The organism is Lysinibacillus sp. 10T31 (assembly GCF_056394365.1).
Map to the genome: position 1 here is coordinate 1 of NZ_JBFTHS010000028.1, position 57671 is coordinate 57671.

General features: G+C 37.9%; 56 protein-coding genes and 1 riboswitch. Of the genes, 8 read left to right on the plus strand and 48 right to left on the minus strand.

From position 1 onward, the window contains the following. Positions 1–234 precede the first annotated feature (234 nt). The 9 genes from rplT to AC1DCY_RS16610 all read right to left on the minus strand — a co-directional run bounded on the left by rplT (position 235) and on the right by AC1DCY_RS16610 (position 8627). Positions 235–594 carry a 50S ribosomal protein L20 gene (gene rplT / locus AC1DCY_RS16570; RefSeq protein ID WP_049667524.1) on the minus strand — a complete coding sequence of 120 codons (360 nt, stop codon included), beginning with the start codon at positions 592–594 and terminating at the stop codon, positions 235–237. A 61-nt stretch (positions 595–655) separates the two neighbouring features. After that, the gene (gene rpmI, locus AC1DCY_RS16575; RefSeq protein WP_004226312.1) at positions 656–856 is read right to left on the minus strand and encodes a 50S ribosomal protein L35; all 201 of its coding nucleotides are present in this window, start codon (positions 854–856) and stop codon (positions 656–658) included. Between the two features lie 31 nt (positions 857–887). Next, positions 888–1391, minus strand: a complete 504-nt coding sequence (gene infC / locus AC1DCY_RS16580; protein WP_024363824.1) for a translation initiation factor IF-3 — start codon at positions 1389–1391, stop codon at positions 888–890. A gap of 369 nt (positions 1392–1760) precedes the next feature. Further along, a complete protein-coding gene (locus tag AC1DCY_RS16585) occupies positions 1761–1925 on the minus strand; it encodes a hypothetical protein (RefSeq protein ID WP_477351877.1) in 165 nt (54 codons plus the stop codon). Positions 1926–1946: 21 nt separating this feature from the next. Next, positions 1947–3878, minus strand: a complete 1932-nt coding sequence (thrS, locus tag AC1DCY_RS16590; protein WP_477351879.1) for a threonine--tRNA ligase — start codon at positions 3876–3878, stop codon at positions 1947–1949. Positions 3879–4467: 589 nt separating this feature from the next. Next, a complete protein-coding gene (gene dnaI / locus AC1DCY_RS16595) occupies positions 4468–5397 on the minus strand; it encodes a primosomal protein DnaI (protein WP_477351987.1) in 930 nt (309 codons plus the stop codon). Positions 5398–5421: 24 nt separating this feature from the next. Then, entirely contained in the window at positions 5422–6783 is a 1362-nt protein-coding gene (locus AC1DCY_RS16600) for a replication initiation and membrane attachment family protein (protein WP_477351881.1), read from the minus strand. Positions 6784–6808: 25 nt separating this feature from the next. Next, positions 6809–7279 (minus strand): transcriptional regulator NrdR, encoded by a 471-nt coding sequence (gene nrdR / locus AC1DCY_RS16605; protein ID WP_049667519.1) that lies wholly within the window; start codon positions 7277–7279, stop codon positions 6809–6811. Between the two features lie 325 nt (positions 7280–7604). After that, positions 7605–8627: a glyceraldehyde-3-phosphate dehydrogenase gene (locus AC1DCY_RS16610; protein ID WP_477351883.1), complete on the minus strand. Its 1023-nt coding sequence runs from the start codon at positions 8625–8627 to the stop codon at positions 7605–7607. 325 nt (positions 8628–8952) lie between these two features. On the opposite strand from AC1DCY_RS16610, the gene AC1DCY_RS16615 reads away from it, so the two are divergent. Further along, entirely contained in the window at positions 8953–9369 is a 417-nt protein-coding gene (locus AC1DCY_RS16615; protein WP_477351884.1) for a hypothetical protein, read from the plus strand. Here the strand turns inward: AC1DCY_RS16615 and coaE are convergent. From coaE to citZ, 17 genes are all read right to left on the minus strand, one after another. Beyond that, positions 9366–9962, minus strand: coding sequence for a dephospho-CoA kinase (coaE, locus tag AC1DCY_RS16620; protein WP_477351886.1), 597 nt, complete (start codon positions 9960–9962; stop codon positions 9366–9368). The genes AC1DCY_RS16615 and coaE overlap by 4 nt on opposite strands. A 13-nt stretch (positions 9963–9975) precedes the next feature. Beyond that, a complete protein-coding gene (gene mutM, locus AC1DCY_RS16625; RefSeq protein WP_477351888.1) occupies positions 9976–10848 on the minus strand; it encodes a bifunctional DNA-formamidopyrimidine glycosylase/DNA-(apurinic or apyrimidinic site) lyase in 873 nt (290 codons plus the stop codon). A 12-nt stretch (positions 10849–10860) separates the two neighbouring features. Further along, on the minus strand, positions 10861–13488 hold the full coding sequence (gene polA / locus AC1DCY_RS16630) for a DNA polymerase I (protein ID WP_477351890.1): 2628 nt from the start codon (positions 13486–13488) through the stop codon (positions 10861–10863). Positions 13489–13694: 206 nt separating this feature from the next. Then, entirely contained in the window at positions 13695–14126 is a 432-nt protein-coding gene (locus AC1DCY_RS16635) for a DNA polymerase I (protein ID WP_477351891.1), read from the minus strand. Positions 14127–14455: 329 nt separating this feature from the next. Then, positions 14456–15457: a protease modulator HflC gene (gene hflC, locus AC1DCY_RS16640; protein ID WP_477351893.1), complete on the minus strand. Its 1002-nt coding sequence runs from the start codon at positions 15455–15457 to the stop codon at positions 14456–14458. Continuing rightward, complete coding sequence (gene hflK, locus AC1DCY_RS16645) at positions 15457–16446, minus strand: FtsH protease activity modulator HflK (RefSeq protein WP_477351895.1); 990 nt, start codon at positions 16444–16446, stop codon at positions 15457–15459. The genes hflC and hflK overlap by 1 nt, the downstream gene beginning before the upstream one ends. 185 nt (positions 16447–16631) lie before the next feature. Next, positions 16632–17345 carry an LrgB family protein gene (locus AC1DCY_RS16650; RefSeq protein ID WP_477351897.1) on the minus strand — a complete coding sequence of 238 codons (714 nt, stop codon included), beginning with the start codon at positions 17343–17345 and terminating at the stop codon, positions 16632–16634. Next, positions 17342–17710, minus strand: coding sequence for a CidA/LrgA family holin-like protein (locus AC1DCY_RS16655; protein WP_477351899.1), 369 nt, complete (start codon positions 17708–17710; stop codon positions 17342–17344). Before AC1DCY_RS16655 ends, AC1DCY_RS16650 begins: the two co-directional genes overlap by 4 nt. A 389-nt stretch (positions 17711–18099) precedes the next feature. Then, a complete protein-coding gene (gene pnpS / locus AC1DCY_RS16660) occupies positions 18100–19635 on the minus strand; it encodes a two-component system histidine kinase PnpS (protein WP_477351901.1) in 1536 nt (511 codons plus the stop codon). After that, positions 19632–20348 carry a response regulator transcription factor gene (locus tag AC1DCY_RS16665; RefSeq protein ID WP_477351903.1) on the minus strand — a complete coding sequence of 239 codons (717 nt, stop codon included), beginning with the start codon at positions 20346–20348 and terminating at the stop codon, positions 19632–19634. Before AC1DCY_RS16665 ends, pnpS begins: the two co-directional genes overlap by 4 nt. A 52-nt stretch (positions 20349–20400) precedes the next feature. Beyond that, the gene (locus tag AC1DCY_RS16670) at positions 20401–20841 is read right to left on the minus strand and encodes a MaoC/PaaZ C-terminal domain-containing protein (RefSeq protein ID WP_477351904.1); all 441 of its coding nucleotides are present in this window, start codon (positions 20839–20841) and stop codon (positions 20401–20403) included. 144 nt (positions 20842–20985) lie between these two features. Continuing rightward, on the minus strand, positions 20986–21273 hold the full coding sequence (locus AC1DCY_RS16675; protein ID WP_477351906.1) for a hypothetical protein: 288 nt from the start codon (positions 21271–21273) through the stop codon (positions 20986–20988). A gap of 179 nt (positions 21274–21452) precedes the next feature. Beyond that, positions 21453–21839 (minus strand): DUF5071 domain-containing protein, encoded by a 387-nt coding sequence (locus AC1DCY_RS16680; protein WP_477351907.1) that lies wholly within the window; start codon positions 21837–21839, stop codon positions 21453–21455. A 175-nt stretch (positions 21840–22014) separates the two neighbouring features. Continuing rightward, a complete protein-coding gene (locus tag AC1DCY_RS16685; protein ID WP_477351909.1) occupies positions 22015–22584 on the minus strand; it encodes a hypothetical protein in 570 nt (189 codons plus the stop codon). Between the two features lie 97 nt (positions 22585–22681). Further along, entirely contained in the window at positions 22682–23620 is a 939-nt protein-coding gene (gene mdh, locus AC1DCY_RS16690; protein WP_370041448.1) for a malate dehydrogenase, read from the minus strand. Between the two features lie 282 nt (positions 23621–23902). Further along, positions 23903–25165, minus strand: coding sequence for an NADP-dependent isocitrate dehydrogenase (icd, locus tag AC1DCY_RS16695; protein WP_477351912.1), 1263 nt, complete (start codon positions 25163–25165; stop codon positions 23903–23905). An 80-nt stretch (positions 25166–25245) separates the two neighbouring features. After that, positions 25246–26361, minus strand: coding sequence for a citrate synthase (gene citZ, locus AC1DCY_RS16700; RefSeq protein ID WP_370075677.1), 1116 nt, complete (start codon positions 26359–26361; stop codon positions 25246–25248). A 251-nt stretch (positions 26362–26612) separates the two neighbouring features. On the opposite strand from citZ, the gene AC1DCY_RS16705 reads away from it, so the two are divergent. Next, positions 26613–27578, plus strand: coding sequence for an AI-2E family transporter (locus AC1DCY_RS16705; RefSeq protein ID WP_477351914.1), 966 nt, complete (start codon positions 26613–26615; stop codon positions 27576–27578). On the opposite strand, the gene AC1DCY_RS16710 is transcribed toward AC1DCY_RS16705, so the two are convergent. The 8 genes from AC1DCY_RS16710 to AC1DCY_RS16745 all read right to left on the minus strand — a co-directional run bounded on the left by AC1DCY_RS16710 (position 27562) and on the right by AC1DCY_RS16745 (position 38121). Further along, on the minus strand, positions 27562–27951 hold the full coding sequence (locus AC1DCY_RS16710; RefSeq protein WP_477351916.1) for an FxsA family protein: 390 nt from the start codon (positions 27949–27951) through the stop codon (positions 27562–27564). The two genes, AC1DCY_RS16705 and AC1DCY_RS16710, sit on opposite strands and share 17 nt — an antisense overlap. Positions 27952–28220: 269 nt before the next feature. Further along, the gene (gene pyk, locus AC1DCY_RS16715) at positions 28221–29981 is read right to left on the minus strand and encodes a pyruvate kinase (RefSeq protein WP_477351918.1); all 1761 of its coding nucleotides are present in this window, start codon (positions 29979–29981) and stop codon (positions 28221–28223) included. Between the two features lie 27 nt (positions 29982–30008). Beyond that, the gene (gene pfkA / locus AC1DCY_RS16720) at positions 30009–30968 is read right to left on the minus strand and encodes a 6-phosphofructokinase (RefSeq protein WP_477351919.1); all 960 of its coding nucleotides are present in this window, start codon (positions 30966–30968) and stop codon (positions 30009–30011) included. A gap of 277 nt (positions 30969–31245) precedes the next feature. Then, complete coding sequence (locus AC1DCY_RS16725; protein ID WP_477351921.1) at positions 31246–32202, minus strand: acetyl-CoA carboxylase carboxyltransferase subunit alpha; 957 nt, start codon at positions 32200–32202, stop codon at positions 31246–31248. Next, on the minus strand, positions 32195–33043 hold the full coding sequence (gene accD, locus AC1DCY_RS16730) for an acetyl-CoA carboxylase, carboxyltransferase subunit beta (protein WP_477351923.1): 849 nt from the start codon (positions 33041–33043) through the stop codon (positions 32195–32197). Before accD ends, AC1DCY_RS16725 begins: the two co-directional genes overlap by 8 nt. Positions 33044–33064: 21 nt before the next feature. After that, complete coding sequence (locus AC1DCY_RS16735) at positions 33065–33706, minus strand: FadR/GntR family transcriptional regulator (protein WP_477351925.1); 642 nt, start codon at positions 33704–33706, stop codon at positions 33065–33067. Between the two features lie 342 nt (positions 33707–34048). After that, on the minus strand, positions 34049–37132 hold the full coding sequence (gene dnaE / locus AC1DCY_RS16740; RefSeq protein WP_477351926.1) for a DNA polymerase III subunit alpha: 3084 nt from the start codon (positions 37130–37132) through the stop codon (positions 34049–34051). 44 nt (positions 37133–37176) lie between these two features. Continuing rightward, the gene (locus AC1DCY_RS16745; RefSeq protein ID WP_477351928.1) at positions 37177–38121 is read right to left on the minus strand and encodes a DHH family phosphoesterase; all 945 of its coding nucleotides are present in this window, start codon (positions 38119–38121) and stop codon (positions 37177–37179) included. A 90-nt stretch (positions 38122–38211) separates the two neighbouring features. Here AC1DCY_RS16745 and AC1DCY_RS16750 point away from each other — a divergent pair, with 90 nt between their 5' ends. Next, entirely contained in the window at positions 38212–38517 is a 306-nt protein-coding gene (locus tag AC1DCY_RS16750; protein ID WP_477351930.1) for a YtpI family protein, read from the plus strand. Positions 38518–38684: 167 nt separating this feature from the next. On the opposite strand, the gene AC1DCY_RS16755 is transcribed toward AC1DCY_RS16750, so the two are convergent. Together AC1DCY_RS16755 and AC1DCY_RS16760 are read right to left on the minus strand one after the other, a co-directional pair. After that, the gene (locus tag AC1DCY_RS16755) at positions 38685–39992 is read right to left on the minus strand and encodes a DRTGG domain-containing protein (protein WP_477351932.1); all 1308 of its coding nucleotides are present in this window, start codon (positions 39990–39992) and stop codon (positions 38685–38687) included. 152 nt (positions 39993–40144) lie between these two features. Further along, positions 40145–40828 carry a metal-dependent hydrolase gene (locus AC1DCY_RS16760; protein ID WP_477351934.1) on the minus strand — a complete coding sequence of 228 codons (684 nt, stop codon included), beginning with the start codon at positions 40826–40828 and terminating at the stop codon, positions 40145–40147. Between the two features lie 215 nt (positions 40829–41043). Between AC1DCY_RS16760 and AC1DCY_RS16765 the strand changes: the two genes are divergently transcribed. Continuing rightward, a complete protein-coding gene (locus AC1DCY_RS16765; protein WP_477351936.1) occupies positions 41044–42132 on the plus strand; it encodes a M24 family metallopeptidase in 1089 nt (362 codons plus the stop codon). Here AC1DCY_RS16765 and AC1DCY_RS16770 read toward each other — a convergent pair. Continuing rightward, positions 42127–42309, minus strand: coding sequence for a hypothetical protein (locus AC1DCY_RS16770; RefSeq protein WP_477351938.1), 183 nt, complete (start codon positions 42307–42309; stop codon positions 42127–42129). The genes AC1DCY_RS16765 and AC1DCY_RS16770 overlap by 6 nt on opposite strands. Before the next feature lie 612 nt (positions 42310–42921). Next, positions 42922–44037 (minus strand): alanine dehydrogenase, encoded by a 1116-nt coding sequence (gene ald, locus AC1DCY_RS16775; protein WP_477351940.1) that lies wholly within the window; start codon positions 44035–44037, stop codon positions 42922–42924. A gap of 403 nt (positions 44038–44440) precedes the next feature. Here ald and AC1DCY_RS16780 point away from each other — a divergent pair, with 403 nt between their 5' ends. Further along, the gene (locus tag AC1DCY_RS16780) at positions 44441–44890 is read left to right on the plus strand and encodes a universal stress protein (RefSeq protein ID WP_100544912.1); all 450 of its coding nucleotides are present in this window, start codon (positions 44441–44443) and stop codon (positions 44888–44890) included. On the opposite strand, the gene AC1DCY_RS16785 is transcribed toward AC1DCY_RS16780, so the two are convergent. The 6 genes from AC1DCY_RS16785 to mbcS all read right to left on the minus strand — a co-directional run bounded on the left by AC1DCY_RS16785 (position 44887) and on the right by mbcS (position 51012). Continuing rightward, the gene (locus AC1DCY_RS16785) at positions 44887–45186 is read right to left on the minus strand and encodes a hypothetical protein (protein WP_477351943.1); all 300 of its coding nucleotides are present in this window, start codon (positions 45184–45186) and stop codon (positions 44887–44889) included. The genes AC1DCY_RS16780 and AC1DCY_RS16785 overlap by 4 nt on opposite strands. A 462-nt stretch (positions 45187–45648) precedes the next feature. Further along, positions 45649–46578, minus strand: a complete 930-nt coding sequence (locus AC1DCY_RS16790) for a class I SAM-dependent methyltransferase (protein ID WP_477351945.1) — start codon at positions 46576–46578, stop codon at positions 45649–45651. Positions 46579–46667: 89 nt separating this feature from the next. After that, positions 46668–47171 (minus strand): thiol peroxidase, encoded by a 504-nt coding sequence (gene tpx / locus AC1DCY_RS16795; RefSeq protein WP_477351947.1) that lies wholly within the window; start codon positions 47169–47171, stop codon positions 46668–46670. Positions 47172–47447: 276 nt separating this feature from the next. After that, the gene (locus tag AC1DCY_RS16800) at positions 47448–48065 is read right to left on the minus strand and encodes an RDD family protein (RefSeq protein WP_477351949.1); all 618 of its coding nucleotides are present in this window, start codon (positions 48063–48065) and stop codon (positions 47448–47450) included. 12 nt (positions 48066–48077) lie between these two features. Then, positions 48078–49091, minus strand: a complete 1014-nt coding sequence (gene sppA, locus AC1DCY_RS16805) for a signal peptide peptidase SppA (protein WP_477351951.1) — start codon at positions 49089–49091, stop codon at positions 48078–48080. A gap of 331 nt (positions 49092–49422) precedes the next feature. After that, positions 49423–51012 carry an acyl-CoA synthetase MbcS gene (gene mbcS, locus AC1DCY_RS16810; protein WP_477351953.1) on the minus strand — a complete coding sequence of 530 codons (1590 nt, stop codon included), beginning with the start codon at positions 51010–51012 and terminating at the stop codon, positions 49423–49425. Between the two features lie 229 nt (positions 51013–51241). Continuing rightward, a riboswitch (TPP riboswitch) is annotated at positions 51242–51340 on the plus strand. 89 nt (positions 51341–51429) lie between these two features. Here mbcS and thiM point away from each other — a divergent pair. Genes thiM through thiE form a run of 3 tightly spaced genes read left to right on the plus strand, consistent with a single transcriptional unit; the run spans position 51430 to position 53631 of the window. Then, positions 51430–52185 (plus strand): hydroxyethylthiazole kinase, encoded by a 756-nt coding sequence (thiM, locus tag AC1DCY_RS16815; protein WP_477351954.1) that lies wholly within the window; start codon positions 51430–51432, stop codon positions 52183–52185. Next, positions 52185–53009 (plus strand): bifunctional hydroxymethylpyrimidine kinase/phosphomethylpyrimidine kinase, encoded by an 825-nt coding sequence (thiD, locus tag AC1DCY_RS16820; protein WP_477351989.1) that lies wholly within the window; start codon positions 52185–52187, stop codon positions 53007–53009. Before thiM ends, thiD begins: the two co-directional genes overlap by 1 nt. Further along, positions 52999–53631, plus strand: a complete 633-nt coding sequence (gene thiE / locus AC1DCY_RS16825; protein WP_477351956.1) for a thiamine phosphate synthase — start codon at positions 52999–53001, stop codon at positions 53629–53631. Before thiD ends, thiE begins: the two co-directional genes overlap by 11 nt. 578 nt (positions 53632–54209) lie before the next feature. On the opposite strand, the gene AC1DCY_RS16830 is transcribed toward thiE, so the two are convergent. The 4 genes from AC1DCY_RS16830 to AC1DCY_RS16845 all read right to left on the minus strand — a co-directional run bounded on the left by AC1DCY_RS16830 (position 54210) and on the right by AC1DCY_RS16845 (position 57556). Then, entirely contained in the window at positions 54210–54422 is a 213-nt protein-coding gene (locus tag AC1DCY_RS16830) for an alpha/beta-type small acid-soluble spore protein (protein ID WP_049667479.1), read from the minus strand. A 154-nt stretch (positions 54423–54576) separates the two neighbouring features. Continuing rightward, positions 54577–55785 (minus strand): tRNA uracil 4-sulfurtransferase ThiI, encoded by a 1209-nt coding sequence (gene thiI, locus AC1DCY_RS16835; protein ID WP_477351959.1) that lies wholly within the window; start codon positions 55783–55785, stop codon positions 54577–54579. A 2-nt stretch (positions 55786–55787) separates the two neighbouring features. Next, the gene (locus AC1DCY_RS16840) at positions 55788–56942 is read right to left on the minus strand and encodes a cysteine desulfurase family protein (RefSeq protein ID WP_477351961.1); all 1155 of its coding nucleotides are present in this window, start codon (positions 56940–56942) and stop codon (positions 55788–55790) included. A gap of 227 nt (positions 56943–57169) precedes the next feature. Beyond that, positions 57170–57556, minus strand: a complete 387-nt coding sequence (locus AC1DCY_RS16845; RefSeq protein ID WP_477351962.1) for a hypothetical protein — start codon at positions 57554–57556, stop codon at positions 57170–57172. Between the last annotated feature and the right edge of the window lie 115 nt (positions 57557–57671).

The following is a 57671-nucleotide window of genomic DNA, read 5'->3' on the forward strand; positions in this document are numbered from 1 at the left end:
TCCTGGGATATTCATGTTAAAATTCATTTGCACAGTTCACCTTTCTATTACTTGTTTCTCGACAATTCAAGTATATATAAATCGGTGAATCTGTGCTTTTTTTATGCGTGGAATTGTGTGAATACCCCAACAAATATTATAGAACCTTTTTTTATTTTCTATTTACTACTACTCTAACACAAAAAAGACTGACGGATAAATCCATCAGTCTTGTAAAAGCATTATTTTGCTTTATTATTTAGCAACAGCTTTTTTAGCAGATTCAGCTAATTGAGTGAATGCTGCTGCATCAGTTACAGCTAAGTCAGCTAACATTTTACGGTTAACTTCGATACCAGCAACTTTTAAACCGTGCATTAAACGGCTGTATGAAAGACCGTTCATGCGAGCAGCTGCGTTGATACGAGTGATCCATAATTTACGGAAATCACGTTTTTTCTGACGACGGTCACGGTATGCATATTGACCTGACTTCATTACCGCTTGGTTTGCAACTTTGTATAATGTATGTTTTGAACCATAGTAACCTTTAGCTAATTTTAAAACCTTTTTACGACGTTTGCGCGTCACTGTTCCGCCTTTTACGCGTGGCATATGAATTACCTCCTGCTTTTCATTTAAAAATGAATGTTAGTATTTTGTTTGTGTAGTCAAATTATTTCATGTAAACAAGTAATGATTTGATGCGTTTGAAGTCACCAGATGAAACGATGTTTGCTTTACGTAGGTGACGTTTTTGTTTTGTAGATTTGTTTGCGAATAAGTGGCTTCCATAAGCACGGTCATATTTTAATTTACCTGAACCCGTTTTTTTGAAACGTTTCGCAGCTCCACGGTGAGTTTTCATTTTTGGCATGTCGAATTCCTCCTAAACTGTTCGTCTAATATTATTTCTCGTTCTTTGGTTGAAGAACTAAGAACATGCTTCGGCCTTCCATCTTCGGTTTTTGTTCAACCGTCGATACTTCAGCACAAGCTTCAGCAAAACGATCTAACACACGTTGACCAATGTCTTTGTGTGTAATCGCACGACCTTTGAAACGTAGGCTACATTTTACTTTATCGCCTTTTTCAAGGAACTTAATCGCATTACGTAGCTTCGTTTGGAAATCATGCTCATCGATTGTTGGGCTCAGACGAACCTCTTTCATTACGATGACCTTTTGATTTTTACGAATTTCACGGTCTTTCTTTTGCTGTTCAAACTTAAATTTACCATAGTCCATGATACGAGCGACTGGCGGCTTGGCTTGAGGGGCCACAAGGACAAGATCCAAGTTTACACGAGTGGCGATTTCTAGCGCTTCATTACGTGTCTTTACACCAAGCTGGTCACCATTGTGATCGATTAATCGAAGTTCACGTGCGCGAATGCCTTCGTTTACATACATGTCTTTGCTAATAGTAATCCACCTCCAAGTAGTTGTCGCGAATACATGGTTTGGGCAAAGCCTTGCCCGGTTGAACGGTACATCCTCTTGTCATGTCCATAAAAAAAGGACGGACACTTTGAAGATGTCCGCCCGCTATATGTGCATGCGCAAGTCTGCGCAAAACAATTCAACGTGTAATACCTGTTCACAGCCCAAGAGCGTTGTATCAGGTGAGAAGCGGGCAGCCTCTACTTCAACCACAAACTTTGTATTCATTAACCTTAACTATATTAACATGTACTTTTATAAGCTGTCAAATATTTTTTAGCTTATTATTAATAAAGTAACCTAAAAATTTATAATCTAAACTATTTTAATGGTTCATCTTCATAACGTAAGGTTGATTTCCGTTCCGGCTGGGCGCTTTGTTGCTGAAATGGCATTTGTTTTAACAAGTGTCACCCCAACATTTGGTGATAAAATCAATAATATTGTTTTAATAAAATTAAGATTACCCTTCAAAAATTGCCGGCGAATTCTAATTAATCGCATTCACCGGCAAAATCATTAAAATTATTTTGTAATTTCTGCTTTGATGTTGGCTAAGAAGTCTTGGAAGCTAATTGTTTCTGAGTCTTTTGAGCCGTAGCGACGTACATTTACGCCACCAGCCTCTACTTCTTTGTCTCCGATAACAAGCATATACGGGATTTTTTTCATTTGTGCTTCACGGATTTTGTAGCCTAGTTTTTCTTCACGGTCATCCATTTCAACACGTAAGCCCGCTGCAGTTAATTGCTCTTCAATTTGTTTTGCATAATCAAAGTGTGCTTCGTTTGAAACTGGAATAACTTCAACTTGTACTGGTGCTAACCATGTTGGGAATGCACCTTTATATTCTTCGATTAAGAAGGCAACGAAACGTTCCATTGTTGATACAACACCACGGTGAATAACAACTGGACGATGTGGTTTACCATCTTCCCCAACGTAAGTTAAGTCAAAGCGTTCTGGTAATAAGAAGTCAAGTTGAACTGTTGATAAAGTTTCTTCTTTACCAATGGCAGTTTTCACTTGTACGTCAAGTTTAGGACCGTAGAATGCAGCTTCACCTTCAGCTTCGAAGTAATCTAAGCCAAGCTCATCCATTGCCTCTTTTAACATACTTTGTGCTTTTTCCCACATTGCATCGTCGTCGAAGTATTTCTCAGTATCTGCTGGATCACGATAAGATAAACGGAATGAGTAATCTTTTAAATCGAAGTCTTTGTATACTTCTAAAATTAACTGTACTACTTTTTGGAATTCTACTTTAATTTGGTCTGGACGAACGAAGATATGTGCATCGTTTAAAGTCATCCCACGTACACGTTGTAAGCCTGAAACAGCGCCTGACATTTCGTAACGGTGCATTGTACCAAGCTCCGCAATACGTAATGGTAGGTTACGATAAGAATGCATGCTGTTTTTATACACCATCATATGGTGAGGACAGTTCATCGGACGCATAATTAATGTTTCATTGTCCATTTCCATTGGTGGGAAAATAGAATCTTGGTAATGATCCCAGTGACCAGAAGTTTGGTACAGCTCTTTAGAACCAAGTACTGGTGTATAAACATGTTTATAACCAAGAGATAATTCTTTATCCACGATATAGCGCTCAATAACACGACGGATTGTTGCACCGTTTGGTAGCCATAGCGGTAAGCCTTGACCAACTTTTTGAGAAGTTGTAAATAACTCTAATTCTTTACCGATTTTACGGTGATCACGTTCTTTTGCTTCTTCAAGCATTTGTAGGTGATGTTTTAATTCTTCTTTTTTAAAGAATGCTGTACCATAAATACGTTGTAGCATTTTGTTATCTGAGTTACCTCTCCAGTAAGCACCTGCTAATGAAAGAAGTTTGAACTCACGAAGTTTGCCAGTCGATGGTGCGTGGATACCACGGCAAAGGTCGAAAAATTCACCTTGATAGTAAATAGAAACTTGTTCATCTTCTGGAATTGCTTCAAGTAATTCTAATTTGTACTCATCGCCAATTTCTTCATAGATCGCTTGTGCATCTGCACGGCTAACATTTTTGCGCTCGATTTCTAGGTTTTCGGCGATAATTTTTTTCATTTCTTTTTCGATTACTGGTAGGTCTTCAGCAGTGATTGGAGTTGGAGCATCGATATCGTAGTAGAAACCACCTTCAATAACTGGACCAATACCAAGTTTAACTTCTGGGAATAAACGTTTAATCGCTTGTGCTGTTAAGTGGGCAGTAGAATGACGTAAGATTTCCAGTGCTTCCTCATCATCTTGTGTAATAATTGAGATTGTAGCGTCCTCTTCAATTGGTGTTTTTAAATCGACTAAGTCACCATTTACTTTACCAGCATATGCTTTTTTACGAAGTCCTGGACTAATTGATAATGCTACGTCATCAGTAGATGTACCTTTGGCAAATTCCTTTACAGCGCCATCTGGGAAAGTTAATTTAATCATATCTGACATTTTTTTGCACTCCTTCTAGTTGTTTTGTTATGATGCATGATTGAAGTCCAAGAATCCTCGGAATTTATCCTTATTCTGTAGGTGTTTGAAACACCACTGAAAAGAAACTATATCCGCATTCATCTCACCACTATTTCCCATTTATCGGAAATAAAAAAAGCTCCATCCCTATGAAAGGGACGAAGCGTATGCTCGTGGTTCCACCCTTCTTCCTTCCGACTTTTTATAGTCAGACGAAGCTCAAGGCTAGCTAACGGGCTAGGGACCGGCGAAAGATTATCCCTTTCGCTGCTCAGCAGGTAGTAAATAGTGTGCTCGAACTAGGAAGCTTACAGCCAATGACTTCCCTCTCTTAATAGCCGTTACACAAAATTCATGTCCTCATCAATGCATTTTTTGATCAATTATGCCTCGGCATAATTGCGTCTGGAATCGGCTTTGTGCTTGCACAAAGTACTCCTTTCCGATTCCGTGACATCCACCGGAGGCATTAACTTCTTTAAGCGGGTGTTTGCACAGCCTGCTGAAAGATGTTAATTATTATATGTGACAGTATACGCTCGATTGTTGCAAAATGCAACAGTCAATGTTACATACGGCGATTTTTTCCACGCATTTCAATTGGCTCTGTCAAGGCTTTGACACGTTCCATTATACGTCCAGCCTTCACGACTTCAATGTCACCCTTTTGCGACTGTGCTAAGTGATGCTCCAACTCATCATAATTAAAATTAGATGTAATGAATGTTGGCAGTTGCTCCGCCATGCGGTAATGGAAAATAGTCCCCAGAATTTCGTCGCGCGTCCAAGCAGTCAGTGTCTCGGCTCCTAAATCATCGAGCATTAGCACTGGTGCCTTTTTTACATAATCTATTTTTTCATTCAACGTATTATCGCCAATTGCATTTTTCATTTCTCGTAAAAATTCAGGCACGAAAACGACTACAGAACGAATTTTGATAGAGGCTAATTCATTCGCAAGTGCTCCCAGTACAAAGGACTTCCCTACACCAAATTTACCGTATAAATAATAACCCTTTGCAGGAAGCTTTCCTGTTTCCAATGTTGCCTTCACAAATTGTGCCGCTTTTTGAGCAATCATGACACGAGATTCATCGTCAATGAGTAAATCTTGAATGGTTGCTTGTAGCACATCCTTCGGCATATGCATACTCGCAATCATATTAGCTACATCACGACGTTCCTCCTCACGCATCTTTTGTTCACATCGTACATAATCAATTTCAACGGTACCCCGGACTACTCGTAAAGATGGTAAAAAACCTTTTAAGTAGTTTGTACAACTTTCCGTATTGTCGCAGCCACAGCATACTGTAGATTGACTAATAAACTCATGGAGCTTCGGTAAATTACGTTCAACTGATTCATAGCTTAACTCATCTGCATGCTCTGCTAAAAATTCTTGCACACGAGGGTTTTCTAAAATTTCTCGACGCATCGCTTCGTAACGTTCTTGAAATGATGGTACATTAATTGCTCTTTTTAATGGTCCATTAATTGGTTCGATTGTCGTTCACCCTCCTTACTTATCACTTTTCCCTAGCATCTCCAATATCTTTTGACGCTCTTGCTCAAAATCTATCGTGCTTGAAGTGTTTTCTTCTTGTTGCTCGTTACGTTTGTAAAACCATTCAGGTACCTTCTCTTCACGTTGATTTCCTGAACGCCCTCTAGCACTTTGATTACTCTTCCTCGGTGTTTGCGGCTTATTTTTCCACGTAGTGTACTTATCATGCTCTTGGCGAGCTAGTTCCATCGCTTCTTTCGCTGTTTGAATATTTTTACGTACCCAATGATCTGCAATCGTTTCCACATATTTTTTAGGTAGCTTCATATCAGTTGTTAGCATGACATATTCCAAAAGAGCATTCACAACGCCTACTGGCATTCCATGCTGGACAATTAAACTCTCAGCAAGTTGCACGGAGGTCTGTAGAGGTTCTTTGCCATTATTGATATCTCGCAGTACTTGCACTGGGGGAGTCGTTTCTAAATATTGCTGCAACTCCTGATCCTTTGTTTTTTGGCCTGATTCCTCTAAAGATGATGGCTCACTCACTCTAGCAAGCTTTGGTGGTTCTTTTGATACCGTTAGCTTATAAAAATCTGCAGCGGCCTTACGTAAACGTTCCAATGAAATACCTAGGTCATCATCTAATGCAAGAATCACTACTTTTTGCATATCAAGTGCAGTTAAGCGATATAAAAATGCTAATTTTGCTATTGATTCACGTACCTCAAATGTTAGTAGGCTTGCCGGCACTAGTTGCTCCGATAAGCCCGATTGCAGTAGATCGAAGTCAAACTGATCAAAATAAAACGGATATACCTTTTGCTGTTTATTCTTCAGACTTGTATCAGCTTGTAATTCATCTGGAATCTTTGTACTTACAGGCTTAAAAACATCTATGAAGGCACGCGATACATCTTTAAATTCTGCATCTCTTGCAGATGGAATAAAACGCTGACGTAACTTCCGATAAGCTTGCTCACCAATTTTACTAAATAAAAACATCGAGAGCAGTGGATCTTTCATAAAGCTATCTGCATCAAGTGGACGTATCAGCTCATATAAAAAGCTTCGCTGGTCAGCACCTTCTTTTTTCCATGTACGTAACAGACCAATTGCTTCAAGCGCAATACGCGCCTCAAATACTTTGCCAATAGGAAGTCCCAACACATTCATTAAATAATAATGTGTCATTTGCTGCTTAGACATTTCCTCAGCTTCAGCCCATAGTGTTAAATAAAGGCTGATTGGTTCCGCTCCAATTAAAGGCTGATAAAAAAGCGTTACTAATTGACGTTCCTGCGTAGAAAGTGCATGAGGTAGACGGATATCAAAAGGATCAGCGGGCTGCAATTCCTTATATAAATTGATCAACGCCATTTCACCCTCTCTGTTTTCCCTATAATTTCTGTTCTGTCTGACGTTGGATAATTTCTTTAATTTCTTCAATAAAGACATTGATATCCTTAAATTGACGATAAACCGATGCAAAACGCACATAAGCAACTTCATCGATTTTCGCTAAGCGATCCATTACCATTTCTCCTACATCCTCAGATCGGACTTCAGAATTCCCAATGCGGCGAAGATCCTTTTCAATAGACATTACTAGTCCTTCAAGTACTTCAAGAGAAACAGGACGTTTTTCACAAGCACGAATAAGTCCACGAAGTACCTTTTCACGGCTAAATTCTTCTCGTGAACCTTCTTTCTTCACTACAACTAAAGGTGTCTCTTCAATTTTTTCAAACGTTGTGAAGCGGAAGCCACATGACTCACATTCACGACGTCTACGAATTTCTTTATTATCATCAACTGGCCTCGAATCCACAACACGCGTTCCGTTAAATTGGCAAGATGGACATCTCATATAATTACTCTCCTGATTTCACAACAATTTAATATCTCTATTATAACAAATTTCCTATGTGTAAGAAAAGTGCATTAACGCTAGTGTGCTCATGATAAACCTTGAAAGGCTAAAGTACAAGCATAGATTCTAGATTTAAACCAGCTATCTAAATAAAAAAGCACATTGAAATCACTTGGATTTCAATGTGCTCAATCAAACTTCTTTCAGCGGGTGTCCAAACATCCGCTGAAAGAAGTTAGCCTCCGGCGGATATCACAGAATCGATTTTGCGCAAACACAAAACCGATTCTGGACGCAATCATGCCGAGGCATAATTGATATTTTATGCATTAACTGTTTCTAAAGCTTTTGCCACTTTTTTCACAAGATCAACAACACGTGCAGAATAGCCCCACTCATTGTCATACCAAGCAAGTACTTTTACTTTACGGTTACCCATTACCATTGTAGAAAGTCCATCTACTGTAGAAGAGTAAGTTGTTGTATTGTAATCAGAAGATACCAGAGGTTCAACTGAGAAGTTTAAGATACCTTTCATTGGACCTTCAGTAGCAGCCTTCACAAATGCAGCATTGATAGAATCTACTGTTACGTCTGTATTTAAATCAACTACTAGGTCAACTAATGATACGTTTGGTGTTGGAACACGAAGTGCCATACCATGAATTTTGCCTTCTAATTCTGGTAACACTAATTTTAATGCTTTTGCAGCACCTGTAGATGTTGGAATGATTGATTGTGCGCAACCACGTGCACGACGTAAATCTTTATGTGGATTGTCTAAATTCTTTTGGTCATTTGTATAAGCATGAACTGTTGTCATTAATCCGTTTTCGATACCAAATGTGTCATTTAATACTTTGGCAACTGGTGCTAAGCAGTTTGTTGTACAAGAAGCATTTGAAATAACATCATGTTTTGCGATATCAAGTTTCTCATCATTTACACCTAAAACAATTGTTACGTCCTCGTTTTTACCAGGTGCTGTTAAGATTACTTTCTTTGCTCCTGCTTCTAAGTGCATTGCTGCTTTTTCACGATCATTAAATTTACCAGTTGCTTCAATAACGATATCCACACCCATTGTTGCCCATGGTAATTTTAATGGGTCACGTTCGCTAATAATTTGAACACGTTTACCGTTTACAATTAGAGCATCGCCTGCTGGCTCAACTGAACCCTCGAATGTTCCATGATTTGTGTCATACTTAATCAAATGTGCTAACGTTTCAGCTGGATAGCTGGCGTTAATTGCAACGATATTTAAATCTTCTTGCACGATCGCTTGGCGGAAAACCATACGTCCGATACGTCCGAAACCATTAATAGCAACTGATACTGTCATTTATAAAATCCTCCTGTGAGTACATACTCAGATTAATTATATACTTTCTTTATGGTGATTAGTATAACACAATTTTAAAAAAGATGAACATTATATATTCATAATATTAAAGTTCTTATTTTCTGAAAAATAAAATCGCCTAAATTAGTCCTTATTATGGTATAAATCCACAAAAAAATGCGTAGCAAAGTGTTCTTGCTACACATCTATGGCGTTAATTATTGTATCAACGAAATTAAGGTGTCATATTTAATAAAGTATGGCCTCTTCGGCAAAACGAGGGATTGATTTCCGTTCCGGCCGGGCGCTTTCCTAGGGGCGTCCGATGAGCCGCTTCACTCGCGTTGCTCGCTCCAGGGTCTCATCTGTGACGCTAATCCCCAAGGAGTCGCCCAGCCTCCACTCCAATCAACCATTTCACATAGCGTGTATTTTCTGGCATTCCACTCTAATATACAGTGAGAAAACTTCAACAAGATGTTTTAACTGTGCGAAAGCGAAGCGGCAGCAACAAGATGTTTTAACTGTGCGAAAGCGAAGCGGCAGCAACAAGATGTTTTCTGCGCAAGAAAAGGCTACTCGACTCACGTTGGAAAGCTCGACGCTCACCCATAGTAAATCAGTAGCCTTGAAAATCATCCACAGTATTAAAAGAGAATCCTTTATTATTTTGTTTTTCAACAATATGAAATGCGTAGCAATATGTCATTGCTACGCATCGAATGATTTTACAGATTTTTAATTAATTACGTCCCAATATGTCAGGATTTTTTTTAATTGGTGCTCTGTTTGTTCTAGATTTTCATTATTATAAATAACCGCATGGGCACCTTTTTCTTTGACTGACATAGGTAACTGAGAACGCATTCGAGCTAGTGCATCTTCTTCCGATAAGTTATTACGCTCCATTAATCGACGGAGCTGTACCTCTTCACTGACCGATACCACAATAATACGCTCGACAAAATGCTGTAACTTACTTTCAAATAAAAGCGGAATATCCATCACAACATGCTTTTCTCCAGCCTCTAAATAAGCATCGCGTTGGCGTAACATTTCCTGACGAATAGCAGGATGCATAATATCATTTAATATTTTACGCTTGGCAGGCTCGTGAAAAATAATATCGCCAAGTTTGGCACGATTTAAACTACCGTCTTCTAGCAATATATCTTGTCCAAAATTTTCAGCTATTAACTTTAAAGTCTCCGTTCCTGGTTCTACAACATCACGTGCAACAATATCTGCATCGACAATCGGTAAACCAAGTGCTGTCATCATTTTTACTACTGTACTTTTTCCGCTTGCAATACTTCCTGTTAGTCCGATAATCATAGTTAAATCCCCTTTAATGTTGACAATTTGGGCAAAAGACTGATGTGCGCCCACCTATTGTCATTTGGCTCGTTGCAGTACCACACGTTGGACACATCTTCTTTCCATACATTTGTAGTCGATTCTGCATACTTCCAGCCTCTCCATTAATATTACGATAATCTGAAATTGTTGAACCTCCTGCTCCAATGCTTTGGCGTAAAATAACGACAATTGCCTCGAATAATGCACGCTTACGCTTTTCACTGATGCGGTTCATTGTGCGGGCCGGATGAATTTTTTGAGCAAATAATGCTTCAGTAGCATAAATATTGCCACAGCCCGAAATAACCTGCCCATCCATAATTACATCCTTAACGGCCCTTTTCTCATATTTCGGTAACTTTGATTTCGCAATAAAATAATCACACGCTATTTCATCAAAAGGCTCTGGTGCCATTTTTGTTAATGGTGCATGGTCTTCAATTTTTGTTAAAAAACGTAGTTCACCAAAGCGGCGTATATCCGAATAAATTAAATAACCACCATCCGCCATTTGAAATGTAGCATGAATATGCTTTTTAAATTTTTCCTCATGGATTTCCTCAGGTGAATTCACCACAAACCACGCACCTGTCATCCCTAAATGACTAACAAGTACATAAGGGACATCCTCTTTCAGCAAATGAAAAAAGATGTATTTTGCACGTCGTTCGATTTTTGTAATCGTCATTTGAGACAAGGATAATTCAAATGCATCAGGCTCAGCTTGCTTCACTATACACTGCTTTCCCTCCCCAAAGGAAAAACGAATAATTTCAGATAGCTGCACCTGTTGAATTGTACGCCCTTCAATCTTAGGTTTTAATGCCTGGACGACACCTTCAACCTCTGGTAATTCAGGCATTTTAACCCCTCCTTATTTTGCTTCGTACCAAGTCGCACCGTAGTTAAAATCTACTTTTAACGGTACTGAAAGCTCGATTGCGTTCTCCATAACCTCTGGTACTATTTTTTCAAGCAATGCAATCTCCTCTTTAGGTGCTTCAAAAATTAATTCATCATGCACTTGTAACAGGAGCTTTGCCTGCATATTTTCTTTTTTCAAGCGAGCATCCATATCAATCATTGCTTTTTTAATAATATCAGCTGCACTTCCCTGAATTGGTGTATTCATCGCAGTACGCTCTGCAAAGCTTCGTATATTGAAATTTGAGCTCGTAATGTCAGGTAAATATCGACGTCTATTTAAAATCGTTGTCACATAGCCATTAAACTTCGCATCTTGGACAATCTCATCCATATATTGTTTTACACCTGGGAAACTCGCAAAATATTTCTCAATAAATGTAGCAGCTTCCTTACGGGTAATATCTAAGTTTTGCGATAAGCCGTAATCACTAATACCATAAACAATACCAAAGTTTACAGCTTTTGCAGCACGGCGCATATTACTGTCGACCTCATCTTCTGAGACATGGAATACATCCATAGCAGTACGTGTATGAACATCCATACCTTCACGGAAAGCGTCGACTAAGTTTTTATCCTTAGACATATGGGCTAATACACGCAACTCGATTTGTGAATAGTCGGCAGAAAATAATATCCAATCTTCGTTCGATGGCACAAACGCTTGACGAATTTTCCGCCCTTCTTCTAAACGAATCGGGATGTTTTGTAAATTCGGATCCGTTGAACTTAAACGTCCTGTAGCTGTTAGTGCTTGTTGGAATCGAGTATGCACCTTTCCATCCTCTTCATGGATTTCCTTTAACAGGCCTTCGATATAAGTTGACTGTAATTTCCCAAGCTGACGATATAAAAGAATATGCTCAATAATAGCATGTTCTGGTTTTAATTTTTCCAATACATCTGCTGCAGTAGAATAGCCTGTCTTTGTCTTTTTAATAACAGGAAGACCAAGTTTATCAAAGAGGATGACACCTAATTGCTTTGGTGAATTAATATTGAAGGCTTCTCCTGCCTCCGTATAAATCTCCTGTTCAATCACAACTAGTTTGTCATTTAGTTCCTGCCCCATTTTCTCTAATGTGGAACGATTGACCGTGATTCCCTCACTTTCCATTTCCCCTAAAATAGAAGCAAGCGGAAGCTCTAAGTTTTTATAGAGTTCGAACTGTTCGTTTTCCTTTAACAATGCCTCAAGCTTCGGCTGTAAAGACCACACAGCAAAAGCTTTGCGGCTGGCATGCTCAGAAAGTGCATCAATGGCAGGTACAGCTCGTTTCGCCCCTTTACCATAAACAGTTTCATTTGCCTGCACATTACGATAGCCTAGTTCTTTCGCAAGTGTTGCCACATCATCTCCACTTAGCGCAGGATTATTAATATAAGAAGCAAGTAATAAGTCAAATTCCACGCCAGCTAAACGAATTCCCGCACGTTTTAACGCAGCCTGAGATGCTTTTGAATCAGACATATACTTTATTTTAGTAGCATCTTCTAACCAAAGACGAAGGACATCTGATTTAGCCGCAATATCAAACGGCACGTACATTGTTTTCACTCCATCTGTTAGCGCAATGCCTAGTTGCTGACATGTATGATAATGCTCGTCCTCGAGCTCCAAATGCACTGCCATTACATCTTGTAAATGCTCTTGTTTTATTTCCTGCACAATTTCATAGTCAAAAGGTGCTTGTTCCTCTTCTTGGACAGTAAAATCACTTTTTTCTAGCAATGATTTAAAGCCAAGCTCTCGCCACACGCTAATTAATTCTTCTTCATCCGGGCCATTATAAACAAGATCCGAAAGCGTTATATCAATCGGCGCCTCTGTAAAAATGGTAGCCAGCTTTTTACTCATTAGTGCCTGTTCTTCATTGGCAACTAATTTTTCTTTCATTTTAGAAGCCTTTACCGTATCCATTGCCGCATAAAGCGACTCCACTGAACCATGCTCTTTTAGTAGTTTAACAGCCGTTTTTTCGCCGACACCTGGTACACCTGGGATATTATCTGAAGAATCCCCCATTAAACCTTTCATATCAATAATTTGCCCGGGCGTTAAGCCGTATTTTTCCGCAATAAAGGCTGGTGTATTTTTTTCAATTTCAGTAATACCTTTTTTAGTAATGTATACTGTTACTTGCTCAGTCGCGAGCTGTGTTAAGTCACGATCTCCTGATACGACGATGACATCTATATCCTGTGATGAAGCTTCTTTGGCAAGTGTCCCTATAATATCGTCTGCTTCGTACAATTCAAGCTCATATCGCTTAATACCATAAGCATCAATAAGCTTACGTATATAAGGAAACTGCTCAGATAATTCTGGTGGAGTCTTTTGTCGCCCACCCTTATATTCCGTAAATGTCTCATGACGGAAGGTTGTCTTACCCGCATCAAAGGCAACCAAAATTTTCGTTGGTTGCTCTTCCTCTAATATTCTTTGTAGCATTGTTGTAAAGCCGTACACTGCATTCGTATGAATTCCACTATCATTCGTTAATAGAGGTAACGCAAAAAACGCGCGATATGCTAAACTATTGCCGTCCAATAATAGCAATTTTTCCTTTGTCATGATTTTATCCTCCTGCGTTGTCGTCTTCTTAATTGTAAAACGAAAACGTATGTTTGAAAATGCCTCTTCCTTTTACTTTATCGAGAAAACAGGTATTTTACCAATCATAACGTTGAAAATCGCAAAATTTTCTACATCAATAACTTAACTCAAGATTGTCTACACAAGAAAAAGCCAATCACTCATTGTAATTGACTTTTCCGATATTATTCACTAGCTTTACTTGTTTTTTCTTTACGATAGAAAATCTCTTCATATATGACTGTCAAAATAAAGGCATTCATAAAAGCAAATACTAAAAATAATGGCATACCACCAAGCTGTGGATGTGTAAGCTCTGTATTAAACACCATTACAGTGCCGATTTGCGCTAAGAAGAAAATAAAGCCGATCCCAACTTGCCATATAGGACGTTTAACCTTACGTTTCTCGTACAAAAATATTCTTTTAAATATCTTGCGTACATCCTCAGCAATGACTAAACCTAATAAAAACAAAATGACAAAAAATACTGGTATATGATAAACACTTTTTGTGATCCATGCAAAATCTGATAGACGGAAGAAAAGTGTAAATAACGATGCAATACTACAGGCTATCCCTAAATTTTGGAGCCACTTACTAATTTGCAATTTCACAACTATTACCCCCATTTTTAATTCTTGAACATTATCATTCTATCAGATAATAGTAATTTACGAAACACAAAATTATAAATTTCTATCATTTTCATGAAAAACTATTGATATTCGAAAGATATTTATAAAGCACGTGATGAAAATTCCCTAATATCAGACAATGAAGCTTATCACCATAACGTGGAGTTGATTTCCGTTCCGACTTTATAAATATCGCCATTCATTAAAGTCCTTCCTATGCCATACAAAACATCTTACTAAAATGTAAAAAAGCCGTCTCAAAAAATTTGAGACGACTTCATATATTTATCCCTGCAAGAATAATAGTATTACTTAATATAGCCAGATAATATTTTTGCATATGGTGAAGTGGATGGCAAAATAATGACCGTATCTTCACCTATAGTTTTCTTATATGATTCTAATGTACGGTACAATGAATAGAATTCAGGGTCTTGAGAGAATGATTTATTGTAAATCTTCGCAGCTTCTGCTTCCCCTTCCGCTTGAATCAATGCTCCATCCTTTTTCGCTGTTGCGAGCATTTCTTGAACCTGCTGATCTGTTTGAGCTTCAACACGACGTTTCTCAGCGTCACCTTCAGATAAATATTTCTGTGCGATTGATTCACGATCCGAAATCATATTCGTAAACACGGATTGCTCATTTTCAGTAGGCAAGTCGATACGACGAATACGAACATCTACTACTTCTATCCCATACTTATCATGCGCGAGTAACTCATTGACACGTGCAGTTACCTGATCATTGATACTCCCACGTGAAGAACCTTCATCATTAATAATCGCCTTATATTCTATTCGACCAAGCTCTGAACGAATAACTGAATAAATGAACTCTTCCATACGTGATTCAACTTTTTCTATTGTTCCTGCATTTGATATTAATTGTTTTGGATCTGTTATATGCCAAACTGCATAATTATCAATAATAATTCGCTTTTTATCCTTTGTATTAATTTCTTCTTCAGAAACTTCATATGTCATTTGGTTTTTGGGTAGCCTCGTTACGCTTTGAATAAACGGAACCTTTATTTTCAAGCCGGGCTCACTCTGAAATTTCACTACTTCTCCAAACTGTCTAACAACTGCGTATTCGGATTCTTTAACTATATAAACATTAGCAAATAATATAATTGCAATAGCAAAAACGGCTGTTAAGGTTACGGCAAGAGAAATATATTTTTTCGGATTCATCGGGCCTTTTTTCGACATTTTGACCACTTTATCCTCTTCTTTTGGAGCAGTATTTTTGGATTTACCTGATAAAAAATTGAGAAATTTTTCAAGATCCTTATTTTTTTGGTCCATTAGTTACCGCCCCCTTCTTTTTTCTCCTCTTTTGGTGTTTCCTGTGCCGTAGGTGTCTCCTGTTTCGCAGGTTGCAAGGCTTGAAGAGGTAAGTATTTCATTGTATTACCATCATCATTCATAATATAAATTTGTGCTTTAGGTAATACATTTTCAAGTGTTTCCAAAATTAAACGTTCGCGGGTAATCTGTTGATTGCCCTTATATTGCTCATACATTTTATTAAAGACAGCTACATCCCCTTGAGCCTGCTCAATACGCGCTGTTTTTTCACCTTGAGCTTTCGAGATGATTGCATCCTTCTCACCTTCAGCCTCACTAATTCGCTGATTATTATATTTTTTCGCCTGATTAATTTTTGTATTTTTCATTTCGCGTGCATCTGTAACAGCTGTAAAGGCTGCTCGCACATCTGCATTCGGTAATTCAACATCCTGTAGTTTCACCCCTAAAACACTTATACCTATATCGTATTTTTCAAGAAGAGAAACGAGTAAATCTCGTGATTTTGCTTCTATGTCCGCTTTTCCTTCAGTTAACGCAGCGTCGATTTTGGAACTTCCAATAATGGATCGAATCGCACTCGACGTAGCGCTATGTAATATTTTTTCTGGATCTTGTGAGTTGAATAAATACTTTTTCGGTTCTGTAATTTTCCATTGAACGACAAGGTCTGTTAATACAATATGTTCATCCCCTGTAATCATTTTCGTTTCAGCATCATAAGTTTCCAATTCCCCATTTTCATTTTGCTTATAGCCAAACTTTAAACTAAATGTTTCCTTCGATAAAACCTGAACCGATTGTACAGGCCAAGGTAATTTAAAATGTAAACCTGGTTCTGTAACTGTATTATCGGCACGACCGAACGTAATGACAACTGCTTGTTCTGATTCATCTACCGTGTACCACGATGTAAATACAGCAATAAGTGCAACAACACCGAAAATGCTAAGTCCCACCATCATTAGTGACCTTTTCACACTCATGTCTAATCCTCCCTTAAGCTTAGTACTATTGTATACGGGACACTTACTAAAAAGTTTCAAAATATTTTAACAAACTAGTTTTTTATTTTAGGCAGTTTGACATAAGGAACATTGTGAAGCGCTGATCCTCCATCTAAAATCATACTCCATAAATAAAATAGGACCGAAAAAAATCCCGTTACCATTTAAGGTAACAGGATATTGACAACTAGATGTTCCAATGCTGGGAAAAATGTTGTTGATAAAACAATGCTAATCAATGCAGCTACAATCATAGCAAGACTTGCAAAAGTACCTTCTAGCTCACCAAATTCAAATGCTTTAGAGGTACCCGTACCATGTGCTCCCATTCCTAACATTAGACCTCTAGAGGATGGTCGATGGAAACGACATACTTTTATTACTAACGGTGCTATTAGACTCCCTAAAATACCAGTCACCATAACGAAAACAGCAGTAAGGGTAGGAGAACCACCAATCATATTGGAAATGTCCATCGCTATTGGTGTAGTAACTGAGCGTGGAACTAAGCTATGCACAAGCTCATTATTTAATCCAATTACTACGGCAATGATAAATGATGATGTAATAGCAACTGCTGAGCCAACTGTAATACTTAGAAAAATTTCAAAAGCATGTTTCTTTAATAGATTAAAATTTTTATAAATTGGTACCGCAAATGCGACTGTTGCTGGTCCAAGTAAATTTGATAAAACACCGGCTCCTGCAGTATAGGATTTATAGGATGTGCCCGTTAGCAGCAAGATGATAATTACCACTAATGGTGTGATTAGTATAGGTGTTAACCATTCTTTCTGATACTTTTTATAAAACATTTTACTAGTATAAAAAACTGCAATAGTACCTAGTAAACTTACTATAGCTATTAAAAAGCTCATGCAGTATCACCTTTCTTTCGTTGCCCTAGCAATTGTGCTGTGAAACCAGTTGCAAACATTACAACTATGGCACTCAATACAATTACAAGCACAGCTTTCACACCTTGCTCACCGAATAATGCAGAATAATCGATTACTCCGATAGCAGATGGAATGAAAAATAGTAATAATTCACTAAGTAATAAACCTGCACCTAGCTCAATCCATTCAAGCTTTATAATATGAAACTGCAAAAGTAAAAACAATAAGACTAGTCCAATTATGCTCCCCGGAATCGGCAAGTGAAGTAGACGTGCAATACTATTCCCAATAAATAAAATTACATAAAGATAGCCGATTTGCACGATACTTTTGACGATTTTCATGGTCATCCTTCTTTCAATTTTTTATCCCGCTTAACGGTCAGTAATATAAATCACTTCTAAATAAAGTGGGCTTATTAGCTGACCGTATAAAGCCGATTGGTTCAACTAACAAGTACATTGATTGTTACATTTCTTATTAGTTGAATATTATGCTACTATACTTTACACCTATTTGCGTTACGTGTAAAACAGAAAAAGAATCTACCACCAAAAAGTTTGGCGATAGATTCTTCCTATTGTAGCGATAAATAAGTAACACATTCAAAAAATCTTCATATATAAAGATTTTTTTGGCTATTTTAAAGTCTTAATAATATATAGGGGGGGTTTCTACTAACAAGTATAAGTCCCTATTGTGAATCTAAAATTGTACTTTTGTAAAGAATTCGTTAATTTTTCGGAATCATGACAATCATTTTTGTCCCAACTCCAACTTCACTTTCTACCTGAATGCGACCATGATGCGCCTCTACTAAGTGCTTCACAATAGCAAGCCCTAAACCTGTACCCCCAGAATTCCGGCTCCGTGCACGGTCCACACGGTAAAAACGTTCAAAGACACGGGCAATTTCATGCTTTTCAATTCCTATACCTTGGTCTTCTATTTCAAGGATACCGTAAGTTTCATTTTCCTTTAATCGAATCGTAACGATTGTATTTTCTGGAGAGTACGTAATAGCATTGGTAATTAAATTAGTGACAATTTGAATGATACGATTCGCATCACCCATAACCTGAACATCACGTTCAATATCAACATGAAAGCTCATATTTTTCTCATCCAGACGAGGTCCTGTTAGCTCTGCTCCACGTATAAGTACATCTTGCAAGCCCATCGGCATAATATTAACGGTAAAACCATGCTGTTCAATTTTCGATAACTCCAGTAAATCCTGGATAAGCATCTGCAAACGGTTACTTTCCTTATAAATGATCTCTAAAAAAGATAGGAGCATTTTTTCATCCTTATATGCACCATCCAGTAAAGTTTCAGAGAAGCCTTTAATAGATGTAATAGGTGTACGCAATTCATGGGATACATTTGCTACAAAATCCTTACGAATCTGCTCTAAACGAACAAGTTCTGTAATATCGTGCATAACGATAACGACACCAAGCCAACGACCATGATCCCCTATAACAGGTGCTCCATACACTTCCTTATTGTATAGTTCCTGTTGGACCTCCATTTTAATTTGTTGTCGATAAGGCATTTCTGTTAGAAACACATGGTCGATAAATTGCTCCAGTGATTTAGGTAAGCCAATTGTACGGAAAACTTTCCCTTGTACATCATCAATTTGCATACCGAAACGCTCTAAAAATACACGGTTCACGATAGATATATTCCCCTCACGTCCAATCATCATGAGGGAGCTTCCCATGTTTTCAATTAACGTTTTAAGCCTTTCCTCTTCTACCTCGCGAATCGTCGTAATATCCTGTAAGTTGCGTGCTAAAATATTGATGGAGTGACTAAGTGGCATCATGCGTTCATGCTCATTTTCATGGGCACGAGCACGGTAATTTCCCTTCGCCAGTTCAAGTGCTGTATCTGTCACGTTATCAATAGGAGCAGTGAAATTTCGAATCATATAACGACTTACAATAGCCATTAAAACAAGCGCTATTATAAAGAGAATCGCTAGCACAACATAAAGTCGTGCATGAACATACGATATTAGAGAATCTGTTGCCTCAAGGTTTTGAGCAGTATACAGTGCCTCTTTATCTTCTCTTGATAGTTCAATCTTACGTTCATCTAATACTTGGTTAATGGATTCTTGCATCTGTAAACTAGCATGCTCATTGTACTGTTCTATATAAACAGGAAAAAGCTGACCTATAACAATCATTAGGACAGCTAATATCGATCCAAGCAATAGCAAGAATGTCAAGAATAAGCGGTTGCTCATTGATTTCATGTCGTCTTCGGCTCCTCGAATTTATAGCCAAGGCCGCGAATTGTCTTGATGAACATCGGCTTACGGCTATTTTCTTCGATTTTATCGCGAAGGTGGCTTATGTGCACATCCACAATTCGAGTATCGCCAGCAAAGTCATACTTCCATACAGCACTTAATAGCTGATCACGTGTTAAAACACGGTTTTTATTTTCAAGTAAATAAATGAGTAGTTCAAATTCCTTTGGTGTAAATTCCAGTGCCTCATCCTGCAAAAATACTTCAAAACGCTCTGGAAAGACACGCAATTGTCCAAATTCATACATCTTCTCTTGTGGCCCATTCTTCTCTTCAGCCACTACATTTTGTGTAAAACGTCTTAAAACAGCCTTTACCCGTGCTAACACTTCGCGCGGACTAAAGGGCTTCGTCATATAATCATCTGCTCCTAGCTCTAGTCCAAGTACTTTATCGAACTCGTCATCCTTTGCTGTTAGCATAATAATAGGCGTATTCATACGTTGTTGACGAATTTGTTTACATACCTCCATACCATCAAGTCTTGGAAGCATCAAATCCAATAAAATTAAATCTGGCTGTATGTCAATCGCCTTATCAAGACCTTCTTGACCATCTGCTGCTGTTTCTACAACATATCCAGCCTGTTCTAAATTATATTTCAATAATGTCGCAATAGAAAATTCATCTTCTACAACTAAAATCGTTTTTGTCATGTGTAAAGCCTCCGTTAGTGATTTGAAACCCCCATTTCAAATCTCAAGACGTCTATAAAACAAGTGGTGGTGTCACCAGCAAAGTACCCTCAATCATAAGCTGCTTCCGCTCATTATATGAGTGTACCGATACAGTAATTGTATTTTGCAATTTATTTACTTCTGTTACCTCTAAAAGAGTATCAAATAATTCATAATGATAGAGCGGTTCTAAATATTTTATATGTTGCTCAATAATTCGTGCACCTGGTCCAGGAATATACTTTGACACAGCTGAAGTAATAATGCCATTTAACATGATCGTTGGTACGATTGGCTTTTGAAAAGGTGTCATCGCTGCATAATCATGTTGAATATAAAGCGGATTATTATCATTCGTAAGTCCTAAATAAAGCAGTAAATCCTTATCTTCTATCTTTTCGGTAATATGAATCTTCTCGCCAACTGTAACTTCATCAATAGTGAGACCAAGCTTACTGTTTTTTTGAAGCAAAAATACGCCAACCCCTTTTCTATCATATACCTTCATAGTATCAATTTTATTCCAAAAGTACAACGAAAAGCAGAATAACCATTTTATCTTCATTCAGAAATATAATTTTTGTCTGTGCGAAAGCGAAGCAGCAGCATTGTATATCTACATGAAAGTAGAGCGTTCGCATAACGTGGGGTTGATTTCCGTTCCGACTGGGCGCTTTGTTGCTGCCGCTTCGCTTTCGCGCAGAGCAGAGCTTCCTGGGGGCGTCCGATGAGCCGCTTGGGCCAACAGATGTTTTTTGCGCGAAAGCGTAGTGCAACGTAGCGGCAGCAGAGGGTTTTGTTTGTGCGAAAGCGCAGCGACAGCAACAGCACCGATGTTGGTCACGAAGGCGTTATCACAGGACGTGATGATTTTAGCCTTCGTTTCTCTATTGCTGATCCCCAAGGAGTCGCCCAGTCTCCACTCCAATCAACTTATTAACATAGCATACGTTTTAACAAATTGTCTCCTCAATTCTTAAGTTGTGGCACCACCCAAATTAAATGAAACCACCTCATATGAGATGGTTACCTCTTGCTAGTTATTCAACTAAAGCATCTCCTAAGTTGAATAAGGGATATTTTTTAGATTGTTTCCAAAATCTCTTTTGCGATTTCATCAAGTTCCTCTGCGAGTTCATTATGTGTAGGTGTTTCCGACACTCTTGTTAAATACTCTCTAAACTGAATTCTTGACTCTACTGGCAATTCGATAACCAAAAAGTGTAAAACAAACCACTTCCAGCTTTCATCATTTGAAGATAAAACATCTTGCACATGTGGAACAATTTCTTCTGGAAAAGATAAAAGTAATTCTAATACGCTTGGTGCCACTGGCCAATTCATATCTTGAATCCATTCGAGGAGGTTAGGCAGTAAAGGCAATATTTTATCTCTATCCAGTTTTTTAATATTTTCTACTCTATCATTATCAAATTTATGTCTTGGCAAAAGATCTTCACAGTCTTCCATATGCATCCCTCCCTTAAATTTTAATACATGGCAATCTATTTATTATCAGTCTTTATTAAACTAGTCTGCACCGTTAGCTCAATAAGAAAAGCTAACATTGACTTTGGTACCTTGACCTTAAACTCTTGCACTGGTTTTGAAACTATAAATCGGAACTTCTATCACTGTTCATTTCCTATTGCCGTATAAATAAGCCGTTTTCTTCAATAATCTCTTTACACTTATTAAAACCTACAATCGATTTAGAATAAATTGGAAACGACAAATCCCAATTCCCTATTATCACTGTATCCAAAGAAGGAAAGAAAAAATCTGCAAAATATAGTTCTGTTACTGATAGTTTCGTTAAAAAGATAAGAGCTTCCACGTCTCCTATTTTATAAATACCCTTACTGTGGGAAAATAATTTTCGAAAGAGGTTCGCCTCCGACCGGTTTAAGCAACTTAATTTATATTTGAATGCTTTTTTACTCAAACCTTTTTTATAAATGTGTACATACACTCCATTCTCTTCTATATGAAAAAGTTGCGTAAAAGTATCCAAGAAATTTGCACTGTACTTTAAATTATGCTTTTCTCCCAATAACTTAAATGCCTCTTCTTCAGTAAGAACGCGATTGAATACATCCATAATACCGGTATGATTGTATAACTCACTTGGATTTTCAAGAAGATGAGTGTTAAATCTTTTATATTTTGAATGTAGGATATTGATTTCTTCGTTTGTTGCCAATGTTAATATCAAAATGTCACCTCGATGTTTACTTGTACTAACAATATTTTGTCTCAATACTCAAAAAAATCGAGTAGGAATGAATCCTACTCGATTTCATAAACTCTTATTAAGCTAAAACTTTCATAACGTCGCGGACAGCCTCTGCCGATTTATCTAAAGCTGCTTTTTCATTATCTGTTAATTCAAGCTCAAAGATTTTTTCTATACCATTTGCACCTAATAATGTCGGTACACCTAGATATAAATCATTGTAGCCATATTCGCCTTCTAAGTATGCAATAGATGGAAGTATACGTTTTTGGTCTTTAATGATCGCTTCCGCCATTTCAATAAGCGCCGCTGAAGGAGCATAATACGCAGAACCATTTCCTAGAAGGTTAACGATTTCAGCGCCACCTTTACGTGTACGGTCAACAATCTCTTCAAGACGATCAGCAGGGATTAACGATTCTAATGGAATACCACCAGCGAATGAATAACGAGTAAGTGGCACCATTGTATCACCATGACCACCTAACACAAAACCTGTGATGTCTTTTACCGAGATATTTAGTTCTTCAGCTACAAACGCACAGAAACGAGCCGTATCAAGTACACCTGATTGACCTATTACACGATTTTTAGGGAAACCAGTTTCTTTGAATACTGTGTAAGTCATTGCATCAACTGGGTTTGTAAGAACGAGGATTGTTGCATTTGGTGAGTACTTAGCAATTTCCTTAGAAACAGCTTTCATTACATCTTGGTTAATTTGAACAAGATCGTCACGGCTCATACCTGGTTTACGTGCAACACCAGCAGTGATGATTACTACATCAGAATCTGCAGTATCTGCATAATTAGAAGTACCTTTAACATAAGAATCATAGCCTTGCACTGGTGCAGCTTCCCACATATCTAGAGCTTTACCTTTTGTTGGGTTTTCAGCTTGAGGAATATCCACTAACACTACATCACCAAGTTCTTTTTGAGCTGCTAAAAATGCTGCAGTAGCGCCAGTAAAGCCGCTACCGATTACTGAGATTTTTTTTCGTTTCAGAGACATTCGAATACGCTCCTTTAAAATTAGGTTATATAATCAATTATGCCTCGGCATAATTGCGTCAGGAATCGGCTTTGTGCAAGCACAAAGAACTCCTTTCCAATTCCGTGACATCCGCTGAAAGAATTTAAAAAAGGGAGGAGAATAAATTCTCCTCCCTCGATTAAACAAGTTCATCGTAAATATTTTATTAAGCTAAGTTCAATAGAAATTTACATTTCACCCTAATTATATCGGCAGAATATACTTCCGCTTTAACTATATTTTCTATTTTAGAATAGAAAATTATAGGTTTTTGATTAATTCATTAGCGAATTCTGAACATTTTACTTCTTTAGCGCCGTCCATTAAACGAGCGAAGTCGTAAGTTACAACTTTAGAAGAGATTGTTTTCTCTACAGATTTAGTAACCATGTCAGCTGCTTCTTGCCATCCTAAGTGTTCAAGCATTAATACACCTGAAAGTAATACTGAAGATGGGTTTACTTTATCTTGACCAGCATATTTTGGAGCTGTACCGTGAGTAGCTTCGAAGATCGCGTGTCCAGTTACATAGTTAATGTTTGCGCCTGGAGCGATACCGATACCACCAACTTGAGCAGCTAATGCGTCAGAGATATAGTCACCGTTTAAGTTCATTGTAGCAACTACGTCGAACTCAGTTGGACGAGTTAAGATTTGTTGTAAGAAGATATCAGCGATAGAATCTTTAACTAAGATTTTACCAGCTGCTAAAGCGTCAGCTTGTGCTTTGTTTGCTGCTTCTTCACCTTGTTCAGCTTTAATAGCATCATATTGGTTCCAAGTGAATGTTTGATCAGCAAATTCTTTTTCAGCTAATTCATAACCCCATTTTTTGAATCCACCTTCAGTGAATTTCATGATGTTACCTTTGTGTACTAAAGTAACAGATGGGCGATTATGTTTAATTGCATATTCGATAGCAGAACGTACTAAACGCTCAGTACCTTCTTTAGATACAGGTTTTACACCGATACCAGAAGTTTCTGGGAAGCGGATTTGATTAACACCAAATTCAGATTGTAGGAAGTTGATGATTTTTTGTGCTTGTTCAGAACCAGATTCGAATTCAATACCAGCGTAGATGTCTTCTGTGTTTTCGCGGAAGATAACCATTTCAACGTCTTCTGGACGTTTAACTGGAGAAGGTACTCCATCAAAGTGACGTACTGGACGTAAGCATACATATAGGTCAAGTTGTTGACGTAATGCTACGTTTAGAGAGCGGATACCACCACCGATTGGAGTAGTAAGAGGACCTTTGATTGCGATAAGGTATTCGTTAATTTTGTCTAAAGTTTCTTGTGGTAACCATTCACCAGTTTGGTTGAATGCTTTTTCACCAGCTAAAACTTCTAACCATTCGATTTTCTTTTCACCGTTGTAAGCTTTTTCTACTGCTGCGTCGATTACACGTGATGCTGCAGCCCAAATATCTGGACCAATTCCGTCACCTTCGATGAAAGGAATCACTGGATTGTTTGGTACATTAAGTACGCCATTTTCAACTACAATTTTGTTTGACATTGATGTTGCCTCCTAAATTCATAATCATAGGACTGTGTTTTCAGTAACACAGTCCCAAATATTCTAGCATATTTTCCGAATTAGCGCTCGCTGACTGGAACATATTTTTGCATGCCTGGTCCAACATACTCTGCACGTGGACGGATTAGGCGGTTGTTAGCATATTGCTCTAGAATATGAGCTACCCAACCAGAAGTACGAGATACTGCGAAAATTGGTGTGAATAGGTCATGATCAATACCTAAAGAATCATACACTGACGCAGAGAAGAAGTCTACGTTTGCAGGTAATTTCTTTTGTTCTACGATCATGTCATGGATTTTAACTGACATTTCATAAAGCTCTGGTTTACCAGTTAGTTCAGTTAATTTTTGTGACATTACACGTAAGTGTGGTGCACGTGGGTCGCCTTTGCGGTATACGCGGTGACCGAAGCCCATGATTTTTTCTTTGTTGTCTAATTTATTTTGAATATAAGATTCAACGTTTTCAAGTGAGCCGATTTCAGTTAGCATTTTCATAACTTGCTCATTTGCACCACCATGAAGTGGTCCTTTTAAAGCACCGATAGCTGCAGTTACACCAGAATAAACATCTGATAATGTAGCTACACATACACGTGCTGTGAATGTAGATGCATTTAATTCGTGATCAGCATGTAATACTAATGCTTTGTCGAATGCTTCAACTTCGATTGCTGCTGGTTCTTCACCTTTAAGCATGTATAAGAAGTTTGCTGCATATCCTAATTCTGGTTTTGGCGCAACTGGCTCTAAACCTTTACGAACACGTGCAAATGCAGTAACTACTGTAGCAATTTTAGCTTGTAAACGGATTGCTTTACGGTAGTTAGCTTCTGTATCCATAACATCCGCTTCTTCATCGAATACACCAAGTAAAGATACTGCAGTACGTAGTGCAGCCATTGGATGTACAGTTGAAAGTGGGTATGTTTTGAATTGGTCTACAATCGCTTGTGGAATAGACATGTTGTCTGCCAATTGTTGTTTTAATTCAGCTAGCTCGTCCGCTTTTGGTAAACGAGTATGCCATAGTAAATAAATTACCTCTTCGAATGACGCGTTCTCTGCTAAATCATCAATGTTGTAACCAACATATGTAAGTGTGTCATCGATAATTGAACTGATTTTAGATTCCGCTGCTACGATACCTTCTAAACCTTTAGTTGCTGACATAAATTATCGCTCCCTCATAATATATTTTTTAGTTGTAAATGCAGATATTAGCTAACATTTACGTTTTTTGCTCATATGAACCATTAAGTTAATCGCTTACATTGCTATTATAATCATTTTTGACAGCTTTGTGAATGAAAAACCTCCGAATAAAGAAAATGGCGCACGAGCGATTATAAATAAGTTTTAAAGAGATTCTTTTGCACATTTCAATATTAATTTATCATTTGAAACGGGGTGAATTTGTAAAAATGAGGAATATCAAATATTTTTCATACGAAAGAACTATAAGTTTTTTGTTTTTTACATTCTATTTGGTAATACTATGGTTCGTATTGCCTGTATCACTCGCGATTTTTTTGTCTTTTTCTACGTATCCTATCATAAAATTCCTTCACTCTTATTGTAGGATTACCTATTGGCTGGCAGCAATTATTGTGGAAGCACTTATACTAGCTTGCATTTTTCTTCTCGTTATCATATCTATAAACAGTATTATTCTTGTCTTCCCTGAAATCAGAGATACACTACAAAATTTCCCGCTTTTCAATGAATATGAAACAATGTTCATCCAAGTTTTAAAGGAAAAATCGCTTTCTATTTTCGATTCGATCTTTTTATACACAGCTAATATTTTCCAACTACTCATGAAACATATAATTGAAGTATTTATATTCCTTGTTGCTTACTATTTCGCCTTATTAGAAACTCGCAAATCCCGATATTGGTTTTTTCAATATGTGCCAAAAAAATTCCGTAATGAATGGCAGAAGCATTTTTCTAAAATCATGCAGCTATTTCATTACTTTTTGTACGTGGAGTTTCAGCTATTCACGATTACACTGCTCATTCTTTGTGCGGGATTTATGTTTCTCCAATTTGAACAAGCCATCATTAAAGCTTTTATAGTTGCATTTGCAGATGTACTTCCGTTCTTTGGGATTGGAGTATTTCTTGTACCCATGAGCATTTATTTTTACTTAAAAGGCAATACCTTTTTATGTGTAGCTATTTTACTTTTGTATCTCTTCGTTCAATTAACAAGGCAGCTAGCTGAATCCATGCTTTGGTCAAATACATTACAATTACGTACATTCCACACCTTTTTCATCAGTGCTGCCTCTATTTTATTATTTGGTTTTTATGGCATTTTACTGAGCCCTATATTTTTATTTTTGGCGGTTAAACTAAAGGATAATGCTATTTTTGAACGATGATAAATTGACCTTTTTTCATTTTTTTTCGCATCCAATAATAAAAGATTGGCTGGAACATTTTACGAGAAAAAGGCATGAGCAGTAATAAACCAACAAGATCTGTTATAAAACCTGGTAATGCTAGAAGTACACCACCACTGAAATTTAATACTGTGTCAACTAATGCTGGCCCCGGAGCTTCTCCGCGTGCTATCGTATTTTTAACCTTTTGTACAGAATTCATACCTTTATTTTTCACTATATAAATACCTATAATACTCGTAGCGATTATAAGCAATAATGTATTTAGAACACCAATATTTTGACCAATTACTATTAATAACGCCAACTCGGCTAATGCATAAACAATGAAACCAAGAAAAACTTTTCTCATATTTTTCTCCTTTCTAGCTAAAACGCTATACCTTATATACGTTATTATAGCCCATTAAGTTTCATTTAAAAAATAATGGGTTCTATTTAAGAGATGACGACGCTATTTTTTATAGTAAATCTCATTCCATGAGAGAAAAGGAACGATTTCAATTTGGTTAAATATTGTTTAAACTAGGCAAAATCAGCTGGTCACCAAAATGCTATTTACTTCTATCTTATAAAAAAAGCTCTAGTACAATTATTTGCACTAGAGCTTTATATTATAGATTAAAGTACACTTGCATGCCCTTTGTAAATAACTCCTGTTTCAGCATCCATTGTAATTTCTTGACCGTGGCGAATCAATGTAGTGGCTTCTTTTACTCCGACGATAACAGGGATACCAAGGCTTAGTCCTACAACCGCTGCATGACTTGTTAGCCCGCCCTCCTCTGTAATCAGACCGACACAATTTTCAAGTGCTGGCATCATATCACGATCTGAGCCAACTGTTACTATAATGCATCCGTCTGTATCATATGCTAGTGCCTCTGCTGCATTTTTTGCAACAACTGTTTTACCTACTACTGAAGCTTTACCGATTCCTTGACCACGTGCTAATAAATCTCCGATGATGTGTACCTTCATTAAGTTAGTAGTACCAGCTTCACCTACTGGTACACCTGCTGTAATGACAACTGCATCACCGTGTGTTACAAAACCATGCTTCAAGCTTTCATCAACAGCTAGCTCTAAAATTTCATCTGTTGTCGTAACTCGTTGACAAACAACTGGGTTTACACCCCAAACTAGTGTTAATGCATGAGCTGTATTGGCAGAACCTGTTACAGCGACAATCGGTACACCAGGACGATATTTTGCAATCATTCTAGCTGTGTTACCACTTTCTGTTGGTGCTAGTACTGCCCTCACACCTAAGTTAATCGAAGTGTATGCTACAGCCTGAGAAATCGCCTCAGTCATATTTGCCTCTTTTTCACGACTACGTGTAGAAACGATTGCCTTATAGTCTAATGAATTTTCTGTACGCTGTGCGATTTTATTCATTGTTTGTACGGATTCTATTGGATAAAGCCCTGCTGCCGTTTCACCAGACAGCATAATTGCATCTGTTCCATCGATAATTGCGTTTGCTACGTCACTAGCCTCTGCTCGTGTTGGACGTGGATTGCGCTGCATTGAATCTAACATTTGTGTAGCTGTAATAACTGGTTTACCTACTTGATTACATTTTAAAATTAATTTCTTTTGTACAAGCGGTACTTCTTCTGCAGGGATTTCAACACCTAGGTCACCACGTGCTACCATTAATCCATCTGAAACTAAAATGATTTCATCGATATTATCGACACCCTCTTGGTTTTCGATTTTCGGGATAATTTGAATGTGGTTACCGCCATTTTGTTCAAGTAATTCTCGAATTTCTAGTACATCCTTTGCTCGACGAACGAACGAGGCTGCAATAAAATCAACACCTTGTTTAATACCGAATAGAATGTCCTGTGCATCTTTTTCTGTAATTCCAGGAAGCTGTACAGAAACACCTGGCACGTTAACACCCTTTTTATTTTTTAAGACACCTGTATTTTCAACAATCGTATGAATAAGGCCTTTTTCCATATCTTTTGCTAATACACGTAATTGAATAAGTCCATCATCTAATAAAATAATAGAACTTTGCTCAACGTCCTCGATTAAACGATCGTACGTTACAGAGAAGCTTGACTCAGTTCCTTCAACTTCAGTCATTGAAATATCAATTACTTGCCCTGCTGCTAAATGCAATTCTCCGTTTTTCATATTATGCGTACGAATTTCGGGACCTTTTGTGTCGAGTAAAATCCCAACTGGTTTCCCTAATTTTTGTGCTACTTCTCGAATTAAATTAATACGTACTTCGTGCTCCTCATGAGAACCATGCGAAAAGTTTAAGCGGGCTACATTCATACCTGCTTCAATTAGTTTCTCTAAAACTTCTGGTGACTCACTTGCTGGACCAATTGTACATACGATTTTTGTTTTTCTCATTTTCTGCCCACTCCGTTTTATAACAAATTATATTGATAGTTCTTTCATTAAAGTATATAAGCTTACATCTGCCTCATGATTTTTTTCGAAAGCCTCAGGCATATCATAGTCAATAACTTGATGATTGCGGATACCTACCGCCCTGCCAGACTTTCCTTCCATTAACAATTCAACTGCATGTGCACCGAATTGACTCGCTAGAACACGATCACGCGCAGTTGGTGAACCGCCGCGTTGGATATGTCCAAGAACAGAAACACGCGTTTCTTTTCCTGTTTTTTCATATAACAGTTTTGCCAATTCATTACCAGACATAACACCCTCAGCAACTATAATAATGCTATGCTTTTTCTCACGAGCTGCTCCACGGTCTAAGCGTGCCACAATTTCATCCAAATTATAATCTTCTTCTGGAATTAAAACTGTTTCAGCCCCAGCTGCAAGACCTGCCCATAAAGCAATGTCCCCTGCATCTCGCCCCATTACCTCAACTATAAAGGAATTTTCATGGGAAGTTGCTGTATCGCGGATTTTATCAATTGATTCCACGACCGTATTTAGTGCAGTATCGAATCCTATAGTATACTCGGTTCCAGGTACGTCGTTATCAATAGTTCCTGGTACGCCAACAACAGGAAAGCCTTTTTTCACTAAATCCATAGCTCCACGGTAAGAACCATCACCGCCAATAACGACCAGTCCTTCAATACCAGCTTCACGCATATTATCAATACCTCGCTGCTGAACAGCGTCTTCTTTAAATTCAGGACATCTTGCTGAATTTAAATTTGTACCACCACGTTGAATAATGCCACCTACTGAACCTAAATCGAGATTTTCCATATTACCTTTTATTAAGCCATCATAGCCATGCTTAATTCCGACAACATCAATTCCATGATATGCTGCTTTACGAACAACTGCACGAATGGCTGCATTCATTCCTGGCGCATCTCCACCACTTGTTAATACGGCAATTTTTTTCATTGTCGAACCTCCTGCAGATACTATTATTATTCACATTAACATGAAAAAACAAACTATGTAAGGGTTCTGAGGCTAGAAAAACATAACTTTTACATAAAAAATAAAAAGAATGCGCTTTCACACACTCTTTCTATCCGAAAACATCCTAAATTTAACATTTATTCAATATGTTTTAATTATTCTTCGCACTATTTACTCTAGGTTTTTTATTATTGTAAAACACAATTTTTAACTATTTTCGAGCAAATTTACATATCCAAAAACCTAATATTGTAATTTAAGCTTCTGTATATTGTCCAATCTTTCTGAATTTCTCATAACGATCCTCAATTAATTGTTCGCCATTTAAAGAATTCAATGCTTTTAGTGTGTCGCTTATACATTCTTTTATATAAAGTGCTTGCTTCGCTACATTGCGATGAGCTCCACCTGTTATTTCAGGGATAATTCCATCGATAACGCCAAGCTCTTTTAAGTCAGGTGCTGTTATACGCATTGCTTCGGCCGCTTGCTTTCCTAGGCTACCATCACGCCATAAAATCGATGCAGCTCCTTCTGGCGAGATAACCGAATACGTTGAGTTTTCTAACATAAAGACACGATTCGCTACACCTAATGCAATTGCACCTCCACTACCACCTTCTCCAATAACAATACTAATAACTGGCACTGTTAAGCCCGCCATTTCAACTAGATTTCTGGCAATCGCTTCACTTTGACCACGTTCCTCAGCAGCCTTACCGGGATAAGCACCTTTCGTATCAATAAAACAAATAATTGGTCGCTTAAATTTTTCGGCCTGCTTCATTAAACGTAATGCCTTACGATATCCTTCTGGATGTGGCATACCAAAATTCCGACGAATGTTTTCTTTAGTTGATTTTCCGCGTTGGTGTCCAACAATTGTTACTGGCTGACCTTCAAAAAGAGCAATCCCTCCAAGGATAGCCGCATCATCACCAAACGTGCGATCACCATGTAACTCAATAAAGTTTTCACACATAGCCTCTATATATTGTAATGTCGTTGGTCGTTCTGGATGTCTAGCAACCTGTACACGATCCCACGGCTTCATATTGGCATAAATGGATTGTTCTAACTGTGTTAGACGTGTTTCTAACGTTTCGATTTCGCCTGTCATATCTACATCTGCATCGGCAGCAATCGTTTTTAACTCATCAATTTTCTCACGTAATTGTACTACTGGTTCTTCAAAAGCTAAATTTTTAGACATGTTGCACGCCGCCTTTCGTATGCATTTTTACAAGCACTGCTACTTGGTTTCGTAAATCTTTTCGATGGAAGATGGCATCAAGCTGACCATGAGCTAATAAAAATTCTGCCGTTTGGAAATCACTTGGCAGTTTTTCTCTTACTGTTTCTTCAATGACACGGCGACCAGCAAAGCCAATCAATGCTTGTGGTTCAGCAATATTAATATCTCCAACAGAGGCAAAGCTTGCAGAAACGCCACCTGTTGTAGGATGCGTCAAGATAGAAATAAACAATAGTCCTTCACCGCTATGGCGTTTTAATGCCACACTCGTTTTTGCCATTTGCATTAATGATAGAATACCTTCTTGCATGCGCGCTCCACCACTAGCAGTAAAGATAATAAATGGTAGACGTAATTCAGTAGCTTTTTCAACGGCGAGTGTGATTTTTTCTCCGACAACTGAGCCCATTGAGCCCATACGGAAATGAGAATCCATAATTGCTACAACAATTTCTTCTCCGTCCAGGGTACCTAACCCAGTCAGCACAGCTTCGCTTAATCCAGTTTTTTGTTGATCCGCTGAAATTTTTTCAACATAAGCAGGGAAATTGAGTGGGTTACTTGTTTGTAAATGATCGTCCATTGAAACAAATGAACCTTCATCTAAAAAATCTGCTACTCGCTCCTGCGCTGTCATTTTGAAATGATGGTCACATTTTGAACATACTTTATGATTTTTTTCTAATTCCTTCGTTAATTGAATATGACGGCATTCTGGACATTTTGTCATAAGTCCTTCTGGAAATCCCTTTTCTTGTCCATCCTCTTTCTTTTTAGTAAATAGGCTGCGAATTGCCATGTTTGACTCCCCCTTTATTGTCTAATTACTTCGTACAGTCTTCATCCACTGCTCGTAAGCTTTTAATGCTTCTTTTTCATAGCCTAGTTGCATCGATTTCAACATAGTTTGAATGATTAATTTTTCTTCTTCTGTTGAGTTTCGATTTAAACGGTCACCGTCATAAACTGCTAACTGAAACCATACTTTTAGTGAAAGACGATTTCCTGACGTGATTATTATTTCCCGTAAAACATCCAGACAATTAATCGTACCTTCTATCTCTAGCTTTACAAAAAAACTGTCCCACACAGGTAGTGTTCGCAGAGTCTCTGTACAACTTATTACGCGAATAGCTTCCTTTTCATGAATTTGTCGCGTTAATTCGACATCCTTTTTTGATTTTTCATCTTCTAATATAAACATCGACAGTATTTCTACGAGCTGATGCTTTTGTGTGGAAGCTAGGAATGTACCTCCCCCATGTTTCGTTTCAATAAGACCTAACAATTCTAAGCTTCGCAATGCCTCTCTCACGGAGGATCGCCCGACACCTAGACGTTCTGAAAGGACTCGTTCGGAAGGGAGCTTTTCACCAGCCTGTATTTTTTCTGTTTTAATAAGTTGTCGTAATTGCTGGACGATATCTAAAAACACTTTCTTTTGTTCGGTTTTTTTATCCATACGATCAACTCCTCGTTCTATCAATTTCGCCTTGGCCTAATTGTAGCTTTCGCACAGAAAAACATTCGTTGCTGTCGCTTCGCTTTCGCACAGAAAAACATTCGTTGCTGTCGCTTCGCTTTTGCTCAGATAATCAATGCGTCCAAAGGTTTTATCTTCATTCAGTAAGTGTTTGGATACCTAACTAAATCCATCATCTTCAGAAGATGGCGTCTCCTACCGAATGAAGAAAAAAGTGGTCTGGCCACTTTTCAACATTGACTCTAGCTTACAAAATAATTATTAAAAAGTAAAGAAAAAACTGCATAAAAATTTATGCAGTTTCTAAAATTTTCTTCAATTTCATATTCTTTTCGTCGTCTGTGCATGTTTTACTTTCACTTGAGGTTTACCAAAGCGCCTTTCAAGCGTTCCCTCAATGTAAAGCAATTCATCTTCGAGTAACAGCTCTTGAACAAGATGAAAAACTTGCGGGAATAAGGTTACAGATACCGTTCCAAACTCATCCTGAAGCTGAACAAAGGCCATTTGCTCACCTTTTTTTGTGCGTATTTTTTTTACTTCTTCTATCATGCCAATCATTTTTACATACGTTCCCTCACGAGCATGCTTCAACTCTCGGCACGTACTATTTACTTCATTCCAAAAAGCTCTTTCCTCTGAGACCGGATGTGCTGAAATATAAAAACCAAGACTTTCCTTTTCATGAAGTAATTTTTCCTTTTGTGGCATCGCATCCGCTTCCATATACTTCGGCTTACCAAAACTAAAGGCAGTAGCCGATTCTATATCAATATCCTCAGTTGGTCTTAGCAGTTCAGCTTGCTTTAAGGCTGCCTCCAATGTTGCTATTAGAACAGCACGATCTTTACCTATATAATCAAGGGCCCCAGCAAAAATTAAAGACTCCATTACTTTTGGTTTAAAATGCTGTGCACTTAAAGCAACTGCCAAGTCAAATAGATTATCAAATGCTTTTGCATTCGTTTGGCGTAAGGCATTCACTGTCTCTATAAATGTATGAGGTACTCCCTTTATTCCGGATAAACTATAGCGAATTCCATCCTTTTCAACAGTAAAAAATTTTGTACTCTGTTTTAATGAAGGTGGATAAAATGGAATCCCCTTTTCTTTCGCCTCACTCACAACCTGTAGGATTTTCTCCACATTTCCTGTTGCATTTGATAAAAGTGCTGTATAAAAGCTTTGTGGGAAATGTGCCTTTAAATAAGCCATTTGGTAGGAAATAACGCTATATGCGACAGCATGGCTTTTAGGGAAACCATAATCTGCAAAGCGCACAATTAATGCATATACTTCTTCTGCCACATGAACGTCAAAGCCTTGCTTCATTGCTCCCTTTACAAATGCGGCACGTTGCTCCTCTAATACTTGACGATTTTTCTTACTTACCGCCCGACGCAATAAATCTGCTTGTCCCATCGTAAAACCAGCCATCACCGAAGCAATTTGCATGATCTGTTCTTGATAAACTATGACACCAAACGTCTCTCGTAAAATGGGTTCTAAAGCTGGATGTAGCATAGTAACCGATTCCCTACCTGCTTTTCTTCTTGCATATACAGGAATAAAATCCATCGGACCAGGGCGATACAATGCGTTAACTGCTACTATATCTAAAAAATGATTGGGATGAATATCACGTAAAGCTTGCTTCATACCTTCCGATTCTAATTGGAAAATCCCTAATGTATCTCCCGTTTGAAGAAGTTTAAATGTCTTTTCATCCTGCATTGGAATAAGCTCAAACTCTATCCAAGGACCACCCGCTTTATAAATTGACCAACGTATCTGCTCTAAAATTGTCAGGTTGCGCAAACCTAAAAAGTCCATTTTTACAAGTCCACTAGCTTCTACATCGCCCATTGGCCATTGCGTACAATATATTCCATCATGCCCTTCTTCAATCGGTATCGTATTAACTAATGGTGAAGGTGACAGTACAATCCCAGCAGCATGAGTAGAAGAATTTCTTGGCAACCCTTCAAGTTTTAACGCCACTTCAAACCAGCGACGATGTTTTTCATCCTCAGCTAGCCAGCCTTGTAAACCTTGTGATTCGGACAGTGCTTTTTGCAATGTTATCCCAGGTTTATTTGGAATCATTTTCGAAATTTTCTCCAATGTTTCAGCGTCAAAACCAAAAACACGGGCAACATCTCTAGCAACTGCCTTAGCAGATAAAGTGCCAAACGTAATAATTTGCGCTACATTTGCCTTTCCATATTTCTGAGCGACATATTGGATAACTTTTTGTCTTTTACTGTCGACAAAATCGATATCTATATCTGGCAGAGTAACACGTTCAGGATTTAAAAATCGTTCAAATAATAAGCCGTAAACTAATGGATCTACTTGCGTAATAGATAAACTATAAGCCACAAGAGAACTCGCTGAAGAACCACGACCAGGACCTGTTAAAATACGATTTTCTTTAGCAAAATGCATAAAATCTGCAACAATTAAAAAATAATCTGCAAAGCCCATTGAACAAATAATTTCAAGCTCATATTGAAGTCGCTCCCGATAAACTTGAGGAATTTCAGTTTGCTTTAAACGTTCTGTCAATCCTGCAAAAGCCTCTTCGACAAGCAAGCTTTCGGCCGTTTCCCCTGTTGGCACAGGAAATTTAGGCATTTGAACGTGCATTTCAGGAATTTCCGCAGTACAGCTAGCTAGCATCGTTGCACTAGACTCAAGCCATTCTGGATGATCAGTAAACCAACTTTGCCATTCTTCTTTCGTTGGAGCGAAATAACCTTGTAAATGAGTTGATAACATTGTACCGGTAAGCTTGTCACCTGAATCTATCGCTCTTGCAACCTCAAAGGCAAAATGGTCTTCTGGACGTAAAAAATAGCAGCTCTGAGAGGCAACCATCGTTATGTTCATAGTTTCACACCATGCTACATATGTTTTTTCTTGTTCAGCTATTATTCCTGCAGGTCTTGCTATACCCATAAATAAACGCTTACCAAATACCTTATTTAGAGCACTTACTACTTCAGACCAATCCTCAATTTCTATTAAGTCATCCGAAGAAAGTAAGGCCACACAGCCCGCTGCATATCCTTCAAGCCATTTCCAAGGAAGTGCATCGTCCTCTCGAATTGAAACTGCGCTACTAATCTTTAAAAGATGCTGATAGCCTTCTTGGGTCTGCGCATATAGCACAAGTGGAACTTTTCTTTCTTGCCACTGTACATTTATAGTGAGCCCTAATACAGCATGAATATTCGCTTGCTGCAATGCTTTACAAAAAGGCAAAAGCCCGTACAATTTTGAATTGACGATTGCACAGGCCTGAGTATTTTGCTCTTGTAAAAAAGGGATCAATTGTTCAAGCCGAATCGTACTTTTCAATAAATCCGCACTCGTATGCATTTTCGTGTATACATGTGTCAAATGAATCCCTTCCTTTCTAAGTTTCGATTAATAAAGCAACCGATTTATTGATACGCCTTACAAATTTCCTGTAATCGCGTTATAACACGCTCTGCTTCTTCCCATGAGTAAGCTGTAGCCCCAGAAGCGAGCGGATGTCCACCACCGTTAAATTCCTTCGCCAAAGTGTTAATAATAGGGCCTTTTGAACGTAAACGCACACGAATCTGATCGGCCTCTTCAATGAAGACCACCCAAGCACAAATATCTTTCACACTTCCAAGACAACCGACTAACAAGGACGCCTCTGACGGTACAACATTGAATTCTGCTAGCAATTCCTTTGTCAGCTTGATACGTGCTGCTCCATACTCATCCATTTTGAAATTTTGATAAATATAGCCCTGTAAATTTAAAAGCTTTTGTTCCATTTCATACATTCCATCGAAAATTTGATTTCGATCAAAATTATATGTAATAAGCTCTCCTGCAATTTTAAACGTTTTTACGGTCGTGCTAGGGAATTGGAAACGTCCTGTATCCCCTACAATACCAGCAAATAATAATCTTGCGGAAGCATCAGATAAAATCCAATTTGCTACTTGTTTTCCTTCTTCAAAAAGCTCATAAATCATTTCACTACAAGAGCTCGCATTCGTATCCACCCACAGTAAATCACCATACGGATCATCATTTGGATGGTGATCTATTTTAATGATCATTTTACCCTTTGTATAGCGTTGATCGTCCACCCGTTCAGTATTTGCCGTATCAGTCACAATAACTAAAGCATCGTCGTATATATCATCTGTAATGTTATCTGGATTTGCTAAAAATGATAAAGATTCATCATGCTCACCTACTGCAAAAACCCTCTTTTCCGGATAATTTGCTAAAATAAGCTCTTTTAACCCTTGCTGAGATCCATAAGCGTCTGGATCTGGACGCACATGGCGATGAATAACGATTGTTTCATATGAAGCAATTGTGTCGATGATTTGTCTTTTCAAATTAATTTCCCCCAATTTGATAGTAATAACCGTTAGCATTTTTCTTCAATAATCGTTACAATAATGACTAGTTATGCTAGGAGGTTTACTATGCTCAATTTAATATTTGTGTTTGCAATAATCATATCATTTGTTTTTTATTTTTATTTTAAAACAAAACAGTTTCGTTCTTCATTACCAATCGCTAAAAATTGGTACAAAAGTAAAGCGAATGTAAGCTTTGGTGCATTTATTCTTTTATTTGGTTTAAACCAAGCCTATTTATTCCCTGGGTTATATACATTTATTATTGTAGCAATTCTTGTCGTTTTAGGCATCTTTGTTGTAATTGAAAATATAAAAAGAGTTCGTCACTACGGTCAATTTGTTGACGAGGAGTACCGAATTAACCAATGAATAATTACGCCTCGGCATAATTGCCGCTGACGCTTCGCTTTCGCGCAGATAAACAATGCGTCTGGAATCGGCTTTGTGCTTAAGCCTGCGTGATACAGGTCAGTTAGCCGAAAAAAGTGAAAGGGATGGTCTAGCATTTACCCTAGACCATCCCTTTTTGTGTTTTCTTAACGTTCTAGTAGCTGGAACATCATCATTGCCTTCCCAACAAGCATTTGTTGATTAAACACTTCGAAGTCCATTTTCACAAACTTACGACTCATGTCTAATATTCGAGGCTTTACAGTAAGTGTACTTTCCATTTGCACAGGCTTGATAAAATAAATCGTCATGTTTTCGGCAACGGCATCTCCACGTTTACGGCGTTTTAATGCGAATGAGCCAACTTCTGCTAACAAAGTTGTAAATGCTCCATAAGAAATTGCCCCATATTGGTTTGTCATTTGAGGTGTTACTTTAAATTCTACGATTAATTCTTCATCGCCAAGCACCTTCATCTCGTTTTTGACTAAATCATCAATCGTTTCACCATGCTGTGGCTGTCTTTGAGCAAGCTGAAGCGCTTTTAGTACATCTTGTCGACTAATCACACCTTGCAAAATATTGTCATCATCGACAATTGGTAATAGGTCAATCCCTTCCCAAATCATACGATGTCCTGCAGAAGCAACACTCATTTTCATCGATCCAGCAATCGGATTTTTTGTCATAACCTTATCAATAAGCTCGTTTTCTTCTCGACCAATAACGTCTTTTACGGTAATCATCCCAACAAGCTTATTGTTTGCTGTAACAACAGGAAATGCACCATGAGTTGTTCGTTCATTTAGCTTTTGGAAATGATGAATTGTTTCATCATTTCGAAGAACAGAAGTATCCGTCATCGGCACAAAAATATCTTCAATAAATAAAATATCTTTTTTGATTAACTGGTCATAAATTGCACGATTAATCATTGTTGCCACGGTAAAGGTATCATAGCTTGTTGAAATGATTGGTAGGTCCAAGGAATCTGCGAGTAACTTGTTTTCCTCAGTTGTATCAAAGCCGCCTGTAATTAAAACAGCAGCACCAGCACGCAATGCATTTTCATGTGCTTTAATACGGTTACCAACGATGAGCAAGCTTCCTGCATCTGTATAACGCATCATATCCTCTAACTGCATGGCACCAATAACAAATTTCGTTAACGTTTTATGTAAACCTGTTTTTCCACCTAAAACTTGGCCGTCTATAATGTTAACGATTTCAGCGAAAGTTAATCGCTCAATATTTTCTTTCTTTTTCTTCTCAATACGAATTGTTCCAACACGTTCAATAGAGCTTACTAAACGGCGATTTTCCGCTTCTTTAATGGCACGGTATGCCGTTCCTTCACTCACCTGCATTTCCTTTGCAATTTGACGTACTGAAATTTTATCACCCACAGGTAATGATTCGATGTATTGTAAAATTCTCTCATGTTTTGTAGACAAAATATCACCTATTTCTCAAGCATCAAATTCTGCTCTTAGTGTACCATATTTTTTATAAAAATATTTAATATAAAGTGATAATTTGTTTTACTTTTCCCATCGTTTCAACTACGCACGTGGTGCCAACTCATATAGTACAGCAGTGTCACTGATTAGGAACAGTTTACTTTTTCACCTACTTTTAAAATTTGAACCTCTGCATTTTGCACTAAATCTGCAAAAATTTGTGGATCCTGCTCGATTGGAGGAAATGTATTATAATGGATTGGTACGACAATTTTCGGCTTCAAAAATGAAACTGCACAAGCCGCATCCTCTGGGCCCATCGTGAAATTGTCACCAATCGGTAAAAATGCAATATCAATAGGATGGCGTTCTCCAATTAATTTCATATCACTAAACAAAGCTGTATCCCCTGCATGATAAATCGTTAATCCTTCGATAAATAATAAAATTCCAGCAGGCATGCCCATATAAATAATTTCATTATTTTCTGTTACATACGACGAACCGTGGAACGCTTGAGTAAACTTCACTTTACCAAAATCAAATTCCTTAGCTCCTCCTATATGCATTGGATGCGCTTTCACTCCTTGCCAAGAAATCCAATTTGCTAGCTCATTTGGTGCAATGACAAGCGCATCTTTTTTCTTTGCAAGCTCCACTGTATCACCGACATGATCATTATGGCCATGTGTAAGTAAAATAATATCTGGCGCTTCATCAGCAACGTTTAAATCTGTTAGTCCATTCCCATTAATGAATGGATCTATCAATATTGTTTTCCCATTTGATTGAATTTTGACAACAGAATGACCATGATAACTAATTTCCATAAAAGTTTCCTCCCTGCGGTACTTAATTGTTCTACATCATTTTTTATTCGCTATCCATGCGATTTTTCCCTTTTTTTGATATGCTAGTACAGAGAATAATAGATTCTTTCCCAACAAAAATCAATTTCGCCTTAGCGAAATTGCATGCTGGGTAGGCTATAAATTTAGCCAATCAGGTGGGGATTTTTTCAATCAATAATGAGGAGGAACTGTGTATGTCAAAGGTTAAAGAAATTCAAAACTATTTACAACAAAACCAAATTGATGCCGCTTTCGTAACGACACCAGACAATGTTTTTTACGTTTCAGGCTTTAAAAGTAATCCGCATGAGAGATTACTTGGCGTGATGATTTTTAAAGAGGCAGAACCTTTTTTAATTTGCCCCAAAATGGAAATCCCAGATGCGAAAGAAGCAGGTTGGTCTTATGAGGTCATCGGTCACCAAGATACTGAAAATTCAATGGAAGTTCTTGCCCAAGCGATAAAAGCTCGTAATGTTAACCCACAAACGTTTGCTATTGAAAAAGCTCAGCTCATCGTAGAGCGTTTAGAAGCCTTACAACAATCATTCCCGCAGGCAAGTTTTGTTCGTCTCGACGAAAAAATCAATGCTATGCGAGTAATTAAAGATGAAAATGAATTAGAAAAATTACGTAAAGCTGCAGAACTAGCTGACTATGCTATTGAAATCGGCTGTAAAGAAATTGCTGAAGGCAAAACAGAAATGGAAATCTTAACAGCGATAGAAAGTGCTATTCAGGATAAAGGCTGCAAGATGTCCTTTGAAACAATGGTATTGAGCGGTCCAAAAACAGCCTCTCCACACGGTAACCCAGGTGCTCGAAAAATAGAAAAAGGCGATATGATATTATTCGACCTTGGCGTAATTTACGACGGTTATTGTTCTGACATTACTCGTACGGTTGCCTTTGGTGAACCTAGTGAGGCACAAAAGGAAATCTACAACACAGTACTAGCGGCTAATACAAATGCAATTGCAGCAGTAAAACCAGGTGTTCGCGCAATGGATTTAGATAAAATCGCTCGTGATACTATTACTGACGCAGGCTATGGCGAATACTTCACACATCGACTTGGTCATGGACTCGGCATTTCTGTACATGAATTCCCTTCTGTTACAGGCGCAAACGAAATGACTATGGCGGAAGGCATGGTCTTCACAATTGAACCAGGTGTCTATAAATCTGATGTGACAGGTGTCCGTATTGAAGATGATGTAGTCGTAACAAAAGACGGGGTAGAAGTACTAACAAAATTCCCGAAAGATTTGATTGTACTATAAGTTTATTGAAGCATATAGAAAAGGAAGCAACCAACATGATGCTTCCTTTTTTAGTGTAAAGTATAGCTTTCGGCAAAACGAGGGGTTGATTTCCGTTCCAACTGGGCGCTTTCCTGGGGGCGTCCGATGAGCCGCTTCGCTGCGCTGCAGGGTCTCATCTGTGACGCTGATCCCCAAGGAGTCGCCCAGTCTCCACTCCAATCAACTACTTCACATAGTGTGTATCTTCTGGCAGGGCACTCTAATTTATAGTTATAAAAAACTAGAGCAAATATTTTTTGTGCGAAAGCGTAGCGACAGCACCAATTTTTTTATGTTCGAAAGCGCAGTGCTAACGTAGCTGCAGCACAAGATGTTTTTTTGTGTGAAAGCGAAGCATTAGCAACTACAGGTGTACAATTACGTCCCTGTTATAAGTCGTCATAGTGTTCACTTTTAAAATGGATAGAAGTTATACACTATCGCCGATTGGAGTGGAAGGCTACTCGACTCCCGTGGGAAAGCGAGACAGGCGAGACCCTGCACGGAGCGAATGTTTTCCGTGCGAAAGCGTAGCGGCAACAACAAATGTTTTATCTGTGCGAAAGCGTAGCGGCAGCAACAAATGTTTTATCTGTGCGAAAGCGTAGCGGCAGCAACAAATGTTTTATCTGTGCGAAAGCGTAGCGGCAGCAACAAAGCGAGTAGCCTGGAAAGAAATCAACCCTCGTTTTGTTAAGAGCCATGGTTCTTCAACAACACAAAAGGAAGCACCCATAATTAAATATGGTGCTTCCTTTATTATGTTTCTTATTGAATTAACTCATCAACATTTACATATGGCAAACCTTGAGAATCTGCAACAGCCTTGTAAACAAGATGTCCATCTATAGTATTAACACCTTTTTTCAGTGCAGCATTTTCAACACATGCTTGTCTGTAACCCTTATTCGCAATTTGAAGTGCATAAGGAATTGTATTATTTGTTAAAGCAATTGTTGATGTACGTGGTACAGCTCCTGGCATATTCGCTACTGCATAATGCACAACTCCGTGTTTTACATAAGTTGGATCATCATGTGTCGTCACTCGATCAGATGACTCAAAAATACCACCTTGGTCAATAGCAATATCGACTACTACTGAACCTGATTGCATTGACTTAATCATTTCCTCAGAAACAAGCTTTGGTGCTTTAGCTCCAGGAATTAAAACTGCCCCAACTACTAAATCTGAGTTTTTCACTGATTCTGCAATATTATAAGGATTAGACATTAATGTTTGAACATCACGGCCAAATAAATCTTCTAATTGACGTAAACGCTCTGGGCTTAAATCAATAACCGTTACATCAGCACCCATTCCGACAGCTATTTTCGCCGCATTAGTTCCAGCGATACCGCCACCGATCACAGTAACTTTACCGCGTGGTACACCTGATACGCCTCCTAGTAAAATACCTTTACCTTCATGGTTTTTCTCTAAGAATTGTGCACCAATTTGCGTTGCCATTTTACCAGCAACTTCACTCATTGGTGTTAAAAGTGGTAAGGAACCATTTGCTAATTGCACTGTTTCATATGCAATGCCTACAACTTTTTTATTTAAAAGTGCCTGCGTTAATTCAAGCTCTGGCGCTAAATGTAAATAAGTAAATAAGATTTGACCTTCATAGAAGTAATCGTATTCTGATGCTACGGGTTCCTTTACTTTCATAATCATTTCTTGTGCCCATGCTTCTTTTGCTGTCTCAACAATTTGAGCACCTGAAGCAACGTAGTCTGCATCTGTAAAGCTTGAACCTAAACCTGCTCCAGATTCAATGTACACTTCATGGCCTGCATTTGTTAATGTAACAACCCCTGCTGGTGTCATAGCTACACGATTTTCATTGTTTTTAATCTCTTTTGGAATACCAATCTTCATCTTCCCTATCCCCTTCCATTACATAAAAAATAAGCACATTTTGTTACATACTCTTTGATGTATTGATGCACCCCTTGCATTTCCATATTACCAAACATAAACAAAAAATGCTTTAATTAAAATAATAATAGATAAAATTCCTAATATTCTCACAATGATAAATATCCCAATTAACAAGGAGGTAATTTTCCAACATGCAAAAATATAGGGTTATTATTGATCGAAAATAGATTTCCTGAAGAAAATGCCACGTAAGTAACAAAAAATATGCTTGCGATAGTAATATTTATTTTGTTTGTGAATGAAAATGCCTTCACTTTTTCACATTTTTTCTTCCGGAAAGTATTTCCTTTAGAAAATCATTTGGTATAATCAACATATACAAATCTGGGAGGTAATTCAAATGGCTAATAAATATAAAAGCATTGTAGTTGCAGTAGACGGATCTAAGGAAGCTGAATACGCTTTCCGTAAATCGATTGACGTAGCAAAACGTAACGAAGGTGCTGTATTAAATTTAGTAAATGTTATTGACACACGTTCATTCGCTGCAATCGAAGCATACGACCGTTCAATTGCTGAGCGTGCTCAAGCATTCTCTGAAGAGCTATTAAATGGTTACAAAAAACAAGCTGAAGAAGAAGGCTTAACAAATGTTAACCTAGTAATTGAATACGGCTCACCAAAAAATATCATTACAAAAGAGCTTTCTAAAATTGTAGACGCAGACTTAATTATCTGTGGTGCAACTGGTCTAAATGCAGTAGAACGCTTCTTAATCGGTTCAGTATCTGAAGCAATTGTACGCTCAGCTAAATGTGACGTACTTGTAATCCGTACACCTGAAATTTAATTTTGTCTTACATAAAAGGTATCCAAATTTGGATACCTTTTTCTTATTGTTGAAAAACTTATGTCACTGAGATTAAAGTGTTCTATTAAATAAGGTATGGCTCTCAGGCAATAACGAGAGGTTGATTTCCGTTCCGACTGAGCGCTTTGTAGCTGTCGCTTTGCTTTCGCTACAGATAAAACATTTGCCGCTGACACTTCGCTTTCGCGCAGAGCAGAGCTTCCTGGGGACGTCCGATGAGCCGCTTCACTCGCGTTGCTCGCTCCAGGGTCTCGGGCCAACAGGATGTTGGTCACGAAGGCGTTATCACAGGACGTGATGCTTTTAGCCTTCGTTCCTCTATATAGCTAATCCCCAAGGTGTCGCCCAGTCGTAACGAAGATCAACCAATTAACTTAAATGTATCTTCTGGCACGCCATAAAAGAAACTTCAGCAGTAGGTCTGTGCGAAAGCTATGCGACAGCAATATTTGGGTAAAAACGTAGTGCTAAACAGCTGCAACAACAACATATGTTTTTTGTGCAAAATTGAAGTAGAAAAATAATCAAATCTATCCATTTATAATTTAGGCTGAATCTTTTTTAGCTTTTTATTATAGTTAATACTATTTTGGATTAAGCTTTTCACCTATTCTACGATGTGGGACCATTGATTTTAGTGCAAAGTGGAGATTTAGGTGATAATCAACGGTTGTTCATTGATACATATTTTATTAGCGACAAACAAAAAGGTATCCTATTTTGGATACCTTTTTTACTTATTTCCCTTCTTGCCACATCTTCACTTTTTCAAAGAACATAGCAAGAGCTTGTTTATTTTGCATGTTTGGTACTTTTGCTAACAGTACCTCTTTTGGAGCTTTGAATTCCGTACCTTGCTTTTGCAAAATGACAATGCTCTTTTCCAGTGCTTTATTGGCGAACATTGTATCTGGCAATTGAATAATCGCCTGAATCCAAACATGCTTTTGAATGTATTTATGCAGTTGTTTTGACTGCTCAGATTCAAAGAGATGGGTTGGTGCTAAGAAAAATAAGTAGCCTCCATCCTTCGTGTAATTAATGGACTGCTCAATAAATAAGTGATGTGCATAACTCATTCCTTCTGAAGCGCATAGTTCATAATCTAATGCGACATCTTCATTCGGATAATATCCTACCGGTAAATCACAAACAACAGCATCTGCTGGATTTACTAATAGGTCTTGTAAAGCATCTTGACGGAATAAGGAAACTGGCTGCTCTGTCAAATCAGCTGTAGCAGCAGCTATACGAATAAGTAGCTCATCAACCTCTACACCTGTTGCTTCTGTTTTTCCGTCTAATAAATTCATAACTGTTAATAGTAAATTCCCCGTACCTACTGCTGGATCTAAAATAGATATTTTTTCTGTTTCTAGACGCTCCGCAAATAGTTGCTCCACAAAATAACCAACTAATAACCCAAGAGTATCAGGTGTCATTTGGTGATTCGGCTGAGAGCCTTTTCGCATCCCCTTTAAAACAGCAATTTGAATCGCTTTGCGCACATCTTCCTTTGTAGCACCGTCTTGTGAAAAATTAACTTCCCCATCTAGCCATGCCTCTAAGCCATCTAAAATACCCTCTAGCAATGTAACATTATGTTCTTTTTCTATCTTTTCAGCATGTTCATTTAGCATACCAAATAACTTTTCGATATTTTCCATACACAACTTCCTTTCACGCAGAAAAGAGCCGTGACAAAAACTTGTCACAGCCCCTTTGTCTAGTAATATCTTAGCCTAAAATCAATAAATTATGCTAGTGTTTTGACAGCTGCAATTGCCGCTTCATAGTTTGGATGGTCTGTTGCTTCAGGAACATATTCCACATATGTCACTTTGTCATTTGCATCCACAACAAACACCGCACGTGTTAGAAGGCGTAATTCTTGGATGTAGACACCATATGCTTCACCAAATGAAAGGTCACGGTGATCTGATACTGTTTGAACAGCATCAATGCCTGCTGCACCACACCAACGTTTTTGAGCAAATGGTAGGTCAACAGATACTGTATAGATAACTACATTGTCACCTAAGTTTGCTGCTTCTTCATTAAAACGACGTGTTTGTGCATCACAAACACCAGTATCTAATGATGGTACAACGCTAAATAAACGAATTTTCCCCTCTGAATCTTTTAATGTAACAGGTGATAAATCATTCGCTAATACAGTAAAGTCTGGTGCTTTGTCTCCAACTTTTACTTCGTTACCTATAAGTGTTACTGGACCATTTTTAAATGTTACTTGTGCCATATAAACGCCTCCTAATCTTCATATGTACATAATATTACTAAATGGAGGGAATTAATTGCAACTGAGACAGCTCATTAAAATAATTTTGAAAGAATTTTTTCGATCCCGTTCTGCCATATTTGCTTAAGATTGCACCATTTCCCAAGCTTATAACCATAATGTAGGGATGATTTCCGTCCCGACTTTTAGGGATTTTTCCCAACGAACTAACTATTAATCACCTCTATCATCACTAAAATAAAGAGCTGTCTCACCGCAATGAGACAGCTCTAGCCATTATTCTTCGTTATGTTTCTCCAGCTTTTCAGGTTCTGGTTTTTCCTCTAGAGGTACAGATTCAATCTTTTCCTCTTTGATTGGCAAAGATGGTTGCACACTATCTTTTTCAATATATATTTTTTCATGAACGACTGTTGTATCCGCAAAAAAATCATGTATACCTTGATTGTTCGGTAGAATGCCTACAAGAATATATAGTGGCATAAAAATGCTGTTGATGATACGCCCAATCCAATCACGGAATAACACGTCTGACCATGTCAGCTTCTCATGTTTTAATGAAATAACACGTAATCCAAATATCATTTTTCCTAATGTTTGCCCAAAAAATTTCGTCATTAATACGAAATAACTGTAATAAAAAATAGCGGATATAATCGAAATCGGTGCATACCACACTGTGTCAGATAATGACCAATCCATTAAATAAAATATTGGGTTAACGAGAATTCCACCTATAGCTGCAATAATAATTCCGTCTATGAAAAATGCCCAAAAACGTATCCAAAAGCCTGCTGTTTTTAATGCATAATTTTTATTCGTAATTGGCTTATCTATTAGGAGAGTATTCTCCATAGAGGGTGAACCTTGCATAACAATTTCATTGTTTGTCATTGTACTCCCTCCTTAGTTTTCGCCATATAAGTACATCATTTTCGGCGCTTTATAATCTGCCATAATTTTCATCAGCATTTTTTCCTCTGCTGAGGGACCAAACATTGATCCAATCTTCATCCCAACATATGATTGCCAACCACCCACATCATATGAATACTCAAATAATTCTGCGTCCTCTAAACCAAAGTCTTTACGCAGTGCAGCAATTGTTGCTTCCTCATCGCCAATCTCATCTACTAAGCCTGCTTCAAGAGCCTTCTTACCACTAAGAATTCGACCATCGGCAACTTTTTTCACATTGGCTTCAGACATATTACGCCCTTTTGCTACAATATTAACGAATTCCTGATAAGTTTCATTAATCATGTCTTGCATCATAGCACGCTCTTCCGGTGTCACTTCACGCATTGGACTAAGCATATCTTTATGTTCACCAGATTTAAACGTTTCATATTTAATACCAACTTTTTCTGCTAACGCCTGATAATTAATAGATTGCATAATGACACCAATCGAACCTGTAATTGTATCACGTTGCGCAAATATTTTATCTGCAGGTGCTGAAATGTAATAACCACCTGAAGCTGCCATCGAATCCATAGAAACATAGATTGGAATTTGTCGCTCTTCTTTAATTTTCAAAAGTTTTTTATAGATTTCTGCTGATTCCTTTACACCGCCACCTGGTGAATTAACACTTAAGACGATACCTTCCACAGTCTGATCATATAAAATATTATCTAATTGATTTAAGAAAAATTGATGATCATAAGCAACTGGTTGCCATAAAGTACTTGAGCCAACATCTTGAATCGTTCCATCAACCTTTAAGTATGCAATACGTTTATCCATATCGCCACCTTCTTTAACCTCTTCCATAACCGTCAAGTCGTTTCCAGCTACCAAGCTATCAAAATTACTAAAGAAATTCGATTTAAATATTGCAAAAATCGTGTTAATCCCTAATGAAAACACTAATAGTACACCTGCAATTATTAAAGCGGCCCACCTTTTACCATTCATATCTTTCCGCCTCCTCATAACGTTATACGATTGATATCCTAATTTGTTTCATACTTATTACAATAATATGGTCTTATCACCATAACATGAGGTTAACCTATGTTCCGGCTGTGCACTTTCTATCGGGCGTCCGATGTGCCGCTCGGCAATAAGATTTGCAAAAGCGAGCTAGCGCATAGAAAGTTAACTAATGTCATGCCAAACTGTAGGCGATGAGCCAATACTATTGCTTTAACCTATTCAACCTATAATACATTACCTAATTTCATAAAAAAAATCAAAGTTCATAAAAAAGCAGGAACTTTGATTTTCGACATTATTTCCTAGGAAATTATTGTTGAATGATATAATGGATTTTTTCTTGCTCACGTAATTCGACACGACGAATTTTGCCTGATGTAGTCTTTGGTAGCTCAGTAACAAACTCAATTATACGAGGATATTTATAAGGAGCTGTTAAAGTTTTCACATGGCTTTGTAGTTTTTTAATAAGCGCTTCATCTCCAACTACTCCATCAGAGAGCACAACAAATGCCTTTACTAGATTTCCACGAATTACATCTGGACTCGCGACTACGGCAGTTTCTTTTACTGCTGGATGCTTTAATAACGCATCTTCTACCTCAAATGGGCCTATCGTATACCCAGATGAAATAATGACATCATCCCCACGTCCTTCAAACCAAAAATAGCCATCTTCATCTTTATATGCACGATCTCCTGTAATATACCAATCGCCTCTAAATTGTAAATTTGTACGTTCGGGATCGTTTAAATATTTCTTAAATAACGCGGGTGTCTCACAGTGTACAGCAATATCTCCAACTTCTCCAATTGCAGTAGGATTTCCAAAATCATTGATAATTTCAACAGTATTACCCGGAGTAGGTTTACCCATTGAGCCCATTCTAGCCTCCATCCCTACCATTGTTCCAACAAGTAATGTATTCTCTGTTTGTCCATAACCATCTCGTACTTGTAAATTAAAGACCTCGGAAAATACTTTTATCACTTCACTATTTAAAGGTTCACCCGCTGACACTGCCTGACGTATCGTACTTAAATTGAAGTCTTGTAAATTTCCAAGACTCGCCATTATTCTGTATTCGGTCGGTGTGCAACACAAAATATTAATATTGAATTTTTCAAGCAATGCAAGATATGTTGCAGCATCAAAGTGACCTTTGTAAACAAATGCAGTAGCACCACTTCCTAAAGTAGCAAGGAACGGGCTCCAAATCCATTTTTGCCATCCTGGAGCTGCTGTAGCCCAAACAATGTCACCTTCTTGTACACCTAACCAATTTGGAGCCGTAGTTCTTAAGTGCGCATAACCCCAACTATGCGTATGAATCGCTGCCTTTGGATTGCCTGTTGTACCACTCGTATACGCTAAAAATGCAATGTCTGTACTCTTAGTCGGTGTAGAACTTATGTAAGTCGTAGGTTGATTTTGCATTTTTTCAAGCAACGGCTGCCAAGGTTCGTGTGCATGACCAATGACAAATTGCTGTATTCCTTGTAAATTTCCCACATTATCGAACTGTTCAATATATGGCTCAAATGCAACAACGCCTTTCGCATCGGCATGATTGATTCGATATTCAATATCCTTAGTTCTCAGCATTTCGGAACTAGGGATAATCGTTAAACCTGCCTTTAAAGCGGCAATATAGACGATATACGCTTCAACTGATCTTGGCACCATGACCAAAATAACATCACCTTTTTTTAAACCTTGGGATGTAAATACATGTGCTGCCTGATTCGCCTTTTCAAGTAAAGCTTGATATGTTAAGTACTGAATTTCCTCATCTTCGTTATAAACTAATAATGCATTTTTAGTAGAATCCTGTGCATATTTTTCAATTTCCTCTGAAATGTTATACCATTCTGGTGCGATTAAATCTTCTCTTTTCATGGCAAATGCCCCCTCTATTACGCTCATTATAAAACTCAATTTTTATCATTTTCAATGGAATTCACTCCAATTCATTAAAGTCGTGACAACTATCATGCTTTGCTATATGGCATCAGTCACGTATTAGTACTATCGAGTTCGACTTAGCTTTAGTGCCGTTTTCGCAATGAAGAAAAAAACTCCCTATTGAACACGAATGAATAATATGGTACATTTTGGTCAACTAAAAGCATAATTGCAGGGGGACTCATTTAGAGTTGAGAAGGTAAAACCTGACCCTTTGAACCTGTTAGTTAATACTGACGTAGGGAGCAATTCACATCTATTTACTGATGAAAGGCTCTTTTGCGTGTTTTTTTCTACACGAAAAAGAGCCTTTTTTGCACGCTTACGTCCATCCAACAAGGAGGACTTAAATTGGTATTTCAAACAATCCGTAAACAAAATCCACTTATTCATTGTATCACTAATTATGTTGTGGCTAATTTTCAAGCAAATGGCTTATTAGCAATAGGCGCTTCACCAGTCATGGCTGATGACAGTCATGAGGTTGAAGAAATGGTCGCAATTGCCTCAGGCTTATTGATAAATATCGGTACCCTTAATGAGCGAATGAAAGAATCAATGTTACTCGCAGGAAAAAAAGCAAATGCTCTTGGCATTCCCGTTATTTTAGACCCTGTTGCTGCAGGTGCAACAACTTACCGGAAACAAACGGTACAACAATTACTCGAGGAAATAAATTTTGCGGCTATTCGTTGCAACATCGGAGAACTTGCAGCTATAGCCAATGTAGAATGGCAACAAAAAGGCGTAGACAGTGGTAGTGGTTCCATTTCTTTAGAAGTTGAGGCACAAAAAGTAGCTCAACTCTACAATTGTATTGTTATTGTGACCGGTGAAAAGGATTTTATTACTGATGGCGAACATCAGCAATGGGTTACAGGTGGAAATTTACAAATGACAGAAGTTACTGGAACAGGTTGCTTATTGAGTGCAATATGTTGTGCTTCCTACGTCGTAGGAAATAAACCATTTGACCAATTAATAGAAACATTATCACTTTATAAAAAAGTGGCAGAGCAAGCCGCTTCTTCTACTCCATACATTGGTGATTTTCAAATTGCAGTATTGAACGAACTACATCGCCTTTCCAAGGGTGGTGAAGAATGATGCATATTGTAACGACAATTGCTGGTTCAGATAGTGGTGGCGGTGCAGGCATACAAGCTGATTTAAAAACATTTCAGGAATTAAAGGTGTTTGGAACGTCTGTCATTACAGCTTTAACCGCCCAGAACACACTTGGTGTATCGGATGTCTTACCAATTGAAGTTAGCTTCGTTGAAAAACAGCTTAAAGCGCTAGTCGAGGATTTTTCAATAAGTGCCGTTAAAACCGGAATGTTGTTTTCCTCCGAAATAATCCAATCAATTGCTCAAATTTTAGCTGAAATAAATATTCCGCTTATAGTAGATCCTGTCATGATTGCAAAAGGTGGTGAAAGCTTATTACAGCAAGAAGCAATTGAGGCATTACGCAGTTATTTGCTACCTTTAGCAACAATCGTAACACCGAACATTCCTGAGGCAGAAACCCTTTCTGGAAGGAAAATCAATGCTTTAACAGATATTAAAGAAGCAGCTAAGATCTTATTACAAATGGGCGTTCAATGCGTCATTATTAAAGGCGGTCATTTAGAGGATAAATGTTACGCTACTGATTATGTATTTTTCCAAGATGGTCGGTCATTTTCTATGCAGTCCACTCGTATTGCAACAAAAAATACGCATGGTACAGGCTGTACGTTTTCCGCTGCATTAACTGCTTTTCTTGGTCGTGGACTACCCTTAGAAGAAGCGATTGAAGAAGCTAAAAAATTTATTCAATTAGCAATAACTCATGATTTATCTATCGGTAATGGCCATGGTCCTACAAATCATTTTGCTTATCAAAACTTCAAGGATTCCTGCGAGGTGATTATTCATGAAACGTGACGATCTACAGCTATATTTTATAATGGGTACAAGTAATGTTTTCAAACAAGAGCCATTAAATGTTTTAGAGAAAGCTCTGCAATCTGGAATTACTATGTTTCAATATCGTGAAAAAGGACCAAATACACTTACTGGGCAAGCCTATGAAGATTTTGCTCGTAAATGTCAAAAGCTCTGTCAACAGTATCATGTTCCGTTTATCGTCAACGATGATGTCGAGCTGGCTATAAAGCTTAAAGCGGATGGTGTTCATATTGGACAAGAGGATTTTCCTGTGTCGATGGTGCGTAATAAAATTGGCAACATGATTTTAGGTGTTTCTGTTCATTCACAAACTGAATTACAAACTGCTCTACAATATGGTGCTGATTATGTAGGAATTGGTCCGATTTTTTCAACCACTTCTAAAAGTGACGCCAATCCACCTAGTGGAACTGATTTTTTACAGCAAGTTCGGATTCAATGTCCGGAGCTCCCTATCGTTGCAATTGGAGGCATAAACTGCTCGAATGCTCCTACGGTATTTAAAGCAGGTGCGGATGGAATAGCAGTTATTTCTGCAATTTGCCAAAGTGAGGATATTTCAAATACAGTCTCTACATTCAAATCATTTGTAGGATAAAGTGAAACTTTTTACCCCACTGATTATTAGTTTTCACCAATCGGGTTTTTACGGGCAGTTAGCCCCACCTATTTCTTTGCTCTCATTGAATCGAAATGGGAGGACCTGACGCTTCTTTTTTGATATAGGTAAATTACTGCCCGTTAATACGGGATAAAGTGAAACTTTAATCAGTGGGGCKTCTTTACCCCACTGATTATTAGTCTTCACCAATCGGGTTTTTACGGGCAGTTAGCCCCACCTATTTCTTTGCTCTCATTGAATCGAAATGGGAGGACCTGACGCTTCTCTTTTGATATAGATAAATTACTGCCCGTTAATACGGGATAAAGTGAAACTTTAATCAGTGGGGCGTCTTTACCCCACTGATTATTAGTCTTCACCAATCGGGTTTTTACGGGCAGTTAGCCCCACCTATTTCTTTGCTCTCATTGAATCGAAATGGGAGGACCTGACGCTTCTTTTTTGATATAGATAAATTACTGCCCGTTAATACGGGATAAAAATTAATAAATTTAAACAAACTAAAACCAGTGCCTTTTACGGTCACTGGTTTTAATTTTTTGCTGATTATGCAATTATTGGTTGTTTGGCATACCTTTTAATTGTGATTCAGCCATTTGTACAAGACGTTTAGTGATTTCACCGCCAACGGAACCGTTAGCACGAGCTGAAGCGTCAGCTCCTAATTGAACACCAAATTCTTGTGCAATTTCGTATTTCATTTGATCTAGAGCGTACTCTACACCAGGTACTGCAAGTTTGTTTGAACTGCGATTTGTTGAAGTCATGTGTCTCTCACCTCCTTGTGAATATAGAATGTGCGATATTAGATTTTTAATACGAAAATTTTATAGGTAAATTGTACCTCCAAAGGAAATGATCAAAAAAAGCCGACTCAAGATTTTGAGTCGGCTCGTTAGCCTAAGAAATCGCAAGTTTCTTCTATAGAAGATCTGCAAATTTATCGGCTTCTTGCTCTTTTTTCGGGAAAATATAGACTTCACGGTTTTTCACTGCTCGTTCGATTAGTTCATCAAAATCCGAGAAGCTTTCGTAATGCTCAACCTTTTCAAGCTTTGGCTTTGTTTTTGGACTTGCTGGAGTAAAAATTGTACAGCAGTCTTCAAATGGCTGGATAGACGTTTCGTATGTGCCTATTTTCTCTGCAATATCGATAATTTCTAATTTATCTGATGAGATTAATGGACGTAAAATTGGTGTGTTAGTTACGGCATTAATAGCTGTTAGACTTTCAAGAGTTTGACTCGCTACTTGTCCAAGACTTTCACCCGTAACAATTGCTAGTGCACCGATTTCTTCACGTACTTTGTCAGCAACTTTTAGCATCATACGACGAGTTGTTGTCATCGATACATTAGAAGGTACTTTTTCTTTAATAAGAACTTGGATTTCAGTGAAAGGAATAACATGTAAACGTATACTAGCGCCAAATTTCGTTAATTCATTAGCAAGCACTTTTACTTTTTCCAATGAATTTTGGCTTGTATATGGTGGACTAAAGAAGTGAATCGCTTCTAAGCGCACTCCGCGTTTCATCATTAAATAACCAGCAACAGGACTATCTATTCCACCAGAAAGCATTAATAAAGATTTACCGTTCGAACCTACAGGCATTCCACCTGCGCCCGGAATAACTTGTGCCATCATATATGTTGCATCATGACGCACCTCTACACGAAGCTCAATATCAGGCTGCTTCACCTTTACTGATAAATTTTGATATTGTGGTAATACATGACCACCAATTTCGCGTTGAATGGCATGTGATTCTAACGGAAATGTTTTATCAGTGCGCTTTACTTCTACTTTAAAAGTAAGCTGCTCATTTTTAAATGTATCCATAATTGTTGTGGCAAGTTTTTTCATTGCCTCCATGTCTTTTTCACATGCTGCCACTGGACTAAATGATTGAATACCAAAAATTTTAGGTAATCCTTTTAATAAAACGTCCATTTGTGCTTCATTTTGAATGGCGATAAACATACGATCGCGCTCTGTGCGAATGTGTAAATGTCCTAAATCTGCAAACGCATGACGAATGTTCTCGCGTAAACGACGAATAAAATCCATCTTGTTGCGACCTTTTGTAGAAAGCTCTCCATATCGAATTAAAATTTCTTTCCAAATCATTTTTAAAATTCTCCTTTAAGTTCCATCAATACTTCATCTAATACTTGTTTAAACTTTACTATATCTTCATTTGTTACATACGCGCCAAAACTTATACGAATAACACCCTTTTTAAAGTGCTCATCAATATTTAGAGCTTCAACAACATGGCTTGTTTTTGTCTGTTTCGATGAGCAAGCACTCGATGTCGATACAATTACATTACGTTTTTGCAATGCATTGATAATGACTTCACCTTTTAAGTCGCGAATACTAAACGATAAAATATGTGCCGCTCCTTGTGGGGTTGATAATATATGCACTTCATCTCCATATCCACGTAATTGCGTGCATATTTCATCATTCCATTGACGGTATTTATTCGCACGATCATTCATCGTCTCTACTGCTATTCGGGCTGCTTTGGATAAGGCTACTGCCTGGGGTACAGCTACTGTTCCACTACGTAAACCAAACTCCTGTCCTCCGCCAAGTGCATACGGTTGCCATTTCATTTTTTTACGGAATGCTAGTACACCTGAACCTTTAAAGCCATGAATTTTATGGCCAGAAATTGAAATACAATCTGGTCCCTCGTCATCGTTAAATGATATCGGTAACTTTCCAAAGCTTTGTACAGCATCGACGTGAAAAGCTGCACGGCTTAATTCATGAATAATTTTTGCAGCTTCAAAAATTGGTTGGATAGCACCCATTTCATTATTTACGTGCATCATACTTACTAAAATGGTATCCTTGCGTACTTTTGTACGAAGGTCCTCTAAAGAAATAACTCCATTTTTATCTGCTTGCAAGTATTCTACATCAAAACCCTCTTGCTCAAGTTGCTTAACAGATTCTAGAACAGATGGATGTTCAATTTCAGTTGTTAAAATATGATTTCCTTTATGTGTATTGCTACGTGCTAAACCAAATATAGCCGTGTTATTGGATTCAGTACCACCTGATGTAAATAGCACATTTTTTGCTTCTGTCTGCAAAATATCTGCTACTTGCTCACGTGCACGCATTAACAATTCGTTTGATTCAACACCCATTGCATGAATGGAAGCAGGATTGGCATAATACTGCTCATTCACTGCCATAAATGCTTGCATAACCTCTTTTAAAGGTTTTGTTGTTGCACTATTGTCTAAATAGATTGTATTAACTTCCATTAATATTCACACACTTTCAAAACGTTGATTTAACGGTATTTATCATAACGCAATCTTCGGCAATTGACCACTAACTTTAACAATTATCCTAATTTAATCACTTATTTGTTTGCTTTTAATGTGAAAAACCACCCTTTATAGAGTGGCATCTAAAGACTTGCTATGAACGTTTCTAGCTAAAATTAAGCAGCATAAAAAATTTAATTTTTGCATTGTTAGGCTCATCATCATAACGTGTAGTTGATTTCCGTTCCGACTGGGCGCTTTGCCGCTGACGCTTCGCTTTCGCGCAGATAAAACATTTGTTGCTGTCGCTTCGCTTTCGCACAGTTAAAACATTTGTTGCTGCCGCTTCGCTTTCGCACAGTTAAAACATTTGCCGCTGACGCTTCGCTTTCGCGCAGATAAAACATTTGTTGCTGTCGCTTCGCTTTCGCACAGTTAAAACATTTGTTGCTGCCGCTTCGCTTTCGCACAGTTAAAACATTTGTTGCTGCCGCTTCGCTTTCGCACAGAGCAGAGCTTCCTGGGGGCGTTCGATGAGCCGCTTCGCTTCGCTGCAGGGTCTCATCTGTAACGCTAATCCCCGAGGAGTCGCCCAGTCTCCACTCCAATCAACTTATACACATAACATACATTTTTTTGAAATGTCATCCTCCACTTTTAGTAAAATCCAATACTGCTATATTTAACTATATTGAAGCTAATTTCACACTAGTAGTTCAAGAA

Coding starts and splice junctions, on each gene's coding strand:
- rplT (WP_049667524.1), bottom strand. CDS start 594: ATGCCACGCGTAAAAGGCGGAACAGTGACGCGCAAACGTCGTAAAAAG.
- rpmI (WP_004226312.1), bottom strand. CDS start 856: ATGCCAAAAATGAAAACTCACCGTGGAGCTGCGAAACGTTTCAAAAAA.
- infC (WP_024363824.1), bottom strand. CDS start 1,391: ATGTATGTAAACGAAGGCATTCGCGCACGTGAACTTCGATTAATCGAT.
- AC1DCY_RS16585 (WP_477351877.1), bottom strand. CDS start 1,925: ATGCGATTAATTAGAATTCGCCGGCAATTTTTGAAGGGTAATCTTAAT.
- thrS (WP_477351879.1), bottom strand. CDS start 3,878: ATGTCAGATATGATTAAATTAACTTTCCCAGATGGCGCTGTAAAGGAA.
- nrdR (WP_049667519.1), bottom strand. CDS start 7,279: ATGAGATGTCCATCTTGCCAATTTAACGGAACGCGTGTTGTGGATTCG.
- AC1DCY_RS16610 (WP_477351883.1), bottom strand. CDS start 8,627: ATGACAGTATCAGTTGCTATTAATGGTTTCGGACGTATCGGACGTATG.
- AC1DCY_RS16615 (WP_477351884.1), top strand. CDS start 8,953: ATGAGCCGCTTCACTCGCGTTGCTCGCTCCAGGGTCTCATCTGTGACG.
- coaE (WP_477351886.1), bottom strand. CDS start 9,962: ATGATTATCGGACTAACAGGAAGTATTGCAAGCGGAAAAAGTACAGTA.
- mutM (WP_477351888.1), bottom strand. CDS start 10,848: ATGCCTGAATTACCAGAGGTTGAAGGTGTCGTCCAGGCATTAAAACCT.
- polA (WP_477351890.1), bottom strand. CDS start 13,488: ATGACAAAGGAAAAATTGCTATTATTGGACGGCAATAGTTTAGCATAT.
- hflC (WP_477351893.1), bottom strand. CDS start 15,457: ATGGACCAAAAAAATAAGGATCTTGAAAAATTTCTCAATTTTTTATCA.
- hflK (WP_477351895.1), bottom strand. CDS start 16,446: ATGAGTGTGAAAAGGTCACTAATGATGGTGGGACTTAGCATTTTCGGT.
- AC1DCY_RS16650 (WP_477351897.1), bottom strand. CDS start 17,345: ATGAGCTTTTTAATAGCTATAGTAAGTTTACTAGGTACTATTGCAGTT.
- AC1DCY_RS16655 (WP_477351899.1), bottom strand. CDS start 17,710: ATGAAAATCGTCAAAAGTATCGTGCAAATCGGCTATCTTTATGTAATT.
- pnpS (WP_477351901.1), bottom strand. CDS start 19,635: ATGAAATCAATGAGCAACCGCTTATTCTTGACATTCTTGCTATTGCTT.
- AC1DCY_RS16665 (WP_477351903.1), bottom strand. CDS start 20,348: ATGACAAAAACGATTTTAGTTGTAGAAGATGAATTTTCTATTGCGACA.
- AC1DCY_RS16680 (WP_477351907.1), bottom strand. CDS start 21,839: ATGGAAGACTGTGAAGATCTTTTGCCAAGACATAAATTTGATAATGAT.
- mdh (WP_370041448.1), bottom strand. CDS start 23,620: ATGTCTCTGAAACGAAAAAAAATCTCAGTAATCGGTAGCGGCTTTACT.
- icd (WP_477351912.1), bottom strand. CDS start 25,165: ATGTCAAACAAAATTGTAGTTGAAAATGGCGTACTTAATGTACCAAAC.
- citZ (WP_370075677.1), bottom strand. CDS start 26,361: ATGTCAGCAACTAAAGGTTTAGAAGGTATCGTAGCAGCGGAATCTAAA.
- AC1DCY_RS16705 (WP_477351914.1), top strand. CDS start 26,613: ATGAGGAATATCAAATATTTTTCATACGAAAGAACTATAAGTTTTTTG.
- AC1DCY_RS16710 (WP_477351916.1), bottom strand. CDS start 27,951: ATGAGAAAAGTTTTTCTTGGTTTCATTGTTTATGCATTAGCCGAGTTG.
- pyk (WP_477351918.1), bottom strand. CDS start 29,981: ATGAGAAAAACAAAAATCGTATGTACAATTGGTCCAGCAAGTGAGTCA.
- pfkA (WP_477351919.1), bottom strand. CDS start 30,968: ATGAAAAAAATTGCCGTATTAACAAGTGGTGGAGATGCGCCAGGAATG.
- AC1DCY_RS16725 (WP_477351921.1), bottom strand. CDS start 32,202: ATGTCTAAAAATTTAGCTTTTGAAGAACCAGTAGTACAATTACGTGAG.
- accD (WP_477351923.1), bottom strand. CDS start 33,043: ATGGCAATTCGCAGCCTATTTACTAAAAAGAAAGAGGATGGACAAGAA.
- AC1DCY_RS16735 (WP_477351925.1), bottom strand. CDS start 33,706: ATGGATAAAAAAACCGAACAAAAGAAAGTGTTTTTAGATATCGTCCAG.
- AC1DCY_RS16750 (WP_477351930.1), top strand. CDS start 38,212: ATGCTCAATTTAATATTTGTGTTTGCAATAATCATATCATTTGTTTTT.
- AC1DCY_RS16760 (WP_477351934.1), bottom strand. CDS start 40,828: ATGGAAATTAGTTATCATGGTCATTCTGTTGTCAAAATTCAATCAAAT.
- AC1DCY_RS16765 (WP_477351936.1), top strand. CDS start 41,044: ATGTCAAAGGTTAAAGAAATTCAAAACTATTTACAACAAAACCAAATT.
- ald (WP_477351940.1), bottom strand. CDS start 44,037: ATGAAGATTGGTATTCCAAAAGAGATTAAAAACAATGAAAATCGTGTA.
- AC1DCY_RS16780 (WP_100544912.1), top strand. CDS start 44,441: ATGGCTAATAAATATAAAAGCATTGTAGTTGCAGTAGACGGATCTAAG.
- AC1DCY_RS16790 (WP_477351945.1), bottom strand. CDS start 46,578: ATGGAAAATATCGAAAAGTTATTTGGTATGCTAAATGAACATGCTGAA.
- tpx (WP_477351947.1), bottom strand. CDS start 47,171: ATGGCACAAGTAACATTTAAAAATGGTCCAGTAACACTTATAGGTAAC.
- AC1DCY_RS16800 (WP_477351949.1), bottom strand. CDS start 48,065: ATGACAAACAATGAAATTGTTATGCAAGGTTCACCCTCTATGGAGAAT.
- sppA (WP_477351951.1), bottom strand. CDS start 49,091: ATGAATGGTAAAAGGTGGGCCGCTTTAATAATTGCAGGTGTACTATTA.
- mbcS (WP_477351953.1), bottom strand. CDS start 51,012: ATGAAAAGAGAAGATTTAATCGCACCAGAATGGTATAACATTTCAGAG.
- thiD (WP_477351989.1), top strand. CDS start 52,185: ATGCATATTGTAACGACAATTGCTGGTTCAGATAGTGGTGGCGGTGCA.
- thiE (WP_477351956.1), top strand. CDS start 52,999: ATGAAACGTGACGATCTACAGCTATATTTTATAATGGGTACAAGTAAT.
- AC1DCY_RS16830 (WP_049667479.1), bottom strand. CDS start 54,422: ATGACTTCAACAAATCGCAGTTCAAACAAACTTGCAGTACCTGGTGTA.
- thiI (WP_477351959.1), bottom strand. CDS start 55,785: ATGATTTGGAAAGAAATTTTAATTCGATATGGAGAGCTTTCTACAAAA.
- AC1DCY_RS16840 (WP_477351961.1), bottom strand. CDS start 56,942: ATGGAAGTTAATACAATCTATTTAGACAATAGTGCAACAACAAAACCT.